This window comes from Pseudonocardia sp. T1-2H (genome assembly GCF_038039215.1).
Classification (GTDB): domain Bacteria; phylum Actinomycetota; class Actinomycetes; order Mycobacteriales; family Pseudonocardiaceae; genus Pseudonocardia.
In genome coordinates, this window is record NZ_JBBPCL010000001.1 from 2,281,841 (window position 1) to 2,337,772 (window position 55,932).

Here is a 55,932-nt window from a genome sequence, read left to right on the forward strand (position 1 = left end):
CTCCGGCGCCGTCGGGCACCCGATCGTGCGGTCGTTCGAGCCGGGGGAGGACTGGCGCTGGTGCTTCGTCGATGAGGCCTTCGCATGACGCGCCCGGACACGGACACGGCGGGAGCCGGCCTGGAGCAGCTGCTCGAGTCCGTCCCCGACGGCGAGACGCCGGACCTGCATGGGGCGTTCCCCCGGCTCGACGAAGCCCGGATCCGCGCGCTGTCCGCGCTCGGCGAGCGCACCCGGATGGAGCGCGGCCAGGTGCTGATCGCCGAGGGCGCCCCGGACGACGCGTTCCGGGTGATCCTCTCCGGGCGGGTCGCGTCGGTGGAGGCCTTCGGCACCCCCGAGCAGCGGGTCCTGCGGGTGCACGGCCCGGGGCGGTTCCTCGGCGAGCTCGGGCTGCTCACCGGGCAGGTCTCCTTCCTGACCTGGATCGCCGCCGACCCCGGCGAGCTCCTCGTCGTCCCCGCGGACCGCTTCCGCGACCACCTCGCCCGGAACCCCACGCTCGGCGACGAGATCCTGCAGGCATATCTCGTGCGGCGGATGCTGGTGCTCGGCGAGGGAGGCGGGTTCCGCATCATCGGGTCCCGGTACTCCGCGGACACCCACCGGCTCCGGGAGTTCGCCGCCCGCAACCGGCTGCCGCACCGGTTCGTCGACGTCGAGTCCGACCCCCGCGCGGAGTCGCTCCTGCAGCAGCTGGGGATCCGCCCCGCGGAGACGCCGGTGGTCGTGTGGCGGGACCGGGTGTTGCGCAACCCCCGTCCCGAGCACCTCGCCGAGCTGACCGGGATCCGGCCGAGCCGGGGCGAGGTCGAGGTCTGTGACCTGGCGGTCGTCGGGGCGGGGCCTTCCGGGCTGGCGGCCTCCGTCTACGGCGCGTCGGAGGGACTCAGCACGGTCCTGCTCGACCACGTCGCCACGGGTGGGCAGGCGGCCACGACCTCTCGGATCGAGAACTACCTCGGGTTCCCGGCCGGGATCTCCGGCGGGGAGCTCGCCGAGCGGGCCGTCGTGCAGGCCGAGAAGTTCGGCGTCCGGATGGCGGTGCCGGCCGACGCCATGACGCTGGAGGTGGGCCGCGACGGGCACCATCGGCTCGGGCTCGGTGGCGACGACAGCCTCATGGCCCGCGCGGTCGTCCTCGCCTGCGGGGCCCACTACCGGCGGCTGCCGGTGCCGCGGCTGGAGGAGTTCGAGGACACGTGCGTCCTCTATGCGGCGACCCTCGTCGAGGCCCAGCTGTGCGCCGGCGACCCGGTCGTGGTCGTGGGCGGCGGCAACTCGGCGGGCCAGGCCTCGCTCTTCCTCGCCGACCACGCCGGCGCCGTCCGGCTCGTGGTCCGCGAGCCCGCCCTCCAGGACATGTCCCGGTACCTGGCCGACCGCATCCTGCACGACTCCCGCATCGAGCTGCACCTGCACACCGAGGTGCGCGAGCTGGTGGGGGAGCGAGGCGTGCTGGAGGCCGTCGTCGTCGAGGACGACCGGACCGGCGAGCGCCGGACGCTGCCGGCCCGCGAGCTGGCGGTGTTCATCGGTGCGTCGCCGTGCACGGGCTGGCTGGGCGACGCGGTGGCCCTCGACAGCGGGGGCTACGTCCTGACCGGTCCCGCGGCGGCGGCGCGCGAGGAGCCCGGGGGTGAGGCGCCGCTGCCGTTGGAGACGAGCGTGCGCGGGGTGTTCGCGGCCGGGGACGTCCGCAGCGGGTCGGTGAAGCGCGTCGCGTCGGCGGTGGGGGAGGGCGCGATGGCGGTCCGCATGGTGCACGAGCGCCTCGCCTCGATGTGAGGGAGGAGGGGACGGCGTCGCCGGTCAGGTGCGCCCTGTGAAGGCTGGAAGTAGCTTCGCCGAAGGTGCCGCCCGGCTGGCCTTGGCCGCGGCGGCTCAGCCCAGGTAGAAGTCCCTGCGGGCGGCCACGAACGCCTCGATCGACTGCGGGGGGATGCCTGTCACGCGCTCGACGCCGTCGGCCGTGCGGTCGTCACGGTTGTCCCGGTGCAGCTGGGCCATGGTGGCGACATGCTGTTCGGTGTGCGGCGACAGGCCCATCCTAGAGAGCCCGGCCTGCCACCGGTCCAGCGGCACGTCCACATAGGACACTGAGCGATCCAGCGCCCGGGAGAAGGCCGCGGCCAGCTCCGTCATGTCGACGCCGGGCGGGAGCAGCCCTGAGACGATGCGGGCCAGACCGGGCAGCAGGACGACGCCGGTGGTGGTGGCGCCGCTGGTCGAGTTGCCGACGGCCTGCTCCCGGTCTCCCCGGACGCTGCGGAAGGGTTCTATCGGCTCGTCGACGCCGCCTACGAACGCCGCTCGCTTGCCGTGTCGAGCAACCTCCACCCCTCCGGGTTCGACGAGATCATGCCTAAGACACTGGTCACCGCCACGGTCGACCGGCTCCTGCACCACGCCCACATCCTCGTCACCCAAGGTGACAGCTATCGGCTCGCCCAAGCGACTTCCGGCAAGGGGGTGAGCCCCTTGACCTTGGCGCCGAGGGGGAACAGCAGGAGAAGGTCCAGCGGGCCGGCGGTGACCCAAAAGCACAAATGGCGACGTCTCGCACCCAGGCTGGGGGAAGCAGCCGCCGGAGAAAATCGGGAGGACCAAGCCGGACCGGCCGGTTGAGGCCTCGGGCCCGAGGAGGCGCCTCGCATGATGGCTCACCAGAGATCCATCACAGGCACCAGCCTTCGAACGCCGCGCGCTGCCGCGGACGCGGGCATCGTCTTCTCCCTGCTGTTCAGCGTGGCCCTCGTTCGTCTCCGCCTCTCGACACCGCCGGACACAGCCACGGAGGGCGTGTGGCTGACAGATTCGCCGCACCGCGCAACCATGACCGTCGCGCTGAATCTGGTGCCGTTCGGCGGCATCGCCTTCTTGTGGTTCATCGGGGTGGTGCGAGACCGGGATTGGGCCGCAGGAGGACGGGTTCTTCGCGTCGGTGTTCCTGGGCAGGGGGCTGCTGTTTGTCGCCATGTTGTTCGTCGGGGCCGCCGTCGAGGGCGCGCTGCTCGGCTCTGTGGCGGCGCGCTCGGGTGGCGCCTCCACCTGCGCGCGCGGAGCAGGAACGCCTGCACGGCAGGGCTCGTCCTTCATCAGGTGTTGCGAGGCGCGGCGGGAGACTCACGACTGGTTCCCCCAGGCCGGATCCGGGGTCCTTGGCCCCTCCTCGTTCGTGTGAACGGGGTGTAGGGTTTCGGGCTTCCCGGAAGCGGAGACCGTGCCCGGGCCGCTCGTGAGGTGCTCATGTGCCCCGCCTCCGGTCTGCGACTTCCCTCGCGCCGAGTTCCAGCAGAGGGGCAGTGACCACCATCGAGCAGCAGACCGGCAGCGCCATCCGTCCGTTCTCCGTCGCGATCCCGCAGGACGCGCTCGACGACCTGCGCCGTCGCCTCGCGGCGATCCGCTGGCCGAGCAGGGAGCTGGTCGACGACAGGTCGCAGGGCGTGCAGCTGGCGACGATGCAGGCGCTGTGCCGCTACTGGGCCAGCGAGTACGAGGGCCGCCGGGTCGAGTCGCGGCTCAACGCGCTGCCGCAGTCCACCACGGAGATCGACGGGGTGGACATCCACTTCGTGCACGTGCGGTCGCGGCACGAGGACGCGCTACCGCTGATCATGACCCACGGCTGGCCGGGCTCGGTCATGGAGATGCTGGATTCGGTAGGCCCGCTCACGGACCCCACCGCGCACGGCGGCTCGCCCGAGGATGCGTTCGACCTGGTGCTGCCCTCGCTCCCCGGGTACGGCTTCTCCGGGCAGCCGACTGAGGTCGGCTGGGATCTCGTCCGCACCGCGCGGGCCTGGGCCGAGCTGATGACCCGCCTCGGCTACGACCGCTACGTGGCCCAGGGCGGCGACGTCGGCGCCGGCGTCACCGACGCCATGGGGCGGCTGGGCCCCGACGGGCTGGTCGGCATCCACACCAACCTGCTGGTGCCGGCTCTGAACGACCCCGCGTCGCTCCCGGCAGACGGCGAGGCGGAACGCGCGGCGCTGGCCGCGATCAAGACCTTCCAGACCAGTGGTAACGGCTACTTCGTCGAGCAGGCCACCCGCCCGCAGACCATCGGCTACGGGCTGGTGGACTCACCGGTCGCGCTCGCGGCCTGGATGCTCGACCACGACACGGACGCCTACTACAAGATCGCCCGTGCGTTCGTCGGCGGGGGGCATCGGGCAACCTCACGCGGGACCACGTGCTGGACAACATCACGGCCTATTGGCTGACCGGCACAGGAGCCTCCGCCGCGCGGTCGTACTGGGAGGCCTACGGGCCGGATGCGCCGTCCGCCGGGAGCACGCCCCTGCCGCCGCCCACCATCCCGGTCGGTTTCAGCACCTTTCCGGGCGAGATCTGGCGGACACCGCGCAGCTGGGCCGAGCACGCGTACCCCACGCTCAGCTACTTCGGCGAGGCGGCGCGGGGCGGCCACTTTGCGGCCTGGGAGGAACCCGAGCTCTTCGCGGCCGAGATGCGGGCCGCGTTCCGCCCACTGCGTCAACCACAGGTCCCCGAGCCACACAGCTGAGCACGACGGCGTCCCGCCACAGGCGGGACGCCACCCCCGTTGCCGCCGTGCCGTGCACTGGCCGAGCGCGGCGGTCGTCACCCCAGCCCAGGCCGCAGACCGCCGCGAAGTCCGAAGTACACCCCTAGCCGGGCGCACTCGGAGGCACACCATGACCAGGCACCGTCCGGCCAGCACGTACCAGACCGACCGGATGACAACGACGTTCACCTGCCGATGCGCGGACCTCCGCCTCACCGGCGGCAGTCCGCCGTCTCGAAGTGCACTGACCTCTCACAGACGGGACCCACCGACATGACCAACTCGCTCGGCGTCAACGTCTTCACCGCGCCGGAAAAGGCCATCGTGGGTGAGCGTCCTCGGCCGTTCGGGCCGCCGATGGCATGGGACCCCATCACCTCGACGCTGATCTTCGGCGAGCACGACGCCGTCCTCATCGACACCCTCACCACCGCCGCCGAGGCCCAAGCGCTGGCCGACTGGGTCGCGTTGCACCACCGCAATCTGACCACGATCTACATCACCCACGGCCACATCGACCACTTCACCGGGCTCAGCGTGGTCATGCAGCGATTCCCCGAGGCACGGGCCATCGCCACCCCGAAGTCGGTCGAGCTGATGCACGAGCAGACGCCACGGCTGCCGTTCTTCCGCAAGCTCTGGCCCGGACAGCTCCCCACCGCGATCGCCTTCCCCGAGCCCTACGACAAGGACACGTTCACCCTCGAGGACCACGAGGTGCGCATCATCGAGCAGGGCCGCACCGACACCGCCGACACCACCTCCCTGCACGTGCCCACCATCGACCTCGTCGTCGGCGGCGACGTCATCTACAACGAGTGCCACATGTACGTCGCCGAGAGCACACCGGAGAGCCGCGCCAACTGGATCGCCGCACTGGACCGCCTGGCAGCTCTGAGCCCGACGATCGCCGTCGCCGGCCACAAGAAGCCCGGCGCCCCGGACACCCCGGCGGCCATCGACGCAACCAAGCGCTACCTCACCGACTTCGACCGTCTGCAGAAGGCAGTCTCGAGTGACCAGGAGCTCTACGCCGCGATGACGAAGCTCTACCCCGACTGGGCCAGCCATCAGGCATGGCTGATGTTCGGGTTCTGACCCGAAGCCGGGACCTCAGTCGCGCACCGCAGGCGGCAGCCGGCTCGCACCACTTCGGCAGGTGGTGGAGAGGAGCAGGTGATGGCACAGGCCTATCGCACGTTGCGAGTAGCCCCGGCTGACGAGGGTGTGTTGGGTGTCGTGATCGACGCGCCGCCGATGAACCTCATCGGGCCCGAGCTCGTGCGCGACCTCGTCACGCTGATCGGCACCTTGGAATCCGACCCGGTGACGAAGGTCGTGGTGCTGGAGAGCGGCGACCCGGACTACTTCATCCCGCACGTCGATCTCACCAAGGTCGCCGAGTACACCGCCGAGGCAGCCAAGGCCGGCGGACCGGAAGATGCGTCCCTGGGCATGCTGTGGCACAAGCTCAGCGAGCTGCCGGTCGTCACGATCGCGAAGATCCGCGGCCGCGCCCGCGGAGCCGGCAGCGAGCTCGCGCTGGCCTGCGACATGCGCTTCGCCGCGCGAGAGAACGCGATCCTGGGCCAGATCGAGATCGGCGCCGGTACGAACCCGGGCGCCGGAGGCGTGCAGCACCTGGCCCGACTGCTGGGACGCGGGCGAGCCATGGAAGCGATCCTCGGTGCGGACGACTTCAGCGCCGACCAGGCCGAACGCTACGGCTGGATCAACCGCGCACTGCCCGACGCCGAACTTGACGCGTTCGTCGCCCGGCTCGCCCGACGCATCGCATCCTTCCCCGCCGACGCCCTCGGCCTGGCACTGCTTGACCTTGGCCACGGCGGCTCCAGCAGACCGTCCTCCTTGCCCGAGAAGATATCGGCGAGGTGCTCACCAAGCTCGATGATGACGGCGCCGGGACCGGCGAAGCCGCCTACGTCGTCCGCCCGAGGTCGTACCTGATTGCCGGGCACCTCCCGGAAGCTGAGAGGTGCCACCGGTGTTCACCGGGACAAATACCGCTCGTTTGAGCTATTCCGCCGCAACCTCTACGAGCCAGACGTCATCACATTCGACGAACTCCTTGCTCGGGCCGCGAGTGGCACGTCCAGGCAGCACAGACGCAAGACGTGGAGGAGTAGTCACAACCGCCGAGCACCGGTTGGGCGTGGACGCCGGGCCGCCCGAGGTGCCGGGATGGGCCTGGTCCCATCCTGGTCTGGCTGGACGCCGTGGGAGTAGGACGAGCAATCGCCGGTCAAGTGAGCACCGGGAATGTCTTGGTGAGGATGTTGGGTAGCTCGAGGTAGGCCTTGCCGACCACGGGTCCGTCGAGGGATCCGGTGTGGACCAAGCAGGGGGCCTCCCAGATGTCCAGGTCCGACGTGCCGTAGGGCGGATAGCCGAACGGCATCTCGTAGTCCGGGAAGACCGGGGAGTAGTACCAGGTGCCGAACTCGCTGCTCACGCTCGCATAGACCGGGAAGTTGCGCTTGGAGACCGGCGAGGTCCAGGTCTTCAACGGCGTGAACACGACCGACTGTCCGAAGCCGTAGGTGGTTTGGTTGTTCGGTGTGGAGTAGGAGTGTCGGCCGAGGTTCAGCAGCGGCTGGTTGTTCTGGCCGTACCACTGCCGGAAGGTGAAGATCGACCCGTCGTCGAACTGCAGGCCCGACCAAATGTAGTTAGCCGCCCACGGCATCTCGGTGATCCGGAAGTTCCCCCACTGGTGCTCCATCCACAGCGACCCCTGCAGCCGGTGCATCTGGTTGCCGATCTTGACCGCGCCGTTGGCGGCCGTCTTCGGGGCGCCGTAGTAGTAGGACAGCGAGGACATCGTGGTGGGGTCGGTCTGTCCGGTCCACGGCATGTTCTCGTTCTCCACGCCATACGGCGTCAGCGGCATGTAGCCGTAGGGGGTGGTGGTGTGCAGCTCCATGGCCATGTCGACGGGTTGGGGCACGTTCGCGGCGGCGCCGTGGAACTTCAGCGACCACGTGTCCGGCTCGGCGCGGTAGAGGGTCTCGTACGTGGTGTCGGTGCCCTGCGCGGAGTAGAGGAAGTCGTTGGGCGAGGTCGACTGCGGGGCCGCCGCGGCCGTGAAGGAGGTCATATCGGGCGTGGCCCAGACGATGCTGTCGTTGTTCAGGCTGTCCAGGGAGAACCAGAGCCGGTGGCTGTATTTGCCGGGGCCATCGCCCTCGTGGAACAGGTTGTAGAACAGCCCGAACTGCTCCTGGGTGTCGACGTCGGTGAGGAAACCGGTCCAATAGAACCACTCCTCGAGCAGACCCGTGTCGTAGATGCCGCCCCCGTGCCACTGGTGATCCGCGGGCAGGGTGTACAGCCGCTGAGCGGAGCCGGTCTGCAGCCCCATCGGCCCGCTGCCCGGCGGCGCAGTCGACGCCGGCGCAGTCGACGCGGGCGTGCACGCCGTCGCAGCCAGAGCCAGCCCCGCGCCCAGGACAGCGCGGCGGCTGGCCACCATCCCGGTCCCACCGACCGCGGCGGGCGCTCCCTCGTCACGCTCCAGACCCTGCGATGGCCCTCCCTGCTCAGTCATGTCCGACCTCCCGTCGCCGCAATCGAGTAGCGACCCTTCCAGAACGAGGCAAAGCGTCCCGTGCCCTCACTGCTCGCATTGACCGTCAAACGGCCTGGCCTGGTGATCCGCGTGTTCCTCGGCGCCGTCCAGCACGGTCACCAACCACTTCGCTCGACATGGGCATAGCGGCTGTCGCCGACGCCCGCTGGTTGACGTGAGTCGCTGGCCATTTCCTTGCTGTCACTCCACCAGGCGATGGTCACCGCCCACGAACGCTGCGGCATCCCCCACCATGGGTGACGTCGGGACCTGCGTCGACACCGCTCTCACCGGTCAGAGCGACTGACCTTCCCCGCAAAGCGGCTGAGCTACCCCCTGCCACCGCCCCGCTTCCGGCCTCGGCCGACGCGGCGACGCTCCGGACGTACTTAGGCTCACTTACAGAAGCAGGCCACCTCCGTGGGCCATCGAGACGGCGCCCGGTCTCGCGATGCCGCTCCCGCCGCCGAGCAGCGCGGCCATCGAGCTGGAGTGGTGCGGGGCGACGAACGGTGCCACGGTGCTCAGCGGCCCGGCCGGTGGGAGGGTTCCCGGCCACCGAGCGGACGGCCGCGAGCTGCAGCGCGTCGTCCCGGGAGAGTTCGGGGAGCAGCCCGACGATCCGCTGCGCGAGCATGGTCTTGCCGGTCCCGGGTGGTCCGACCAGCAGCAGGTGATGGCCGCCCGCGGCCGCCACCTCCAGCGCGTGGCGGGCGTCCGGCTGACCCACGACGTCCGCGAGCTCCGGCGCCGCGGCCCCGGGCTCGCCGGCCACCGGGCCCGGGCGGTCCAGCGGACCGTCCCCGGCCAGGTGAGCACGTCGGCGAGTGTCCCGGCCTCGTACACGTCGAGCCCCTGCTGGATCCTGGGCGATCGGGTCCCCTCGTTCGGTCGGGACAGCTGAATGACGGTACTGGTCAGCGGATGAGTCGGACGGTCAGGAGTCCTCGCGGACCAGGTGGCGGACCTGCGGCCCGGTGCCCGGAACCACCAGCTGACGCGCGGCGGCCTCGGCGAGGCGATCCATGGCGGTGCCGCGCTCGAGGTGCTGGCGCAGGTGCTCGGTCCAATCGGGCACGGTGAACGCCTCGAGGAAGCACTCGGGGTCCTCCACGTCGCGGAACAGACCCCACAGCGTCGCGCCGGTGCGTCGTCTGGACAGCCCGACGGCACGCATGGCCTCGGTGAAGGCGGTCGCGGACTCGTCGGGTACCCGCCACTCGATGAGGACGAGCACGTGCCCGAGGCCGGTGACCGGGACGTCCGGCGGGGCGGGCAGGTGCTGCTCGGCGCTCGGGTCGAGGGTCGGGCCGGCCATCGGCGCCCACCGCCACCCGACGGGCAGGCTGACGGCGAGCCCGATCCCGGCGGCCACGAGCGCCGTCGAGGCGCCCCAGAGCTGCGCGACCAGGCCCCACACGAACCCGCCGAGCGCCTGCCCACCCATGATGGCGAGTTGGTAGTAGGCGAGCGCGCGGGCTCGCGTCCAGTCCGGCAGCACCATCTGCGCGCCGCTGTTCAGCGTGGACAGCACCGCCACCCACGTCAGCCCGGTGACCACCAGAGTCACCGCCACGAGGGGGACCGAGCGCGACGGCCCGGTGAGGACCAGGGTCGCCGCGTAGACCAGCGTTCCCGCGCTGACGACGACCCCCGGCTCGGCGCGCGCCCGGATGGCCGGGACCACGAGGGCGCCGAGCACGGCCCCGACCCCGATCCCGCCCAGCAGGAGCCCGTATCCGCTGGGGCCGAGCCGCAACGGACCGCGGGCGAGGATCGGCAGCAACGCCCACAGCGAGCTCGCGAACACCATGAAGACGGTGGACCGGGCCAGTACCGCCCCGAACCTCGGGGCGTTGCGGACGTAGCGGGCGCCCGTGCGGACCGCGGCGAGCACCCGCTCCGCACCCAGCGGGCGCGGCGGGACCTCGCGGTGCCACCTCGCGAGCACCACCAGCAGGCCGACGAACGAGGCGACGTTGAGCGCGAACGCCGCCGCCGGGCCCGCCGCGGCGATGAGCACCCCGCCGAGCGCCGGGCCGATGGCCCGGCCCACATTGGCGTTCACGCCGTTCAGGAGCGCGGCAGCGGGAATCTGGTCGCGGCCCACGAGCTCGGGTTGCACCGCCTGGAACGCCGGCGCCGCCAGGCCCTGCCCGGCGGCCATCACGGCGGTCAGCCCGAGCAACAGCACCGGGTTCACCACGTGGATGACGGTGACCAGGAGCAGGACAGTGGCGGCGGCGGTCATCACGGACTGCCCGAGGAGCAGCAGCTTGCGCCGGTCCATGCTGTCGCCCAGGGCACCGGCCGGCACGACGAACAGGAACACCGGCAGTGTCGCGGCGGTCTGCACGAGGCCGATGGCGAGCCCGCCGCCGCCCAGGTCGCCCATCAGCCACTGCGCCCCGACCATCTGCGCCCAGGTCCCGATGTTGCCGCCGAACTGCGCGATCCACAGGGCGCGGAACACGGGATGCCGCAGCGGCGCCCACGTCGAGGGCGCGGCCACGGGAACGGGAGTCCCGTCGGGGACGGGAACGGTCATCCGGCGTCCCGGGCGTCGACGTCGACGGCGGTCGTCATGGCGGGCCTTCTCGTGGTCGTCGCACGCAGGTCAGCGGGACTTCGGGTCGTCGTCGTACCCCTGGTCCGGTGTGACCCGCTCGGCCGCGACCTCGAACGGGGACGGGCGGCGCCCGACGTGGGCCTCCTGGCGGTACCGCTCGACGTACTGCGGGTAGTGCAGCTCGAACGCCGGGCGCTCGGACCGGATGTGGGGCAGCTCGGTGAAGTTGTGCCGTGGCGGCGGGCAGGACGTGGCCCACTCCAGGGAGTTCCCGTGACCCCACGGGTCGTCGACGGTCACCCTCCGGCCGTACCGGTAGCTCTTGAACACGTTCCAGAGGAACGGCAGCGTCGACACGCCGAGCAGGAAGGAACCGACCGAGGAGATCATGTGCAGCGTCGTGAAGCCGTCGGTGGGCAGGTAGTCCACGTAGCGGCGTGGCATGCCCTCGTCGCCGAGCCAGTGGTGGACCAGGAAGGTCGTGTGGAACCCGATGAACATGGTCCAGAAATGGAGCTTGCCCAGGGTCTCGTCCATCATCCGGCCGGTCATCTTCGGGAACCAGAAGTAGATGCCGGCGAACACCGAGAAGACGATGGTCCCGAACAGCACGTAGTGGAAGTGGCCGACGACGAAGTACGTGTCGTTGAGGTGGAAGTCCAACGGCGGCGAGGCCAGGAGGACGCCGGTGAGGCCGCCGAAGAGGAACGTCGCGAGGAACCCGACCGCGAACAGCATCGGCGTCTCGAACGTCAGCTTCCCCTTCCACATCGTCCCGATCCAGTTCACGAACTTGATACCGGTCGGGATGGCGATGATGAAGGTGGTCGCCGAGAAGAACGCGAGCAGGACCGCCCCGGTGGCGAACATGTGGTGGCCCCACACGGCGGCGGAGTAGAACGTGATCGTGATGGTGGCGAAGATCATCCCCTTGTAGCCGAAGAGGGGTTTCCGGCTGAACACCGGGATGATCTCGGTGACGATCCCGAAGAACGGCAGCGCCACGATGTAGACCTCGGGGTGGCCGAAGAACCAGAACAGGTGTTGCCACAGAATCGCCCCGCCGTTGGCAGGGGAGAACACGTGCGAACCGAGGTGCCGGTCCATCAGCTGGCCGAACAGCGCCGCGGTGAGGACCGGGAAGGCGATGAGGACGAGGATGGCGGTGGCGAAGATGTTCCAGCAGAAGATCGGCATCCGGAACATCGTCATCCCCGGCGCGCGCAGGCAGACGATCGTCGTGACCATGTTGACGGCGCCCAGGATGGTGCCCAGCCCCGCCACGATGAGCCCCGCGAACCACAGGTTCCCGCCCACCCCGGGGTGTAGGTCTGCCCGGCCAGCGGGGCGTAGGCGTACCAGCCGAAGTCGGGGGCCCCACCGGCGGTGAGGAAACCCGACATCACGATGGACCCGCCGAAGAGGAACAGCCAGAAGGACAACGCGTTCAGCCGCGGGAACGCGACGTCCGGTGCGCCGATCTGCAGGGGCAGGATGTAGTTCGCGAAGCCGAACAGGATCGGTGTGGCGTACAGCAGCAGCATCACGGTGCCGTGCATCGTCAGCAGTTGGTTGTACTGCTCGGCGGACAGGAACTGCTGGCCCGGCCGGGCCAGTTCGGCCCGCATCAGCAGCGCCATGGCTCCGCCCGCCAGGAAGAACAGGAACGAGGCGACCAGGTAGAGGATCCCGATGTCCTTGGGGTCCGTGGTCCGCAGCATGTGCGGCAGCCGCGAGCCCTTGCGGTGCGTCTGCGGTCGCGGGGCGCTCACGACGACCGGGGCGGTACGGGTGGTCGTCATGGCCGCGGCTCCGGTCCGTTGCACACCGCCGAGGCGAACCGGACGGGCTCGACCTCGACCTCGTGCAAGGGATAGGTCGACAGTGCCGACGCCATGTCGCTCAGCTCCTAACCGGTCGGGAGTGGGGAGGGTCCGCAGGAGTGCTCCGCCCGGTCACGGCGGCGGTGACGGCGAGCCCAGCGGGTCGTGGCGGCCGACGACGTCGCGGGCCTGCACCCGTCGGTCGGGCACGGTCGTCGGGGCCTCCAGATGGACGGCGCCCGACGGGAGGATCCCGGCGCCGCCGGCCCGGGCGATGACCCTGTGCTGGACGAGGACGTCCTCGCCGCAGTGTTCCTCGGGCAGGTCGGGCCAGAAGTCGAAGCCGCCGACGGCCTCGAGGACCTCCCGGTCGAACAGCACGCAGCCGCCGACCCACGCGATCTTGTAGGCGACCCACGGTTCGCCGGGGCGTAGATGCCGGTGGGCGAGGTGTCTCGGGTTCGCCGCGTTGTGCAGCGTCCAGCGGGCCCACGCGGGGGTTCCGGGGGTGATGCGCTCGGGTTCGGGCCTGCCCTGCCACCGTTCGAAGGGCGCCAGCTCGGCCGGGCGGTGGTCGTGCAGGTACGACAGGCCCTGGACCGCTGCCCCGACCAGCCCGCACCGCAGCTCGACGATCGCCTCGTGCAGTCGCGCCACCGTGCCCGGCTCTAGCCAGACGTCGTCGTCGCAGAACAGCACGTACCGGGCGGTGGAGGCGGCGAGCAGCGACGCCCGGTGCTCGGCCAGCCCACGTCGTGGCAGGTGACGGCGGACCGTCACGCGATGGTCAGCGCTGGTCAGCGCCCGGAGCAGCGCGGCGGCCGCGGGGGTGGCGTAGGACGGGGACCCGTCGGACTGGTCGCTCACCACGAGGTCGAACGGGTGATCCTGGGCGGCGAGCCCGGCGAGGGTGGTGGCGAGCTCGGCAGGCCGGTTGCGTGTGGGGACGAGAACGACGAGTGCCGCCAACGGCCACTTCACCTCCTGCCGATCGCCGGGGGAGCTGAACGCACCCGAGCGGGGGAACGGGCCGCCGACGCCGGATCGGCGAAGGTGACTCGTCGTCCGGCGTCGGCGTGGGTGCCATTCATGTCGTCGGACTCGATCATCACCTCCTGTGAACTCGGCCGGAGCCAGAACCCGGCTGAACTCCCACCATCATGGGCGGCCGCCGCCGCCGCCGAACCGGTCCGGCGATGCGAACGCCGGCCGAGATCCTCGGCCCGACGGGTCGAACGGTCCACGGAAAGTACTCCGGGGTCCCACCTGTGCCGAGTGTCCCCGGATTCCCCGAATGGCGCCGCCGTCCCGGCTCGCGTTTGAATATCGAACCATGTGTGACGCAGAGGACGATTCTGCGCCCGACCGGTCGGGCGGCCACGGGCCGGACGGCCCAGCTCCTGCGGAGGGCGTTCCGGTCGTCCACGGGCTGACCGACGACATCCTGCTCGTCCGGGTCGCCGACGGGGTCTCCGCAGAGGCGGCGGCCCAGCTCCGACAGTCGGTGTACGCGGAGCTGGCCCGGGGTCCGCGGCTGGTGATCGTCGATCTGCGCCCGCTCCACCGGCTGTCGCCGGACGGGGTCTCGGCCCTCGTCGACATCGCGTGCGAGGCGGGTGCGGGCGACATCGGCCTGTGCCTGGTGTGCGGGGACCGTCCCGGCGACCCGGTTCTCCGTGCCCTGCACGCTGCGGATGTGGCGTCCCTGTTCGAGATCCACCCGGATCAGCAGGCCGCGCTCGGCACGCTGGACTGAACCGGTCGCACGAAGCGCGCGTCCACCGAGCCCCGACCGTCGGGCGCACCGGGCGAATGTCGGCCTGTCCCGCGTGCATCGACCTCGCGAGACCGGGTATCTCCGGCTCGCCTACGAGCGGGGCCGCGCTGTCTCCCCGCGTCCGGAGCCATCCACCCGCGAAAAACGCGTCGGGGGGCGGAGGCGGAAACGGGGAGGAACATCGTACGGTCGGTTCCGACGCAGCATGTGTCCTGGAGCACACCCTGGTGGGTGAGGAGAACCCGATGAAGGACGGCCCGTCGACCCGCGCGTTGCGCCAACAGCTCTCGAACCTGTGCAGCCTGTTCACGCTTTCGCTGAAGATGTCCAACGGGTGTGGGGAGGAGGAGATCCTGGAGCAGGCCACGACGTCGGTCCGCACCCTCACCTCGTGCGGTGCCGTCGCCACTCTCCTCACCGGTGACGAAGGGGGACTGCGCTCCCCGGACGGCGCCACCCTCGCCCGGCCCGCCCTCGCCGAGCAGCTCGCCTACCTCGACGGCGCCGACGGCCCGGTGACCGGGACCGGTTCGGGGTGGGGCATGGCCTACGCCCTGGAGGCGATCGGCCACCATGCCGGCTATCTGGTCGTCGGCGCCGACGGCGAGCCGTCACCGGACGAGCTCCTCGTCCTCCAGATACTCGCGCAGCAGACCGGCCTCGCCCTCACCACCGCGGTGCTGCACCGCCGTGAGCGGGAGACCGCCGGCCAGCTCCGTACGCTCAACGCGACCCTCGCCGAGGTCAACAACCGCCTCGCCGCGACCGTCGTCGACCTTGAGCGGCGCCGCAAGGTCCACGAGACGCTCACCGCCGTGGCCGCGTCGGGGGCCGGGGAGGCGGGGATCGCGGACGCCGTGCACCGGCTCACCGGGCTGCGCGTCGCGGCCGAGGACCCCTTCGGCAACCTGCGCGCGTGGGCCGGCCCGAGCCGGCCCGAACCGTACCCGCGGCTTCCGGCGCGGCGCCGCGAGGCGGTGCTCGCCGATGCCCGCCGCAGCCCGCACCCGATCCGCGACCGGGACCGGCTGATCGCCGTCGCCCAGCCGCGGGACGAGGTGCTCGGCGTGCTCGCCCTGGTCGACCCGGCGGGCCAGGCCGGTGAGCACGAGCTCTTCGCGCTCCAGCACGGCGCGGTGATGTTGACGATGGAGCTGGCGCACCTGCGGGCCCTGGCCGAGACCGAGCTGAGGTTGCGCCGGGATCTGGTGGACGACCTGCTCACCGGGACCGACGACGTGAGCGCGCTGTCGCGGGCCGAGGCGCTCGGTCACGACCTGCGCATGCCGCACCAGGTCCTGGTCATCCGCTGGTCCGACGGGCCGACCGAGAACGGGCTCGTCCGTGCCGTCGAGCAGGCCGTCGTCCGGTTGCTGAACACCAACGCCCTGCTCGCGCGCCGCCCGGACGGGGTGGTGCTCGTCGCTCCCGCACCGGGGCCCGACGAGCGGCGCCGGTGGAGCGAGCTGCACCGCGCGGTGGGCAGGAGCGTGCGCTCGACCGCGGGCGCCATCGGGGTGGGCGGGGTGTGCTCGACCCCGACCGAGGTACCGAAGTCCTACGCCGAGGCACAACGGGCGCTGCGCGTCCGGCTCGGGTCGTCGTCCCCGACCGGCGTCACCGTGTACGAGGACCTGGGGATCTACCGGGTCCTCACCCTCGGTGAGGACAACCGGGAGGTGCAGCAGTTCGTCCGGGAGTGGCTCGGCGCGCTCCTGGACTACGACGCGACGAGCAGGTCCGATCTCGTCACCACCCTGTGGCAGTACCTCGAGCAGGGCGGGAACTACGACGCCACGGCCCGGGCACTCCTCATCCACCGAAGTACGTTGCGTTACCGGCTGCGCCGGATCAAGGAGGTCAGCGGCCACGACCTGGGTGCGGTGGACACCAGGCTCAACCTGCACGTCGCCACCCGCGCCTGGCACATCCTGCGCGGCGGCTCCTGAGCGGCCGCGAGGCGCCGGGCCGGGGCGTGCGGCGGGGGCGCCGACCTCCCGGGCCCAACCGGGGACCGCCGGTTCGCGCTTGCGAGCCGGTGCACATCCCTACCTCTCCTGGACACGATCGCGGTGACCGTCGAGAGGAGTCCGCCCGTGCGCAATCCGACAGTCGCGACGCCGCAGCGGCGCCAGCGGAGAGGCTATGAGCACCTCCGGTCGTTGATCGAGGAACGGGCCTGCCTGCCCGCCGGCCATCCGCGCGGCCCCGTCATCCGCCGTCAGCTGATCACCGGCTACCTGCCGGTCGCCCAGCACATCGCCCGCCGGTACGCCTACCGGGGGAGAACCTGGAGGACCTGGAGCAGGTGGCGGCGGTCGGCCTCATCCACGCCGTCGACCGCTTCGAGCTGAGTCGAGGGGTCGACTTCCTGTCGTTCGCGGTGCCGACCATCACCGGCGAGGTGCAGCGCCACTTCCGCGACCGTACGCGGACGATCCGCCTTCCCCGCCGCCTCACCGAGCTGCAGCGGGAGATGTACGAGGCCGCAGAGCGCCTCGGCCAGCAGCTCGGCCGGGCCCCCCGGCCCACCGAGATCGCCGCCCGCCTGAACCTGCCGCTCAGCCGCGTCGTGGACGGGCTCCAGGTGCAGAACGCCAGCCGCTGCGCCTCCCTGGACGAGTCCTTCGAGGACTCCTCGTCCGAGGAGTACAGCCGGTTCGACGCCCACCTCGGCTCCCTGGATCCGGAGCTGGACCTGATGGAGTACCGGGAGACGCTCGGCCCCCTGCTCAGGGCCCTGCCGGAGCGGAAACGGACCATCGTGCTGCTGCGCTTCTTCGGCGGCCTGACCCAGTTCGAGATCGGGAGCCGCCTCGGCATCTCGCAGATGCACGTGTCCCGGCTGCTGAGCGCCTCGCTCGCCGAGCTGCACGGCGCGCTGACCATCGAGGAGTGACCACCGCCCGCCGGCCCGCGCCGGCGGCCGGATGTGGACGAGGACCGGGGCCCGCAGCGCTGCTGCGGGCCCGGCTCGCGTTGACCGCCCGACGGCGGGTCCCGGTCCGTTCAGGGATGCAGGACGATCTTGGTGTAGCCGTTGTCGCGGTTGTCGAAGTGCTCGTAGGCCTCCGGTGCCTGGTCGAGCGGCATCTCGTGCGACACGAGGAAGCTCGGCCGGACCTTCTCGCCCGCGACGAGGTCGCGCAGCCAACGGTTGTACTTCTTCACCGGACACTGCCCGGTACCGACGGACTGGCCCTTGAACCACATCATGCCGAAGTCCAGCGGGAGCTTGCCCTGCGCCTCGAGCTCGCCGACGTCCCCCTGCTTCTCCCGCCCGCCGGGGTCCTGCGGCACGAAGACCCCCACGCAGCCGATCTTGCCGGTGAACCGGACGGCGTTGATCAGCGTGTTCATCGTGAGCGCGCCGTTCTCGTGGCCCTGCGGGTCGTGCGCCTGGTAGCCGACGCACTCGCAGCCGTTGTCGGCGCCGAGGCCGAGGGTGGCCTGCTTGACGACCTCGACAGGGTCCTGCTCCGCGTCGTTGATCGGGATCGCGCCGATCTTGTCGGCGAGCGCGAGGCGGTCCGGATGCCGGTCCACGACCCACACGCGGCTTGCGCCCTTGATGGTCGCGGAGTAGGCGGCCATCAGCCCGACCGGCCCACCTCCCATGATCACCGTCTGGTCGCCCGGCTTCACCCCGGCCATCTCGGTGGCGTGGTAGCCGGTGGGGAAGATGTCCGCGAGCATCACGTAGTCGGTCTGGCGTTCCGCCGCATCCTCGCCCAGGCGCAGGGCGTTGAAGTCCCCGTAGGGCACGCGCAGCAGCTCGGCCTGCCCGCCCTGGTAAGGACCCATGTCGGCGAACCCGTAGGCGGCGCCGGCCCACGACGGCTCCGGCTGCATCGTCAGACAGTAGTTGGTGAGGCCACGCTCGCAGTTCTTGCAGTGGCCGCAGGCCACGTTGAACGGCAGCACGACGTACTCGCCGACCTTGACCTTCCGGACGGCGTCTCCCACCTCGATGACCTGGCCCATGTTCTCGTGGCCGAGGACCCGCCCCTCCTCCATGTCGGTCCGGCCCTCGTACATGTGGAGGTCGGAGCCGCAGATGTTCGTCGTGGTGATGCGGACGAGGATGTCGTTCGCATCCTCGATCCGCGCGTCGGGCACTTCCTCGACGGCGATCTGACGCGGTCCTCGGTACACAGCGGCCTTCATCTGGTTCGTCCTCCAGCGGATCGGTCGACTCGAGCCCGGGTGGCCCGGCACTCGCCATGCTGGTGAACACACGCTCCGCCCGCCTCGTCCCGGCGGGCTGAAAGCAGCCGGGGAGACCGGCCTCCGAGAGCGACCGGCGCCCGGCGGATGCCCCGCTCGCCGCGACACCGTGCGGTACACCGGGGTCACCGGTGGTCACACCGGGGGATCGAGCACGACACCGGGCGGGAGGCCCTCGATGCGCCGCCCCTCGGACGGGACGTCCAGGACGAGCCGTGCGTCGGCCAGGGGCAGGTGCTCGACCCGGAGCGGGCGCATCCGCTCGGGCAACGCCGGGTCGAACCCCACGCACCCGGCCGGCAGGTCCGGCTCGAACCGCAGCAGCGAGCGCATCAGCAGGATCGGCGCGGCCGCGGCCCAGGCCTGGGGTGAACAGGAGGTCGGGTAGGGCACGGGGGCCGGGAACTCCGTGCGGTCCAGCCCGCAGAAGAGCTCGGGCAGCCGCCCGCCCAGCATCGTGGCCGCGTCGAACAGGCCCAGCGCGACCTGTTGCGCCTCGGCGACGAACCCGTAGCGCATGAGCCCCGCCGCGCCGATCGCGCTGTCGTGCGGCCAGACCGAGCCGTTGTGGTAGCTGATCGGGTTGTAGGCGCCCATCGTGGTGGCCAGCGTCCGCACGCCGAACCCGCTCCACAGCGGTGCGTCGACGAGGTGGGCCGCGACCGCGGGCGCCTTGTCGTCGTCGACGATCCCGCACCACAGGCAGTGGCCCATGTTGGAGGCCAACGCGTCCAGGGGCCGCTTGTCGCGGTCCAGCGCCACGGCGTACCACTCGCGTTCGGGCAGCCAGAAGCGCTCGTTGAAGGCGGTCTTGAGGGTCGCGGCGCGGTCCTCGAGCTTCGCCTCCGTGCCCGCGTCGCCGACCGCGTGCGCGATGGCCGCGCGGGCCCGGTACGCGGCGTACACGTAGGCCTGGACCTCGGACAGCGCGATGGGGGGTGTCCCCAGCCGCCCCGCGGCGTCGTTGATCCCGTCGAAGGAGTCCTTCCACCCCTGGTTGGCCAGGCCGTGGTCGGTCGCGCGGCGGTACTCGACGAAGCCGTCGCCGTCGAGATCGCCGTACTCGTCCACCCAGGCCAGCGCCCGGTCCGCGGCGGGGAGCAGCGCGAGGATGTCGGCCGTGGGGATGCCCCAGCGATGCAGCTCCCCGAGCAGCGCGACGAACAGGGGGGTCGCGTCGGCCGAGCCGTAGTAGGCGCGGCCGCCGCCGAGCGCGAGGGCCGCCTCCCGGCCGAGCCGGACCTCGTGCAGGATCTTGCCCGGTTGCTCCTCGGTGAGCGGGTCCTCCTTCTCCCCCTGGAAGCGGGCGAGGGTCTGCAGGGTGCCCAGCGCGAGCTGCTGGTCCAGCGGCAGCGCCATCCAGCTGGTCAGCAACGAGTCTCGGCCGAACAGCGCCATGAACCAGGGCGCCCCGGCGGCGACGACCCGGCGCTGCGGGTGGTCGGGATCGTGGATCTGCAGCGCCCCGAGGTCCCGGCTGCTGGTCCGCAGGGTCGTCGCCAGGCCGGCGTCGGGGGTGGAGATGCTGGGACTGGTCAGCCGCCACTCGCGCAGGCGCTGCGCGGGGACGGTCTCCTCCACCCGCTTGCCGCAGTGGTACAGCGGCGGCAGCTGGCGGCCGTCGATCGCGGCCCGCACGGACACGCACACCGACCACTCGGCGCGAGCGGGCACGACGGCCCGGTAGGTCAACTGCCCGGGGGAGATGACCGGCTCACCCGTGGCGACGACCGTCGTCGACCGCGAGCTGCCGTGGGTCGCGCACCGGTAGGTGAGTGTGTCCGCCCCGACCTCGGCCTCCACGCCGGGCCGGGCGGACGCCCGGCCCTCCTTGACCTCGAACAGGTCGGCGAAGTCCACGTCCACCGCGATCGTGACCAGCACGCCGGCCGCCTCGGCCCCCACGTTGCGCAGGAGGATGTCCTCCCGCATGCCGTCGCCCACGTAGCGGGTGCGCTGCACCAGCAGGGTGCTGTCGGCGAGACCGCGTCGTGGGGGTGTGCGGGCGATGAACCTCGCCCGGTAGCTCTCGTCGTCGACGGTGGCGAGCGGTTCGACGGCGGCGCCGTCCACCTGCAGCAGCCAGCACGACAGGATCCGGGTGTCGGCGACGAACAGTCCCTGCGCGCGGTCGGGCAGGACGTCCCCCGACGAGGAGGACACGCAGAACGACGAACCCTCGACCACGGTGGTCGAGCCCTCGGGCCCGGCGTGCACCGGCGGCCCGGCTCCGGACGCCCACGCCCCCGTCATCCCGCGGCCCCGGCCCCCGCGGCCTCCCTCATCGGGGTCCTTCCCCGATGTTCGCGACCAGGTTGATGGCGATCGCGAGGATGCCGGTGCCGAACGCGTAGGCCAGCAGCGCGTGCCCCAGCACGGTCTTGCGGATGCGGGTGTCGGTGACGACGGTGTCCGTGATCCCGTAGGTCATGCCGATCGCGAAGGCCATGTAGGCGAAGTCGGCGTAGGTCGGCTCCTCCTCCTGCAGGAAGTCGATGCCCCCGTCCTCGTCGCGGTAGTAGAGGCGCGCGTACTTGAGGGCGAAGACGGTGTTCGTCATCGCCCAGGAGAGGACGACGGAGACGACCCCGAGGACGACCAGCGCCACGGACGTGCCGCCCTGGCTGTCGCTGGACCGGACGAGCGCATCCGTGATCACGCCGAGGCTCGCCACGGCGGCGACGAGGACCCAGGTGTCCGTCGAGCGGGTCCGGCTCTCCTCCTCGGCGAGCTCCTCGGTGCCGAGCTGGCCCTGGTGCCAGCTCGCCAGCCACACCCGCGCCAGCAGGATCCCCACGCCGCTGGTCCAGCCCACGAGGGGGGCGATCTCCGTCGCCCCGAGGAGCACCGCGACGAGGCTCGCGACGATCCCCGCGGCGAGCGAGGAGAGCCCGCGCCAGACCGAGATGATCCGCCGCCCGCCGGCTCTCCGCGTCCTCGTGGTGCTCATCCGGCCGGCTCCCGCCGCTCCCGCCGGTCATGGTCGGAACACGGCCCGGACACAGTTGTCCTCCTTCTCCTTGAACAGCCGGTATCCCTCGGGCCCCTCGTCGAGGGACATGGGATGGGTCGCCAGGTGCCGGGTGGGCAGGTCGCCGCTCGCGATGCGGTCGAGCAGCATCGGGATGTAGCGGTGCCCGTGCTGCTGGGCGCCGCGGAACGTGAGTCCCTTGTTCATCAGCGCGCCGAGCGGGAACTTGTCCACCACCCCGGCGAACACGCCGAGGCAGAACACCGAGCCGCCCTTGCGGCAGTTGTAGATGGCCTCCCGGACGGCGGTCGGGCGGTCGGTCTGCAGCCGCAGCTGCTGTTTGACCTGGTCGTAGAGGTACTCCGGGCCGGTACTGTGCGCCTCCATCCCGACGGCCTCGATGCAGACGTCCGGGCCGCGGCCGCCCGTGCGCTCGCGGAGCTCCGCGCCCACGTCGGTCTTCGTGTAGTCGAGCGTCTCGACGCCCATGTACTTCTCGGCCTGGGCCAGCCGCTCGGGGATGCGGTCGATGGAGATGACCCGCTCCGCGCCGAGCAGCACGGCGGCGCGGGCGGCGACCTGGCCGACGCCCCCGCAGCCCCACACGGCGACGACGTCGCCGGACTTGACACCGCCGAGGTCGGCGCCCATCCAGCCCGTCGGCCCGGCGTCGGAGGCGAAGACGGCGGCGAGGTCGTCGTCGAGCTCGTCGGGGACGACGAAGGCGCCGTGGTCGGCGAAGGGGACCCGGATGTACTCGGCGTGGCTGCCGGCGAAACCGCCGAGGGCGTGGGAGTAGCCGTAGCAGGCCCCGATGGCGGAGCCCCACAGCGCCTCGGTGATGCCCGGGTTGGTGTTGGCGTTGTCGCAGAGCGACCAGAGGTCGTGGGTGCAGTACCAGCACTTGCCGCATCCCGCGAAGGAGCACACCACGACCCGGTCGCCCACCTTGCGGTCGCGCACGCCGGGCCCGACTTCGACCACCTCGCCCAGGAACTCGTGGCCGAGCACGTCGCCGGACTGCATGGCCGGGATGTAGCCGCCGAGCAGGTGCAGGTCGGAGCCGCACACCGCGCTGGCGCGGACCTTCAGGATGACGTCCCCGCTGTTGCGGATCTGCGGGTCCGGGACGTTCTCGATCGCGACCTCGTTCGTGCCCTCCCAGCACAACGCCTTCACAGCCGTCCCTCTCCTTGGGCGACCCGGTCGGCCACGGCCACGAGCCGTCCGCCGAGGCCGGGATGGGTGGTCCCCGGCGCGTCGGGCAGCACCACCTCGCCGACCTCGAGGATCGCCTTCGCCTGGCGCAGCGCGGTCCTGACCTGCTGTCGCGGATCCTCGCCGTGCAGCCGCGCCTTCGCCGCGGCCGGGCCGGACCCCGGGGGATGGGTCAGACGCGCGGCGAGCTCGGTGCCCTTGTCACCCGGCGCGGGCCGGATTCGCACCTCGATCGCGTCGCCGAGCCGCGCCAGGGGCTCGGGGAGCTTCCCGTCCGGCATGACGTCCTCCGGGGAGCGGTTCACCGTGACCACGAACCACCGTCGGACGTCGGTGCCGTCGTGCCGTGTCCGGCTGCGGCGCGCGGCCAGGCCGCCCGCCACGGCCCCGGCGACCGCAGCCGCGCGGCCGATCGTCTTCGTGAGCACCATGGGTCTCCTCAACTCGTCGGATGGCCCGGAGGCGGGACCGGCGCCGGTCCGACACGGCGTCGCCGGTTGCCCCGACCGGGTCCCGCTCCGCCGGTGTCACGACCCGGCCGGGCCACCCGATCGTCGGTGGGCGGGCGTCGTCGTGTCGTCGGCACGGCAGGGTGAACGTCGGCGACGGGAGTCGACACGACGAGGCAGGTGAACCCCCGCGGGAGCACCTCGTCCACGGAGTTCGTCCTGCGGGGCCGACGTGCGGGCCCCGGGGGAGCGGGCAGGGTCGAACCGTGCCGATCACCGCCTCCCATCCCGTGCCGCCGTTGCGAATCGCGGTCGTCGCCCCGCCGTGGGCCGAACTCCCCCCGAGCGGCTACGGCGGCATCGAGGCCGTGTGTGCCGATCTCGTCTCGGCTCTCCTGCACAACGGTCACCACCTGACGCTGGTCGGCGTCGGGCGCAACGGCACCGACGCCGAGTTCGTCCGCACCTACGGCCTGCCCCAGGCCGACCGGATCGGCGAGGCGTTGCCCGAGGTGGTGCACGCGGCCACGCTCCCGTCGATCCTCGCCGGCCTCGACGTCGACGTGGTGCACGACCACACGCTCGCCGGGCCCCTGCTGGCGCAGACCCACGGGCTGCCGACCGTCGTCACCGCGCACGGGCCGGTGGTCGGCGAGATGGGCGACTACTACCGGGCGGTGTCCGGCTGGGCGCGGCTCGTGGCGATCTCGGAGGCGCAGCGTACGGCCGCCCCGGACGTCTCGTGGTTCGGCAGCGTGCACAACGCCGTCGATCCCCATGCCTATCCGATCAGCCTGAAGAAGGACGACTTCGTGCTCTTCCTGGGCCGGATGAACCCGGACAAGGGGGTGCCCACCGCGATCCGCGTCGCCCGCTCGGTGGGGGTGCCGCTCGTCATCGCGGCGAAGTGCCGGGAGCCGGGCGAGCGGCGGTACTTCGACGAGGTGGTCGCCCCGCTGCTGGGCGACGACGTCGAATGGCGGGGCGAGGTCGGGCGAGCGGAGAAGCTGGACCTGCTGGGACGGGCTCGGTGCCTGCTCTTCCCGATCGAGTGGGAGGAGCCGTTCGGCATGGTGATGATCGAGGCGCTGGCCTGCGGGACACCCGTGGTGGCCCTGCGGCGGGGATCGGTGCCGGAGATCGTGCGGCACGGCGAGACCGGCTTCGTCTGCGTCGACGAGCGGGAGCTGGCCGACGGTGTCCTCGCGGCGCCGTCACTGGACGCAGCCCACTGCCGCAGGGAGGTCGAGGGCCGGTTCAGCGCGGATCACATGGCCGACTGCTACGAGCTGATCTACCGGGAGGCCGTACGGCTCGCCCGGCCGGTCCCGGAGGGCCGGCCGCCGCACCTCCGGCCGGCCGCGGCACCGGGGGGCCGTGCGGTGGACAGGATCCCGAAGGACAGGTCCGCCTTCCAGGCTGCGCACGGAGGGCAGGTGGACCGGCCGAGAGCGGACGCGGGGGCCCGGACGGCCACGTCCGGCCTCGGCCGGGACCAGTGAAGGGGCGGGAGCCCGCCCCCTGACGAAGGTGTAGGAGATGTACTACGACGAGTTCATCGATGCCGTCACCGAGCGTGCCGAGCTTCCGCGTGACGACGCCGAGCTGCTGGCGCAGGCGGTGCTGCAGACGCTCGGGGAGATGCTGGACGACGGCGAGATCCGGAAGCTCCGGGCCAGGCTTCCCAGCGCCCTGCGGCAGGACCTCCAGCGGGCCCGGTACGACGCGCGGTGCTTCGACGCGGCCGAGTTCGCGCGCCGGGTGGTGCGGCGGTCACGGCTCGGCACGGCCGACGCCGTCGCGGCCCGCGCCGCCGCGGTGCTCTCGGTCGTCCGCGACGCCGCGGCGTCGTGCGACGTCCGCCGCGCGCAGGCGTCCCCCGACGTCTGGGCCTCGCCCACCTCGGGCTGAAGCCCAGCGCGGCGGTTCGTCCGGCCTGTGCTCAGCCCTGGTCGTCCCCGCGCATCTCGCGGTCCAGGTCCTGCCAGCCCTCCGGTGTCGGGTGATGGCCGTAGGCGGCGGCCCGGACGTGCTCCTCGTCCTCGAGCCCGGAACCGAGGGCCCCGCCCACGGTGGCGAGGGAGGTGATGAGCCAGGCGAGGGTGGCGTAGTCCCCGAACCCGGACGGGTGCCCGAGGTTGGCCTCGAGTATGGAGCGATCGATGAACAGCGCGGCTGCGGCCGTGGTCCCGGCGAAGAGCACGAGGTAGGACACCCCCACGGCCAGTCCCAGGGTGATGACGGTGCCGAAGTTGAACAGCCGGGCCAGTTCCCTGGTCGTGTCGTCGGAGGGTTTCTCCCACAGGTCGTGGGCGATGACGAGCCAGCCGATGAGCGCGGTGATGCCGAGCACCATGATCACGGTCAGGCGGAGCCAGTCCAGGGCGTCGCCCATCTGCCAGATGGTGTTGGTCGCCAGCGCGAACGCCGCGGTGCCGAACGCGCCGACGAGGAGCTTGGACAGGCCGAGCAGCGCCCGCCCCGGCCGGTTGGCCCGGACCATGCCGGCCAGGAGCCGCAGCTGACCGGCGCCCCGGGACGCCGCGTACCCGGTCTCCCCGTCCTCGGCGCCGGTGACGACCCGGTGGATCGGGATGACGGTGTCGGTCATCCGCCGGTCGTTCGCGGCACGTCGACCTCGGGGGTCCTCGTCGCCGAGGTCGTCCTCGGTCAGGAGTTCGGTGACCAGGCCGGCGATCAGGCCCGCGACGGCGGCCCGGGCCGCCCGCATCTGTCCGAACCCGAGCGCCGGCAGGGACACCAGACCGGCGTGGCGGCGGAGCGAGGAGTAGGCGACCAGGGGCACCCGCTGGACCTGCAGCGGCAGGTCGGTGAGGCAGATGGCGATGTCCCAGCCGGCCTTCTGCCGGCGGTCCGCCACGTCGTCGAGCAAGCCGTCGTAGCCGCGGTCGCGTCGCGGCGCGATCGCGCCCCAACCGGTACGGACGTCCCAGTCCACGGTGGAGTCGACCCGGTCCGCGAGGAGCCCCGCGAGCTCCTCGCGGAGCCGGTCGGCGACCCGCGCCGGATAGTCGGGCGGGGTGGCGACGAGACCCACGACGATCTTCGGCGGCGCGGCCCCGGCGTACCGGTCGGAGTGCTCGGCCATCCACACTCCTCACGGGCACGGATCGCGGTCAGGGCACGAGGACCGGCCCGTCGCGGCCGACGCACCTCGTGATCGCGGGGAAGCCGGGCGGATCCGCCCACGAGCCCGCTGCGCCTGACTCCGATCGGCCCGCGCGTGGAGTCGATTTTGCGGGCCGACCGCCGAGGTGACAAGGCTGCCCGCGCAGGACCGTCCGAACGCGGTAGGCGGAAGCCACCTAGGGCGTGTCCTGTAAGTCCTGGCGGAGCCAGAGGATCGTGGCGGCGATGGTGATCTCGGCTCGGAAGTATGCGGCGCGCTTGGCGTAGCGGGTGGCCAGGTCGCGGAACTGTTTGAGCCGGTTGAAGCAGCGCTCGACGACGTTGCGGCCGGCGTAGACGACCGGGTCGAAGGCTGGTGGGCGCCCGCCCCGGGCGCCCTTGGCGTGGCGGCGGGCGATCTGGTCGTCGCGTTCGGGGCTGGTGAACGCGATACCGCGGCGGCGCATCGCTGCGCGGGTCGAGGGGTGGGAGTAGGCCTTGTCCGCCACGACTCGGTCCGGGCGCTTGCGCGGGCGGCCGGGCCCGTCGCGGCGCACGGAAATCTCGTCGAGCAGCGGTAACAGTTGTGGGTTGTCCCCGGCCTGGCCCGGGGTGAGCAGGACCGACATCGGCAGCCCGCGGCCGTCGACGGCGAGGTGGATCTTGCTGGTCAGCCCACCACGGGACCGGCCGAGGGCTTCGCCGTCGACGGCAAGGTCTTCGATCCAGGTCGAGGTGCAGCCCCCTTTTTCCGGGCACCGGCAGCGTGCTGGTGGGCCCGGACATGGGTGGAGTCGACGCTGATCGTCCACTCGACGGCGCCTACGGAATCGTCCTTGGTTACGGCCTCGTCGAGGATCCGGTCCCAGGTTCCGTCTGCGGTCCACCGGCGCAGCCGCTCATGGGCGGTCTTCCACGGCCCGTAGCGCTCGGGCAGATCCCGCCACGGCGCTCCGGTGCGGAGCTTCCACAGGATCGCGTTGATCACCTGGCGGTGGTCGCGCCAGTGGCGACCGTTTCCGGCCACCGCGGGCAGCAGCGGCTCGATCCGAGCCCACGCCTTGTCTGTCAGCTCGCCGCGACCGACCACCGGGACATGATCAATCAGGCCAGCTCAGATCCCTTACAGGACACGCCCTAGCCGCCTTCTCCGAGGCCGGAACGGGCGTGACGGGGTCGACATGTTCCCTGACCGTCGAGATCCGGCGGCGGACCCCCGGTCGTTCAGGGACCCTCCCGCTCCGGACCCGAGCCTCGCCGCACCCGCGGGCCGAAGCGATCGCACCGTGAGCGCGCGAACACGATTTACTCCCCGGCAGGTGGTTAGACCTGCCTCCGCTCGGGGCACAAGGTGATGTGGCCGCGGACCTGGAGTTGGTGCTTCCGAGTGAAGCGACCGTCGCCGCACAGTGCCGTCGGGCGATCTCCGCGTGGTTGCACACCGTGTGCGGACGCCGCGAGCCGTGCGAGACCTGCGACGACGTCGTCTACGCCGTCAGCGAAGCCGTCACCAACTGTGTCGACCACGCCTACCCGGACCGGGAGCGGGGCCCGATCACCGTCCGGGCGACCGTCGACGGCGACCCGGCCCCGGACCGGGGTTCCGCGGCGGACGTGGCGTCGGCGATCGTCCGGACAGGGGACGGACGACGCCCCGCCGGGGTGACGGTCTCGGTCTCGGACGAGGGCCGGTGGCGGCCGCCGCCCGCAGAACCGGGAGACCGCGGACGAGGACTGAGGATGATCCGCGCCTACGTGGACTCCGTCGAGATCGTCCGCGGGGACTCCGGCACGACGCTCATCCTGTGGTGCAAGCTGGAGTGCCCGGAGTAGCGAGGCCGGTTCCGACTCGTGGAGTCAGGCCTCCAGCGGCAGGGTCAGCGCGACGATCGTCTCGTACTCCGCCAGCCGCTCCAGGCCCCGCCGGGTCGCCGCGACATCGCGGTGGCCGGCCCGCCGCACCGCGTCCAGGTAGCGCCGGCGGCGGTCGTGGACGTCCCCCGGTCGCTCTGCGACCAGCACAGATAGCCCTCGACGCTCTCCCGGTACCCGCGGCGGAGCGCCTCGTCGCTCTCGCGGGTGGCGAGCCACGCGATGAAGGGGGCGAGCGCGGCCGCAAAGGGCGACGCAGTCGTGGTCGTCGTCATCGACCTGCACATCCTCGGGTCGGACCCCGGGCGGTTCCCGGGGGTCCCCGGCGTCGTACCCGGCCGGAACGGACCTACGCCTCGGCCCGGACGGTTTCCCCCGCCCGCGCCCGCGCCCGCGCCTCGAGGCGCTCGCGCTGCGGGACGACGACGTAGCGCGGGTCCTTCGTCGAGGCGACCCCCGCCTCGAACACCCCGAACCGCTGCAGCGCGCTGCCGGCCAGCAGCGCGAGGCCGGACGCGGCGGCCCCGGCCCGGCTGCGGCCCGCGACGAGCACGGTCCCCGCGAGCCCGGCGGCGGTGAGCAGCTCCGACGCCCGCCGCAGCCGGCCCACGTGCCCCTCCCGGTACACCTCGCCGACGAGCCCGAGCCGGTGCTCCATCACCCGGGACGCGACGAGCTCACCCGCGGCCCCGACGGCGGCGAACGTGCGCGCCGGGCCGGCCTCCTCGACGGGTGCGCAGAGCATCCCGAATCCGCCCCCGCTGGCGGCCGCGGACCCGACGAAGACGAACGGCAGCTCCTCGCGGACCTCGCTCCAGGCCGGGACCGCGGTGTGCGACAGCAGGACCGCCGTGTAGGAGGCGACGCCGGGCGCCGTGACCACGGACGACAACCCCGCGGGCCGGGCCAGCCGGGCGAGCAGGCGCGCGGGCCACGTCCGCCGCCACCTCGCGGGAACGAGTTCGGCGACGGCGGCGGCCCCGACGCCGGGCCCGAAGGCCGAGAGGATCCAGGTTCCGACGCTCATCGGGGACGTCGGCTTCAGCACCCGCAGCATGTGGTGGAAGCGGTCGGGCCGGCCCAGGTCGGAGACCAGGAACCAGAGGCTGGCCAGCAGCGCCCCGAACGACCCGAGCCAGCTCGCCCGCCGCAGGTTCGGCCGGCCGGTCAGGTCCGCCCCGGCGGCCACCACCGACGACCCGGCGGCCAGGCCGCCGCAGAAGAGGTACGCCGCGATCTTCCACTCCCAGACGGGGGCCTTGAGGACCGGCCTGCCGTAGTAGGAGCGGAACTCCGCATCCGGGACGACGGTCGGCTCGCCGCCCCCGCGCCGTGTGCGGCGTCGGCTGCCCTGGAACAGCTGCGCCTCGCGGCCGGCGGAGCCACCCGTGTCGCTGCGCCGCTCCGCCGGTGGCGGGTCGGTGTGCCGGGTCACCGCCTGCTCCCGAGGGTGGAGGAGACGAACGCGCCGATGCCGGCCAGCGCGAACGCCGCGGCCGCCGCCCCGGCCCGCCGCCACATCTGCGGCGCGTTCCGGGTGGGCACCACGGGGTCCGGCGGCAGGCCGTACACCTCGGGCTCGTCGAGCAGGAGGAAGAATGCCCCGTCCCCGCCGACACCGTCGTTCGGGTCCCGGCCGTACAGCCTCGCCTCGTCGACCCCGAGCCCGTGCAGCTGCTCGAGCCTGCGGTCCGCGCGCTCGCGCAGCTCGTCGAGGGGGCCGAACTGGATGGAGTCCGTGGGGCAGGCCTTCGCGCAGGCCGGCTCCAGCCCGTCGCCGATCCGGTCGTAGCAGAGCGTGCACTTCTGGGCGCGGCCGTCGTGCTCCCGGCGGTCGATCACGCCGTACGGGCAGCCGGACACGCAGTACCCGCAGCCGTTGCAGATGTCCTGCTGCACGACGACCGTGCCGAACTCGGTCCGGAACAAGGCCCCGGTGGGGCAGACGTCCAGGCACCCCGCGTGCGTGCAGTGCTTGCAGACGTCGGAGGCCATGAGCCAGCGGAAGTCCGTACGGGACTCGGCGCCGCTGTCGTCGCCCGGCCGGGAGAAGGCGGGCATCCCCAGGTCCTGGGCTTTCGGCAGCGGTTCGGTCCCGAGCTCCGAGCCACCCCGCGGCGCGGCGCGCAGCCGGGGCTCGACGGCGCGCGCGGTCTCCCCGATGCCGCTCGGCCCGGTAGGCAGGCCGGCGAGGCCGGGATCCTGGTGTCCGAGCGGGCGGGACTGCTCGATGAACGCGACGTGCCGCCACGAGTTGGCGCCGAGCATCCCGGTGTTGTCGAAGGACATGCCGAGCAGGTCGAGCCCGTCCTCGGGCACGGCGTTCCACTCCTTGCACGCCACCTCGCAGGCCTTGCACCCGATGCACACCGAGGTGTCGGTGAAGAACCCGACGCGGGCGGGATGATCCAGGTGCCCGGCGTCGCGCGCGACGTCGTCGAGCGGCCCGGAGAGCCGGTTGCGGCCGGTCATGACATCTCCTCGGAGGTGGCGGCGGGGGGGTGCGTGGGCGTGGCGGGCGTCGCCGGCTCCTCGACGTGGGCCACCCCCGCCGCGGTCGCCACCCGGGTGCCGGTGGCGGTGGTGATACCGGCGCGGGTACGCAGCTCGTCCAGCATCGCGGTGAGCGCGGCGCCGCGCGGCCGCGGTCCGGGCCGGACGTCGCAGGTCGCGACCTTGCTCTCCTGGATGAAGACGTTCGGGTCGAGGACGACGCCCAACAGGTCGTTGACGACGTCCCCGGTCACCAGCCCGGCGGACCCCCAGTGGTAGGGCATCCAGACCTGGTGCACCACCCGCCCGTCGATCCGCAGCGGCGCCATCCGGTCGGTGACCATCACCCGGGCCTGGACCGCGGCGCGGCTGGTGACCACGTGCGCCTCCCCGAGGTGGGTCAGCCCGCGCTCGCGGGCCAGCTCCGGGGAGACCTCCACGAACAGCGCCGGCTGCAGCTCGGCCAGGTAGGGCAGCTGCCTGCTCATCCCGCCCGCCGTGTGGTGCTCGGTCAGCCGGGCCGCGGTCAGCACGAACGGGAACACCTCGGACCCGCCCTCCGGCGGCGCCGGGTTCGACGGGTTGTCCGGGCGGCCGTAGACCTTGCGGGTCGGGTTGGCCTGCTGGGTGTAGATCGGGTTGCGGACCGGGGACTCGTGCGGCTCGTAGTGCACCGGCAGCGGCCCGTCGACGAGGCCGTGCGGCGCGAAGAGCCAGGCCTTGCCGTCCGCCTGCATGATGAACGGGTCGTCGCCGTGCAGGGCGTCGGGTCCGGTCGTCCCCTCCGGCGGGACGTACCCCGGTGCGGTGCCCACCGGGAAGTCCGGGTTGTCGTACCCGGTCCACTTCCCCTCGTCGGCGTCCCACCAGATCAGCTTCTTGCGCTCGCTCCACGGCCGGCCCTCGGGATCGGCCGAGGCCCGGTTGTAGAGCACCCGGCGGTTCATCGGCCAGGTCCAGCCCCACTCGACCTCGTAGGGGCCCTGCTCGTCGTGCGGCTTGCGCCGGGCCGCCTGGTTGACCCCGTCGGCGTACACGCCGCTGTAGATCCAGCAGCCGCACGACGTGGTGCCGTCCGCCTTCAGACCGAGGTAGTTGTCGAGGACCTTGCCCGTCGTCAGGTCGTGGCCGTTGATCCGGCGCAGCACGTCCTCCGCGGACGGCTCGACCCACTCGCCGTCGCCCTCGGTCTCGTAGTCCCACGCCAGCTTCTGCACGGGCTCGTCACGTGGGTCCTCCGACGCGGCCAACCGCTCCCGGACCAGCCGCCCGAGATGGTAGAAGAACCACAGTTCGGAGCGCTGGTCCGCACGCGGTTCGACGGCCTTCTCCCGCCACTGCAGCATCCGCTGGGTCTGGGTGAAGCTGCCCTCCTTCTCCACGTGCGACGCGGCGGGCATGAGGAACACCTCGGTGCGGCACTCCTCGGGGACGATCTCGCCGGTCTCGATCTCCGGCGAGTCCTTCCAGAAGGTCGCCGTCTCGATCTCGGTCAGGTCCCGGACGACCAGCCAGTCCAGGTTGGCCATGCCGAGGCGCTGCAGCTTGCCGTGCGCGGACCCGACCGCGGGGTTCTGGCCCAGGACGAAGTAGCCGAACACCTTGCCGTCGATCATGTCCATGACGGTGCGGTAGGTCCCGTGGTCGCCGTCGATCCTCGGCAGCCAGCCGAACCCGAAGTCGTTCTCCGCCGTGGCGGCGTCGCCGAAGTACTCCTTCAGCAGCGAGACCATGTACGCGTCGACGCTGTAGCCGTAGCCCTTCTGCCCGCCGGCACGCTGGTCGTCGACGTAGGTCGCCAGGTCGTCGTGCGCGACATCCGGCATGGCGAGGTAGGCCGGCAGCAGGTTGAACAGCGTCGGGATGTCCGTGGAGCCCTGGATGCTGGCGTGCCCGCGCAGCGCGAACACCCCGCCGCCGGGCCGGCCGATGTTGCCGAGCAGCAGCTGCAGGATCGCTCCGGAGCGGATGTACTGCGCGCCGATGCTGTGCTGGGTCCAGCCCACGCTGTAGACCAGCGCGGTCGTGCGCTCGCGGTTCGAGTTCCCGGTCCACGCCTCGCAGACCTCGCGGAACTGCTCCGGCGGCGTGCCGCAGACCCGCTCCACCATCTCCGGGGTGTAGCGGGCGAAGTGCCGCTTCAGGATCTGGAACACACAGCGCGGATGCTGCAGCGTCGGATCCTTCACGATGTCCTCGGCCGCGCCCTCCACGGTGGCGCCGCGGCCCCCCGCCTGCATGGGTTGGGTCTGCTCCTTCGCCCGCGCCGAGTCACCCTTCGGCGTGGACCCCGACGGGTCCACGCCCTCGTAGTGCCAGGTGGATCGGTCATAGGTCGCGGTCTCCGGGTCGTAGCCGGAGAACAGGCCGTCGAGGTCCTCGGTGTCCGCGAAGCCCTCACCGACGAGGAACGAGGCGTTCGTGTAGGCCGCGACGTACTCCCGGAAGTCCAGGTCGTGGCTCAGCACGTGGTTGATCACGCCGCCGAGGAACGCGATGTCCGTCCCCGCCCGGATCGGGACGTAGGTGTCCGCGAGCGCGCTGGTCCGGGTGAACCGGGGGTCGATGTGGATCAACCGCGCGCCGCGGGCCTTGGCCTCCATCACCCACTGGAACCCGACCGGATGGGCCTCGGCCATGTTCGAGCCCATGATGACGATGCAGTCCGAGTTGGCGAGGTCCTGCTGGTAGTCCGTCGCCCCGCCGCGACCGAAGCTGGCTCCCAGACCGGGAACGGTGGCGGAGTGTCAAATACGGGCCTGGTTCTCGATCTGGATGGCGCCGAGCGCGGTGAACAGCTTCTTGATCAGGTAGTTCTCTTCGTTGTCCAGGACGGCGCCGCCGAGGCCGGCGAAACCGTTGGTGCGGGCGAGCCGCCTGCCCTGCTCGTCGCGTTCCTGCCAGCCGCGGGCCCGGGCGTCGACGACGCGGTCCGCGATCATCTTCATGGCCTCGCCCAGCTCGAGCTCGGTCCACTCGGTGGCGTACGGCGCGCGGTAGCGCACCTTCTCCAGCCGTTGCGGGCCGGTGACGAGCTGCAGGCTCGCCGAACCCTTGGGGCAGAGCCGGCCCCGGGAGATCGGGGAGTCCGGGTCGCCCTCGATCTGGACGACCTTCTCGTCCTCGACGAAGACGCGCTGGGCACACCCGACGGCGCAGTACGGGCAGATGGATTTCGCGACCCGGTCCGCCGTCGCTGTCCGCGCCCGGAGGCCGACGTGCTTCGGCGACTGTGCCGCGGCGCCGCGGCCGAGCTTGTCCGGGCCGGTCAGCTGCCGGTAGAGCGGCCAGGACCGCAACAGCCCCCCGAGATCCATACGTGCACCCTCTCCCGGCCGATGAACCCGTCGAGCTCGATCTACCCCCGCAGATTCTCGTGAAACTCCTCCCCGCCGTCCACCCGGCGCGTCCGATTCCGGGGAATGCCGCCCGGCCGTGGTCGGCGCACGGCGCGGGTGGTATCCGACGGCACTGGCGGTTCTGGCCCACCGCCTTCTCCACCCTCACCGAGGGCGACGTGGGACCGACGTTCCTGGGCGTCGAGGTCTCGCCCCTGCGCGTGGGGGATCCTCGGCCTCGTCCAGCCGCGGTTCGACGTGCTCGGCATGAACGTGCCGGCGGTGGTCGTCGCCGTGGTCATCGCGCTGCTGGGCCTGGCGATCGCCCTGCTCCCGGCGCGCGACGCCGTCGGCGAGGGCGACCCCCGGGACGGCCGCGACGCGATGGACCGCACCGAGGCCGAGCGCCCGCACCGCTGAGCCGGGCACTCCTCTCACACGACCCGGTGCCCCCCGGACGGGGTGCGAGCCGTCCGGCCCGCGCCGGCGAGCAGCTCCAGCAACGGGACGGCCACCCGCCGGCTCGTGCCGAGCGCCTGCCGGGCGCTGCTCAGGGTGAAGTCCGGGCCGAGGCCGCGCAGCAGGTCCACCGCTCGGTCGTCGGCGCCCGGCAGGAGCACCACGCCGTCGGCGACCCGGAGCAGGTGCCCGGCGCGGACCAGGGTCGCCAGCTCCCGCGGACCCAGGCCGAGCTCGGCGAGGCGCGCCGCCTCGGGGGCGCCGAAGGGCGCGCGTTCCAGGTCCGCACGCAGGGCGTCGAGCGCGGTGCGCACCCGCTCCGGCAGCGCCGCGACCTGATCCGCGGCGACCCGGCCGTCCCGCAGGACCAGTCCCGGACCGTCCACCCGCCGGAGCAGCGCCTCGACGAGCCGTGCGGTGGGCAGGCCGAGAGCGCGGCGGGCGGCCTCGAGGGGCAGTCCCGGGTCCAGCGGGTCCGCCGCGTCGTGCGCCGCGACCGCGGCCCGCAGGTCGGCGACGAGGGCCGGGGCGCGGGCGGGGTCGACCAGCCATCCTCCGGCCGTGACCGCGTCCAGGCGCTCGACGTCCCCGGCACCGACCCCCCAGGCGACCAGCTCGGCCTGCCGGACCTGCCCACGCCGGGCCAGCTCGGTCGCGGCGTCGGGGACGCCGTCGAAGGCCGCGAGCTCGTCCGCGCGGCGGGCGGCCGCGCCGCGGCGGCGCAGGGCGGGGGGTGCCGGGTCGAGCACCGTGACGCCCGCGGCCACCTGGCGACGCCCCGGGTCCCGCAGCACCGCCCGGTCCCCGATCCGCAGCGGCAGCGGGCGGCGCAGCCGGAGCCGGGCCACCCCGCCGTCCCGGTCCTTGCCGCCCAGCGGCCGCACCCGGGCCGTCACCGCCGCCGACCCGATGTGCAGGGTGAGCTCGCGGGGCAGCGCCGCCGGATCGGGCGCCGCGCCGCGGATCCCGTGCAGCCGCACGTCCAGCTCGGCGGTCGGGAGCCAGGCGCCCGCGGTCAGCAGGGCGTCGCCGCGGGTCACCGCCTCGAGGGGGACCCCGCGCAGGTTGACCGCCACCCGGGCGACGCCGCGGGCCTGCTCGACCGGCTCGCCCAGGCTCTGCAGCCCCCGGACCGACACCGTCCGGCCGCCGTCCAGGACCAGCTCGTCCCCGGCGACCAGGGTGCCCGAGGCGAGGGTCCCGGTGACCACCGTCCCGGCCCCGCGGATCGTGAAGGCGCGGTCGATCCACAGCCGCACGTCGGCCGCGTCGTCGGGCTCCGGCAGGCCCGCCACCAGCAGGTCCAGGGCGACCCGTAGCTCGTCGAGCCCCTGCCCGGTGGCGGCCGACACGCACACGGCGGGCCGGGTGCCCAGAGCGCTGGCCGCCAGCCGTTCCTGCGCCTCGGCGAGCGCGAGCTCCGGGTCGAGGAGGTCGCTGCGCGTCACGACGAGCAGCGCGTGCCGGACGCCGAGCGCCTCGAGCGCGTCGAGGTGCTCCGCGGACTGGGGCATCCACCCCTCGTCCGCGGCCACCACGAGCACGACGGCCGGCACGGGGCCGACGCCGGCGAGCATGGTGGTCACGAACCGTTCGTGGCCGGGCACGTCGACGAAGGCGACCGTGTCCCCGGACGGCAGGTCCGTCCACGCGAAGCCGAGGTCGATGGTCATGCCGCGGCGCCGCTCCTCGGCGAAGCGGTCGGGCTCCATCCCGGTCAGCGCGCGGACCAGGGTGGACTTGCCGTGGTCGACGTGCCCGGCCGTCGCGACGACGTGCGTGCCCATTCAGGAGTCCCCGGCCCGGCCGGCCTCGTGGACGGCCAGCACCGCGGCGGCCAGGTCCGCGTCCGCCGCGGGGTCCACGGCGCGCAGGTCGAGCAGGCAGCTGCCGCGTTCCACCCGCCCGAGCACGGCGGGGTCGCCCTCCCGCAGGGCACGCGCGAAGTGCTCGGGGAGCACGAGCGCCGCACTCGGGAGCGTCACGCCCGGCGCGCCGCCGCCACCGACCGTCGAGTCCGACGCCGCGGCGTCGACGGGGACGCCCTTCGCCGCGAGCGACGCCGCGAGCGCCTCCGCCCGTGCGCGTAGGCCGGCGACGTCGGCGTCCAGGGCTGCGCGGGTGGGGGTGGCCGGTCCGCGCAGGGTGGCCTCGAGCGCGGCGAGCGTGAGCTTGTCGACGCGCATCGCCCGTGCCAGCGGGTGGCGGCGGATCCGGTCGACGAGGGCGGCGCCCGCTCCCGGGGCACCGAGCAGCAGTCCCGCCTGCGGTCCGCCGAGCAGCTTGTCCCCGGAGGCCGTGACCAGCGCCGCGCCCTCGGCGAGGACACTCGCGGCGTCGGGCTCGCCGGGCAGCAGGGGGTGCGGGGCGAGCAGCCCGGAGCCGATGTCGCACACCAGCGGGACGCCGAGCCCGGCCAGCTCACGGGGTGGCACGTCGCTGGTGAACCCGGTGACGACGAAGTTGGAGGGGTGCACCTTCAGGACGAACGCGGTGTCCTCGCCGATCGCGTCCGCGTAGTCCCGTAGGTGGGTGCGGTTCGTCGTGCCGACCTCGCGCAGCCGGGCCCCGGCCGCGGTGAGCAGGTCGGGGATGCGGAAGCCGTCGCCGATCTCGACCAGCTCGCCGCGGGACACGACGATCTCGCGGCCCACCGCGAGCGTCGCCGCCGCCAGGGCGAGGGCGGCGGCGCCGTTGTTGGTGACGTGCGCCGCGGCGGCCGCGGGCACGGCGGACAGCAGGGCGTCGAGGGCCGCGGCCCCGCGGCGTCCCCGTCCGCCGGTCCCGAGGTCCAGCTCGACATCGCAGGTGCCCGCGGCGACGGCGAGGGCCTCCCGGGCGGACGCCGACAGCGGAGCGCGGCCCAGGTTCGTGTGCAGCAGGACGCCCGTCGCGTTGAGTACCGGCCGCAACCGGGTCGCCGTCCGCGGAAGCCGGCGGAGGACCTCGTCGACGACGTCGTCCGGCTCGATCGCGCCGCGCCGCGCCGCCTGCTGCGCCGCGACGACGGCCTGCTTGACCAGCTCCCGGCCGAGCCGACCGGTGGCGGCGGCGACCGCCGGCTCGGCGAGGACGACGTCCGTGCGGGGGATCCGGCGCCGGACGTCGGCGGCGCCGTCGACTCGCCGCCCGCTCGCGAACTCGGTCACCGGGGCACCCTACGGCGGCCGCACGCGGTGGGCGCGACCATGCCCGGACGCGTGTCGCCGGCGGGCCTGCCGCGGACCGCACCCCGTCGTAAGGTCATCCGGGACAGGGAGGACGCGCATGACCGCCACATCCGCCGTATCCGGCCGGAGGCTGACCGAGTTCAGCCACGGCGCGGGCTGCGGCTGCAAGATCGGCCCGGGTGCCCTTGCGGACGTGTTGGCGCTGGTGGCGCCCCCGCGGCACCCCGACCTGCTCGTCGGCACCGAGACCGGGGACGACGCCGCCGTCTGGCGGCTCGACGCGGACCGGGCGCTCGTCGCGACCACGGACTTCTTCACCCCCGTCGTCGACGACGCGCGGCTGTGGGGCCGGATCGCCGCCACCAACGCCGTCTCCGACGTGTACGCGATGGGCGGGCGGCCCCTCTTCGCCCTCAACCTCGTCGCCTGGCCGACCGAGCAGCTCCCGGCCGAGCTGCTCGCCGAGGTGCTGGCCGGGGGTGCCGACGCGGGCCGGGAGTGCGGGTTCGCCGTGGTCGGCGGGCACTCGATCGACGACCCGGAGCCCAAGTACGGCATGGCCGTGGTCGGGGAGGTGCATCCGGACCGGATCCTCACCAACGCCGGTCTGCGGCCGGGCGACGCGCTCGTCCTGACCAAGCGGCTCGGCGTCGGCATCACCACGACCGCGATCAAGGCGGGTACTGCGCCGGCCGCGCTGGTGGCCGAGGCCGTCGCGTCGATGACGGCGAGCAACGCGGCCGCGGCGGAGGCGGCGGTCGGGGCGGGGGCCCGCGGCTGCACGGACGTCACCGGTTTCGGGCTGCTGGGGCACCTGCGGAAGATGGCGGCGGCGTCGGGGATCGACGCCCGGGTCGACGTCGCGGCGGTGCCGTTGTTCGACGGCGTGCGGGAGCTGGCCGAGGCCGGCACGGTGCCGGGCGGCAGCCGGCGCAACCGGCAGTGGGTCGCCGACGTGCTGGACGTCGGCGCGGGCGTCACCGACACGGACGTCGCGATCCTCGCCGACGCCCAGACGTCGGGCGGGCTGCTGTTCGGCGCCGAGCCCGGACGGGCGGCCCGCGCGGTCGACGAGCTGGCCTCCCGCGGCGTGCCCGCGGCCGTGATCGGCACGGTCTCGGCGGGCAGCGGGCGCATCGCCCTGCACTAGGCATCGGGCGGGCGCGCGGGAGCGGAGGCGGACGGGAATCGAACCCGCCTGGCCGAGATCCTCGGCCACGTCGGTGTTGAAGACCGCGGGGGCCACCAGGCACCCGTACGCCTCCCTCGCGCACCCCGCAGCCTACGGCCCCGCGCCGCTCCCGCGCGTCGAGGGATACGCGAGGCGGAATGGCACCGGGTGCATCGAGGTTCCCTCGCACTGGCAGATCCCCGAGCTGCACGGCAAGGATCAGCCCTCCCGCGGGTGCGCCGCTCTGCGGTCGTGCTCGACCTCCTCGTTCGCGTAGGCCACCGGGTGGTCCTGGCCGCGTTCGGTGAAGTAGTCGTTCAGCGCCTGCGCGATCATGTCGTGCTCGTGGTCGGACAGCGGAAGCGTGCCGCGCAGCGCCGCCTCGAGGTCGTCCTTGCCCAGCGAGCCGCCGAGGCCGACGTAGGCGAGCCAGAGCTCCGGCAGCTCGAGGTCGCTCAACGAGAACCCGGCCCGTAGCGACGAGCCGGGCACGACGTCGTCGCGGTCGTCGGACCCCTTGTCGCCGTTCACCCGCGCAGTCTTTCGTCGGTCGCGGTTCTCGGCAACCGGAGGAGCGTGCTGCGGCCGACCCGGTCAGTGCTCACGCTGCTCCGAACGGTCCGCGGCGGGGGTCCGCACCCGGTGTGCGCCGGCGTCGCGGACGGGGTGGAACCAGCGCAGGCGCACGCGGTCGAGGCGGGGATGGGGTTGCCAGCGCACGTCGGCCCGGAGAACTCGACCCGGCCCGTCTCCCGGTGCTTCGCCACGCGGTAGACCACCCGGCCCCGCTGGAGGTGCCCCTGCAGGGTCTCGTAGCCCCAGCCCCAGATCCGCCAGTCCGCGTCGGCCTCCTCCCCCTCGTCGACGATCGAGGTGATGCGGACGCCCATGAGGAAGCGGACCGGGCCGAACCGGCCGTCCAGCAGGATGTCGCGGCCGAGCAGGCCGGTGTCCCGGGCGTACACGGCGCGGAGCAGCTCGGGCGGGGTGAAGTCGGAGGTCGGCGAGGGCCGCCACCGCCCGTCCGAGCGTCGCACCCGGGGCGGGAGTCACGTGCCGCTCCTCCCGTCGCCGGAGGACCGGCCGTCCGGTTCGACCGTGATCCGCCCGGCGCGGCGCACGACGCGGCCCACCCGCAGCCTGAGGTGCTTGGCGTAGGCGAGGACGAGGGCGCTGTACCCGGGGGTCGGGCCGCGGTAGAAGAGGAAGCCCTGCGGGCCGTCGACCATGGCCCCGGTGCGGACGTCGTAGCGGCTGCCGTGCCAGGGGCAAACGAGGCAGCCGTCGTCGTCGACGGTGCCCTTCGAGAGGTCGGCGAGCTGGTGGCGGCAGCGGCGGGACACCGCGAAGTCCTCCCCGCGGCTGGTGCCCACCGCCCACCGGCCGAGCCGGCGGACCTCGCCGGTGACCGGGGGTGTGTCCGGAAGTGCGGGGTCGGGCGGGGTGAGGTCGGGCGGCGTGGGGTCGGACACGGCGAGCCTCCGGAGGTCGGATCAGGGCAGCAGGCGTTTGACGACGGGGCCGCGTCTCACGAGGGCGGCCAGTTTCCCGACGACGGAACGCGGTCGCAGCGCGGGGCTGGTCGTCGCGGCGGCGTCGGCCATCCCGGCGACGACGCCGGCGAGGGCGGTGCGGGCGTCCACCCGGGGCGCCCAGTCGAGCTCACGGCGGGCGCGGGTGGTGTCGAGCAGCGGCAAGGCGAAGGCGAGGTCGATCCAGCCCGGATCGAGCGGCTGCAGCTGCGTACGCCAGGTGACGTCGGTGAGGACGCGCAGGACCTGCCGGGGGAGGTGCACCGCGCGGGCGCCGAGGACGTCGGCGATCAGGTCGCGGGTGACGGGCGGATCGGCGGCGAGGTTGAACGCCCCGGCCGAGCGTCGCTCCAGGACGCGCGCGATCGCGTCGGCGACGTCCGTGGTGTGCACGATCGGCACGACCAGGTTGCGGTCGACGGGCAGCACGGGCACGTGGCGGAGCAGGCCGCCGGGGACGTACGAGGGCACGCCGTACCGCAGCAGCGCGCTCCCCGCGTCCCGTTGCACGATCAGGCCGGGGCGCAACCGCGCGACGACCGCCCCGTCGGGGTGGAGGCGTTCGTACTCGTCGAGCAGGCGCTCGGCGGCGACCTTCTCCTTGCTGTAGGCCAGCGACTCGATGCCCTCGGTGGGCCACAGCTCGTCGACGCCGAGGCCCTCGGGCGAGTCCGGGCCGGGGGAGTAGACGCCGACGGAGGACATGTGCACCAGGTGGGGCACGCCCTCGGCGTGCACGGCGTCGATCACGGCGCGGGTGCCGTCGATGCCGAGACGGTCCAGGTAGGTGATGTCGCGGGAGGGCTGGAACCCCCACGCCAGGTGCACGACGGCGTCGGCGCCGCGGACGACGGGGCGCAGCGCCTCGTCGACGTCCGGCCCGGCGAGGTCCAGCCCCGTCCACGACACCGCCTCGTAGGGCTGCCCGCCTGCGGGCGGGCGGCGGCAGACCCCGACGAGATCGTGCTCCTGCCCCGCGTCGCGGGTGAGCCGGCGCAGCAGCGCCGTCCCGACGTTGCCGCTCGCCCCGGTGATGACGATCCGCACTGTTCCCCCTCGGTCCGCCGGGGGCCGGCGGTCAGCCCCGGATGCCCTCCGCGGGGAACGGCAAACGTGGCCCGCTCACACGTCCGGGAACGTGGGGAACATCCGGTGGTGGCCCCCGGCCGACCAGTCGATCAGCAGCAGGGTGGCGTCGTCCTGGAGCCTGCCGCCCTGGTGCTGCATCACCGCGGCGGCGAGCCGCCGCAGCGTCTCCGGCGCGGACAGCTCCGCGGCCACCGCGTGTTCGGCGAGCTCGACCAGGCGTTGCTCGCCGAAGAACACCCCGTCGGCGTCGCGGGCCTCGGTCACGCCGTCGGAGTAGAGCAGCAACCGGTCCCCGGGCTCGAGCTGCTCCCGTTCCACCGCCGTGGGCAGGCCGCCGGCCACGGTGACGCCGAGCGGGGGCCGTGGCGGCGCGGTGAGCTCCTTGACGACCTTCCCGTGCCGGATCAGCAGCGGAGCCGGATGGCCGGCGAGCACGTACTCCAGGACGCCGGTGGCGGTGTCGAGCCGGGCCAGTACCGCCGTGGTGAACTGCAACGGCCCGGGCTGCGCGGAGATGAAGGCGTCCGCCCGCGCCGCGACGGCCACGAGGTCCTTCTCGCCCGCGCGGCGGGCGTTGCGGATGGCGGTGATCGCCAACGCCGTGGTCACGCCCGCCCGGATGTCGTGCCCGGTCGCGTCGAACACGGCGACGTCCATCACGTCGCCCTCGACGTTGTAGTCGTAGGCGTCGCCGGCGACCTGGTCGTGCGGCTCCAGGACGGCCGACACCACGACGCGCTCGGTGGCGAAGGTGCGGGGCGGCACCAGCTGCCAGAGCAGTTCCGACGGGAGGGACAGCGGTCCGCCGCTGCGCCAGCGCCGCAGCCGGTCGCTGTAGACGACCTTGGTCATGACCAGGTGACCGACCAGGCCGGCGAGCGTCCACACCCACCGCCGCAGGAGCGGACCGTCCTCCACCTCGGCGTCGAGGACCTCGTCCAGGCCGATGCGGACCACGCCCGCCCGGTCCGTGCCGTCGAGCATCGGCACCCACAGCACCCGGCCCCGGTCGTCGGTGGCGGGCAGGATCTCGCCGAGCTGGTAGGCGCGTCCCGCCATCGTGTCGGAGACGGCGACCTCCCCGCCGGGCTCGGGCCGGACCGGGGTGAGGACGTGCTGCGCCAGGTCGACCATCAGCACCTCGGCGGTCAGCCCCACCTCCCGCACCGCGCGGTCGACGATCGTGGAGAGCTGCTCCCCGGTGGCCAGGTGCGCCGCGTCGATGATGTGCGCGAGCACCTCCGCCCACGCGGCTGCCGCCCGTTGACCTGTCTGCACTGCCGGACGGTACAAGCCGATGGGAGCTCGTGTCGCGCACCTCGGGTGGAGGCCGGGCCAGGGTCAGGCTGTCGAGCCCGCGACGACCCGCAGCGACCGCCCGCGCCGAGGCGACGGCGCAGGGCCGACGCGTCCGTGCGCGCCGCGGTGGTGGACCCCATGAGGTCGAGCAGGCCGCGGCGGGGCGCCGGCGGCGCTCGGCCGGCCTCTCTCACTCCCGCCGGCCGAGGGTCAGGCCGTTCCCGTCACCGGCTGGCCCGCGTTCTCCCGGCTCCCCGCCCGGGTGCGCCGCGGATCCGGCGCTCCCTCGGCCGGGAAGCGGATCAGGAACTCCCGCTCGAGGGCGAGCATCCGCTTCGTGTGCGTCTCCAGGGCGTTCTCGCTGCCGGCGAGGACCGTCTCGTGGCGTGTCTTGTGCAGGTGTGCGAGCTCGCGGTGCAGGTCGGCGTCATCCAGGTCGGACGGCGGGATGCCGTGGCTTCGGTCCGTCATGGGGCGGGGATACCCGCGCGAGATCCGGACAACCGCACGGGGTTCACGAAGGACGGCGGGGGTACCGGGGAGCCATGACCTCGCCCGACACGCCTGCTCCGCGCGCCTCGACGCTGACGTTCGTGGGTACGGCGACCACGCTGCTGCAGCTCGGTGGCTTCACCCTGCTCACCGACCCCAACTTCCTGCACCGCGGGGAACGCGCCCACCTCGGCTACGGCCTCACCAGCCGTCGGCTCACCGAGCCCGCGATCACGACGGACGGCCTGCCGAGCCTCGACGCCGTCGTGCTGTCGCACCTGCACGGCGACCACTTCGACCGGCGTGCCCGGGCCGGGCTGCCGCGGACGGTGCCGATCGTGACCACCCGCCACGCCGCACGCCGGCTGCAGCGCTGGGGCTTCGGCGCCGCGACGGCACTCGACACGTGGGCCACGCGCAGCTTCGAGCGCGGGGACGAGACGCTGCGGATCACCGCGGTGCCCGCCCGGCACGGTCCCGCGCTGGTGCGCCGCGCGCTGCCGCCGACGATGGGCACGATCCTCGAGCTCGAGCGGGCCGGTCGGGTCGAGCTTCGCCTGTACGTCACCGGGGACACCCTGTTCCGGCCGTTCCTGCGGAGGGTCCGCGAACGCCACCCCGAGATCGACGTGCTGGTGACCCACCTGGGCGGGACCAAGATCGGTCCCGTGCTCGTCACCATGGACGCCCGGCAGGGGGCGGACCTCGTCGAGCTGATCCGGCCCGGGACGACGGTCCCGATCCACTACGACGACTACGGGGTCTTCCGCTCCCCGCTGAGCCACTTCCAGCACGAGATGCGACAGCGAGGCCTCGACGGCGGCCTGCGGGTCGTCCTGCGGGGGGACACCGTCCCGCTCGACGGCGCGCGGAGCGAGGAGGGTCCCCGGCGACTCACCCCCGTCACGGATCCGGCCGCGTCTCGGCCGGCCGGCCCGTGAGGAGGGCCCGTTCGGCGTCGTTGCCGTCGCGCGAGGCGAGTTGTCGGAGGGTCAGGCGCGGCGCGGGCGGACCGGGGCGGGCCTGCGAAGGCCGCGGGACACGCGCCCGGCGGGGCTGCGGAGCCGGCCCTCAGTCGGTCTCGGGTGCCTCGTCCTCGTCGGGCGGGCCGTCGTCGCGGCGCTGTTCGAGGACGTCCGCGGGATCGGCCTCGTCGGACAGCGCGGCCGCGTCGTCGAACGCCGTGGCGTCGGTGGCGTAGTCGATCCCTGGTTCCTCCGTCGTCCGCCGCTGTTCGGCGTCGTCGGAACTGGCGCGCTCCGGTGTGGTCATCGGCTCCTCCGGAGTGGTCGGGGCGGGCTCATCGGCGTGGTACCCCGCCATCGGAGGCTCCAACACGGCCTCGCGCACGTGATCGGCGACGGTTCGGCCGGCGGTGCACCGGAGCGGTCCGCTCCCTGACGCGCCCTCACGCCGGCGCGACGTCGTAGGTGTGTCCGGCCGCGCGCAGCCGCTCGATCAGTGCGGTACCCATCGCCGTCGCCGGGGTCAGGGAGCCGGCGCGGTCCGGGAGCCGGTCGGTGTCGGACACCAGGCAGAGGGCGCTCTGGCCCAACATCACCGCCGTGCCCGCGTAACCGGGGTCGCCCTCGCCGGCGACCGTGACGGTGTAGCGGCGGCCCCGCGCCGTCCGGCCGTGGACGACGGACCGGAACCAGCCCTTCTCGCGCGTGCGCTCGCTCGGCCCGGTGCCCGGGGCGGGCAGCACGCGCTTCAGCAGCGTGCGGGTCGGCGGGAGCGTCACCGCGCCGGCGAACGCCGCCAGCCCGGCGGTGACGCCGGCGGCCACCGCCGCGCCGGCCGGACCCCGGCCGCAGCTCATGACCTCGCCGTAGCGCAGGCCGCGGCCGTAGGCCCAGTCCTGCAGGGCGTTGCTGCGCCGCACGATCCGGGTGTTGAACGGCGCCATCACGAAGGGCGCGACCCACGTGCCGTCCCGGCGGCGGCTCGGCCGGGCGGCGTCCGCGGGCTGTGCCGGCGCGGGCTCCGCGGCACGGTCCGGGCTCAGCCCGTACGGGTCCGCGGCGACCCGGCGCAGCTCACGGTTGCCGACGACCGTCTCCAGCTGGCCGAGCAGCGAGGCCACGGTGCCGCCGCTGAAACCTCCGCGGGCGGAGGCGAGGAGCTCGGCCTCCTCGAGCGCGCCCGCGTCGTCCTCGGCGGCCCGCCGGTGGAGCAGGAGCGTCCCGAGGTCCGAGGGGATGGAGTCGTAGCCGCAGGAGTGGACGAGCCGGGCCCCGGTCTCGCGGGCGAGGGCGTCGCAGCGGTCGATCGCGGCGCGGACGAACAGGACCTCGCCGGTCAGGTCGGCGTAGTGCGTGCCCGCACGGGCACAGGCCTCGACCACGGGGAGCCCGTAGCGCGCGTACGGCCCGACGGTGGTGGCCAGCACCCGGGTCGAGGAGGCGAGTGCGGCCAGCGCCGCGGCGTCCGTGGAGTCCGCGACGAGCACCGGCCAGTCCCGGGCCCGTTCCGGCAGCCCGGCCCGCACCGCCTCGACGCGACCCCGGGACCTCCCGGCAAGGGCGATCCGGACGTCGTCGGGCGCGTGTGTGGCCAGGTAGTCGGCCAGCAGGGTGCCGACGAAGCCGCTCGCGCCGTAGACGACGAGATCGTGGTCGCGGGACGGATCGCTCATGGGGTCTCCTCGGTGCGGGCGCCGTTGTCGTCGCCGCAACGATGCCCGAACCCGGCGCGAGGAGAGCAGCGGCCCCCTGCCGAACGATCCTCCCCGTCCGGGCGGATGGAGTGATCCGTGCCCGGGTACCACGGGTCGTACGCACGGCAACGACCGAGGAGGTGCGCGACGTGTCCGAGTTCGCGAAGGGCGACAAGGTCCGTTGGAAGAGTCACGGCGGCCACGCCGAGGGCGAGGTGCTGAAGAAGATCACCTCGGACACCGAGGCGGGCGGGCGCACGGTCCGGGCGTCGAAGGACGAGCCGCAGTACCTGGTGCGCAGCGAGAAGAGCGGCGGCGAGGCGGTCCACAAGCCGGACGCGCTGGAGAAGATCTGACCTGGAACCCCGCCTGCCCCCGGCCCCGGGCTCGCTGGGGCCGGGCGCTCACGACTCCGGCGCGCTGACCACGTAGTCCTGGGGTGGCGAGGCACCCTCGAGGTGGGCGGCCAGGATCTCCCGGACCCCGTCCGCGATCCGCTGCTGCGCCTCGACCGTCATGCCCGAGTAGTGGATGGTCAGCGCGTTGCGGGGCAGGTGGCGCCAGGGGTGGTCGGCCGGAGCGGGCTGCGGGTACCACGTGTACCCGGCGAGGTGCCCGGACTCGACGGCCTCGACGAGGGCGTCGGTGTCCACGATGGCCCCGCGGGCCGTGTTGACGAGCCACGAACCGGGTTTCATCGCGGCCAGCCGCTCGCGGTCGAACAGTGACCGGCTGCCCTGCTGCAGGGGCAGGGCGGCGCAGATGACGTCCGATCGGGCCACCAGGTCGTCGAGCCGGGCGAAGCGGACGCCGAGGACGGCCTCCTCGGCGGGGCTGCGGCGGTGCCGGGCGGAGTAGAGCATCGTGACGTCGAAGGGCTTGAGCCGCAGCGCGGTCCGCGCGCCGATGGCGCCGAGCCCGATCAGCCCGACCGTCTTGCCCTCGAGGTCGTGGGCGTCCTGCGCCGCGTCAGCGACGTCCCACCGGCCGTCCGCGACCTGCTCGTGGGCGGGGACGAAATTGCGGACGAGCGCCAGGATCTGCAGCACGTTGTGCTCGGCGACGCTCACGACGTTGCTGCCGGTCACCTCCGTGACGGTCACCCCGTGCTCGACGGCGGCCTCGGAGTCGACGTGGTCCGAGCCGACCCCCGCGGTGATCACCAGCTTCAGGTTCGACGCCCGGTCGAACCGGTCATGGTCCAGGTAGACGGGCCAGAACGGGGTGGTGATCAACACCTCGGCGTCGCCGAGGTGCGCGTCGAGCTCGTCGCCCGTGTCGCTGGTGGCGACGAGCTCGTGCCCCCGGTCGGCCAGGAACGGGCCGAGGTCCAGCGCGCGTTCCGCGGACGCGAGGACGTCGGGGTGCGCCTTCGGGTCGGAGTCGGGGTAGAGCACGGCGACGACCTTCACGGCCACCTCCAGAATCGGTGACGGGCCCGGGGAGGGCTACCCGACGACCGGTGGGTCAACCGCGCTCGAGCCGGGCCAGCAGGGGATCCCGCAGGCCCACGGAGTCCGTCGCCCAGAACGCGTCGGTGTAGACGAGCGCGCCGGTCATCCACGGTTCGTGCGCGGGGAGCACGGCGACCTGGAACGCGGCCTCCGGGATCCGGACGGACGGCCGGACGAAGCCGTGGTCCGCGGCGCGGGTGAACCCGCGGGCCCCGTAGTAGTCCGGCGACCCTTCGAGGAACAACGCCGGTGCGCCGCACGCCCTCGCCGCGCCCAGCGCCGCGGCGACCAGCGCGGTGCCGATACCGGCGCCCTGTCGGTCCGGGTGCACGGAGAGCGGGCTGAGCACCAGGACGTCGACGAGCCGCTCCCGCGCGTCGAGCCAGCAGCGCGACAGCCGGACGTGACCGAGCAGCTCACCCTGCACGTCGTCCTCCTCGGCGACCAGCGAGAGGACCGTGGCGCCCGAGGCGTCGAGGGCGTCGAGCATGCGGACGACGCCGGGTCCCTCCTCGCCGAACGCCGCGCCGACGACCGCTCGGACGGCGTCGAGATCGGACGCGGCCTGCGGCCTGAGGATCACGACGACCTCCTCCTCCTTGGGTTCGGTCCCATTCTGCTCATCCGCGACCGCAGCTCGGCCCTGGCCCCGCTGCCCTCCGGGCCACGTCCCCCGACGGCCGGGTACGTTGCGGTTCCGGCCCGGGCCGGGCCGGGCGTGCCGCCGAATGGACGAGGGAGTTCACGGGTGAAGACCAAGGGTGCTGTGCTGTGGGGGATCGGCGAGAAGTGGTCGGTCGAGGAGATCGAGGTCGGGGACCCGCGGGCCGGTGAGGTGATGGTCGAGCTGGCCGCATCCGGCCTCTGCCACTCCGACGAGCACCTCGTCACCGGGGCCACACCGGTCGCCACCCCGTTGATCGGCGGGCACGAGGGCGCGGGCGTCGTCGTCAAGGTCGGCCCGGGTGTGACGGGGCTGAAGGAGGGCGACCACGTCGTCACGGCGTTCATCCCCGCCTGTGGGATGTGCCCGCCGTGTTCGAACGGCCACCAGAACCTGTGCGACCTGGGCGCCGGGCTGCTGACGGGCCAGTCCATCAGCGACGGGTCGTTCCGGGTGCAGGCACGGGGCCAGGACGTCATCCAGATGTGCCTGCTCGGGACGTTCTCGCCGTACATCACGGTGCACCAGGCCTCTGTCGTGAAGATCGAACCGGACATCCCGCTCGAGGTCGCGGCGCTCGTCGGCTGCGGTGTCACCACCGGCTGGGGCTCCGCGACGAAGGTCGCGGACGTCCGGCCGGGGGAGACGGTCGTGGTCATGGGCGCCGGCGGGGTCGGGATGAACGCGGTCCAGGGCGCGGCGACCGCGGGCGCGAAGCGGGTCGTGGTGATCGACCCCGTCGCGGCCAAGCGGGAGTGGGCGATGGAGTTCGGCGCCACCCACACCTACGAGACCGCCGAGGAGGCCACCGCCGCGGTCAACGAGCTGACCTGGGGCCGGATGGCCGAGAAGGTGATCATCACGGTCGGCGACATCCAGGGGGAGAACGTCCTCGAGGCGCTGACCCTGACGGCCAAGGGCGGCCGCACGGTGGTCACCGGGATGGGCAGCGCGGCGAACGTCGACGTCAAGCTCAGCCTGTTCGAGCTGACGCTGCTGCAGAAGGACCTGCAGGGCGCGATCTTCGGCGGGAGCAACCCCCGCGCGGAGATCCCGTCGCTGCTCTCGCTCTACCAGGAGGGCCGGCTGAATCTCGACGGCCTGGTGACCACGAAGTACGCGCTCGAGGACATCAACCAGGGTTACCAGGACATGCGGGACGGCAAGAACATCCGCGGGATGGTCGTCTACACCGACGCGGACCGCTGACGAGGTACTCTCCTGACCGGCCCGGGGCCGGCCGCCGCACCGTCGCGGCGGCCGGCCCCGGTTCTGCGCGGTCGAACCGCCTCCGTCCCCGGTGCGAATGTCCGTCCTGCCCGGTACGACTGGTTCACGGGTACGGGCACGAACAGGCGGGGTGGCGGGGATGGCGCTGGCGGCGATGACGGCGACCGCACGGGGGATGGCGGCGACGGTGCAGGTGCTCGCCCGGGAGCTTCGGCCGGTTCTCGGGCAACGGACGGTCCGAGGTCAGCCGGCTCGAGGACGACCTGCGCCGCACGATCGGCGTGGAGCACGCGCTCGCCGTCAACAGCGGGACCAGCGCGTTGATCGCCGCCCTCGTCGGTGCCGGGATCGGGCCGGGCGACGAGGTGCTGGTGCCGGCCTATACCTGGGTGTCCACCGCGGCCGCGCCGTTGGCCGTCGGCGCGGTGCCCGTCCTCGTCGAGGTCGACGAGTCGCTGACGCTCGATCCCGTGGACCTCAAGCGCAAGATCACGCCCCACAGCCGGGCCGTCATCCCGGTGCACATGCTGAACCTGGTGTGCGACATGGACGCGATCATGACCGTCGCCGCCGAGCACGGGCTCGTGGTGATCGAGGACGCGTGCCAGGCCGTCGGGGTGCGCTACCGCGGACGGCGGGTCGGGTCGATCGGCCACGCCGGCGTCTTCAGCTTCAACCAGCACAAGAACATCCGCAGCGGCGAGGGTGGCGCGCTGCTGACCGACGACCGCACCCTCTTCGAGCGCGCGGCGATGTACCACGACGTCGGCAGCTACGAGCGGGACGGCTTCAGCGACGGCGGCGCCGACCTCATCGTGGGGGTCAACCTGCGGATGCCGGAACTGTCCGCGGCAGTGCTGCGCCCCCAGCTCGCCGCGTTGGACGTCCAGCTGGCCCGGCGGGGCAGACACCGCCGGATCATGGCCGACGCGCTGTGGCGCTCCCGGTTCGCGCAGCGTGGCCTGCGGCTCGTCCCGCACCACGACCAGGCCGCCGCGGCCGGCCTCGCCGTCGCGTTCGACGACGAGTGCGCCGCCGTCGAGCTCGGGTCCCGGCGCGGGGTGCAGCGGTTGGCGGACACGGGCCGCCACCTCTACCCGAACTGGCGCTCGATCCACGCGCGGACGCCCGTGCACCCGCGTCTGGACCCCTACGCGTGGGCGGAGCGGGAGGTCGACCACGGGCCCGGGAGCTGCCCGAACACCCTGCGCATCCTGGCCCGGAGCTGCGCCGTGGAGCTTCGCCCCGGCTTCCCCACCCCCGCCTTCCGAATCCTCGCCCGCCGCACGAGCGCAGAGCCCCGGGCCTAGTCGGCGACGCCGAGGAAGCAGTACCGGTTGATGCTGAACAGGTAGTCGTCCTCCGCGCCGCGGGCCTCGAGATCCGCCGCCCAGGCGTCGACGTCCGCGTCGGTGATCCCGCTCCGGCCGCGCACGTACCCGCCGACGGTCCGGATCGTCAGGACGCTGAAGCTGTCCGGGTCGTACGACGGGTTGAAGATCGGCACGATCGAGCGCCCCGTGAGCCGGAACCCCGCCCGGCGCAGGTGGCCCGGCAGGGTGCAGGGCAGGTGCGGGTCGGCGAGGTGCTCGTCCCACACGGCCATGATCCGGCGGTGCAGCGCCCGGTCCGCGGTGTGCCAGACGACCGAGTCCCAGTCCGTGTCCAGCAGGAGCACCCGGCCGCCCGGCCGGACGACCCGGCGGAGCTCGGCCAGGGCGGCCGGGATGTCCCGGACGTACTCGTAGACCTGGGTGGAGACGGCGGCGTCGAACGTGGCGTCGGCGTAAGGCAGGGCCAGCGCGTCGCCCTCGTCGACGCTCACCCACGGGAACCGCGAGGTCCGGCCGCGGGCGACCGCGTTCATCGGCGCGCTCGGGTCCAGGCCGTGCACGGCCCCGTCCGTCCCGACCGCCTCGGCGAGCGACGCGAGGAGGAAGCCGGGGCCCGAACCGACGTCGAGGATCGTCTCGCCCGGCTGCGGTGCGAGCAGCGCCAGGGACCGGGCGCGCTGCTCGACGACGTCCGGGCTGCGGTAGACGCGCTCGATCAGCCGCGCGCCGTCGTCGTCGAACTCCAGCATCGCCACGGAGACCTCGCGAGTGTTCGACGGATGTTCGGCGCCACATGATGGCGCCTCCTGAAGCTCGTGAGAAGTACGCGACCCGGCCGCGGGTCGTCGGCGATCCCCCTGCGACGGATGTCGGACACACGTCGGGCCCGCCACCACGAGGGTGCCGGGCCCGGCGGGCGGAACAGGTCAGTGTCGAACGGATCGGCGCCCGTAGAGGTTGGCGACGAGCACGACGCCGATGGCGGCGACGATCACCTGGACGAGCAGTTCGAGCCAGTCGATACCGCTGGTGGCGGTGGGAATGCCGATGGCGCGGGCGATGAAGGTGCCGATGAATGCGGCGACGATGCCGACGACGATCGTGAGCCAGATCGGGATGTTCTGCTTGCCGGGAACGACGAGTCGGCCCAGAGCTCCGATGATCGCGCCGATGACGATCGCAGTGATGATGCCGGTGACGGTCACGGTTCCTCCAGTGTGCGACGGCCCGAGGACTCGGGCCGTTGTGCGGCTGGCTTCCCGTTCCGGGCCGGTCGAATGCGTGATGGGAGCATCGTAGGCCTGATCGTTATCCAAGTTGGGCCGAACGGCGGAAGCCGTTGTGCCTGTCGACGCCGTTCCAGGACGGCCGGAGAGGAGAACCCTCGTGGGGAATGCCGCGATGAGCAGGCGTCTGGTGCTGGGGGCGGCGCTGCTGGTGCCGCTGGCGGGCTGCGGGCGGACCGAGGGCTCCGGACCGGTCCCGCCCACCGCCGCCGGATCCGACGTCCAGGCGCGGTTCGCCGACCTCGAGACCCGCTTCGGCACCAGGCTGGGGCTCCACGCCGTCGACACGGGTACCGGGCGCGAGCTCGCCCACCGTCCCGACGAGCGGTTCCCGCTCTGCTCGACCTTCAAGGTCCTGGCCGTCGCCGCGATGCTCGCCGGCACCCCTCCCGGGCACCTGCAGACCCGCGTCCGTTACGCCGCCGGGGACGTCGTCGACGCGTCCCCGGTCACCGCCGAGCACGTCACCGACGGGCTCACCGTCGCCGAGCTGTGCGACGCGGCGCTGCGCTACAGCGACAACACCGCCGGCAACCTCCTGCTCGACGACATCGGCGGACCCGGTGCGGTCACCGCCTTCGCCCGGTCCCTCGGGGACGAGGTGACCCGTCTGGACCGGCGCGAGACCGAGCTCAACTCCGCGATCCCCGGCGACGAGCGCGACACCACCAGTCCGCGGGCGATCGCCGCCGATCTCCGGGAGCTGGTCCTCGGGGACCGGCTCGAGGTGGCCGACCGCACCCTGCTGACGAGCTGGATGGTGCGCAACACCACCGGCGGCACCCGGATCCGCGCGGGACTCCCGGCGGACTGGCGCATCGGGGACAAGACCGGCGCAGGGCGCTACGGCACGGTCAACGACATCGCCGTCGCGTGGCCGCCGGGCCGGGCCCCGATCGTCCTCGCCGTCCTGTCCACCCGGAACGGGGAGGAGGCGAAGGGCGACAACGCGGTGATCGTCGAGGCGGCGCGGATCGTGGCGGCCGAACTGGGCTGACCGCCCCGGAGGCCGCGCGGGGCGCCCCTGGACGCCACCCCACCCACGCACGTCGTCCGGTGCGACGCGCGCGGTCCACCGTGCGCGTCGCACCAGATCCCGCGGGTGGGCCGTCGCGACCCCGGTGGGCGCCGACGCCCGCTCAGCGCCAGCGGTCCTCGTAGCGCCGCCGCCGCTCGGCGTTCGCCTCCGAGTGGGACTCCTCGCGCACGTTCGCGGCGTAGCCCTGTGGGTACCCCGCCTTCATCGCCCGGTGCTCGGCGGACTCGTACATGTAGGTCAACGAGTAGAAGTAGCCGATCAGCGCGCCGCCGAGGACCGCCATGACCCGCACCCAGGGCTCGCCGGGGATGAACAGGTACAGCGCGATCGCGATGGGGGCGAGCTGAACCGTGGCCCGAGCGACATGGCGGAGCTGCCAGGTCCGGGTGGTGACGTCGTGCAGCACCCACTCGCGGTTCCGCGCGGGCAGCTTGGCGCCGAAGGCGTAGAGCACCCAGTGGAACGGGTCCGGACGGCGGAAGGCCATTCTTATCACCCCAATAGTTAGCGCCCCAATGATAGCTTGAGGGCGTGCCCGGGAACCAGGGGAGTGACACGGTCGACCTGCTGAAGCTGGATCGGCAGGTCTGTTTCGCGCTCTCCGTCGCCGCGCGGAACGTCGTCGCGCTCTACCGTCCGCTGCTCGAGCCGATGGGGCTCACGCACCCGCAGTACCTGGTGATGCTGGCGCTGTGGGAGCGGGAGCCGCGGTCGGTGACGGCGCTCGCCTCGGCGCTCGCCCTCGATCCCGGCACGCTGTCCCCCTGCTGAAGCGGCTGGAGGCGGCCGGGTTGCTCAGCCGGCGCCGCGTCCCGGGCAACGAACGGACGCTGGCGATCACGCTGACCGACGAGGGCCGGGCATTGCGGGTGGCCGCGGAGCGGATCCCGCCGGCGGTCGTCGAGCGGCTGGGCATGCCGCTGGCCGATCTCGAGCGGCTCCACGGCGTGCTGACGACGGTCATCGCGGCGACGCGGGGCGACCTCGGCGCGGGGGAATGGTCGGGCGGCCGGTAGTTGTTGTGGGTGCAACTACTTGTGAGAGGGTGGAGACATGAGCGAGATCGTGACCGTCCCCGAGATCGACGTCCGTCGCGCCGCCGACCGGTTCGCGTCGAAGATCTCCTGGCTCGACTCGCACCATTCGTTCTCGTTCGGTGCGCACTACGACCCGGCCAACACCCACCACGGCGTGCTGCTGGTGAACAACGACGACATCGTGAAGCCCGGGCGCGGCTTCGACACCCACCCGCACCAGGACATGGAGATCGTCACCTGGGTGCTGCGGGGGTCGCTCGTGCACCAGGACTCCACCGGCCACTCCGGGGTGATCTACCCGGGCCTGGCACAGCGGATGAGCGCCGGCACCGGGATCCTGCACTCGGAGAAGAACGACTCCTGGCGGCTGCAGGGGGGCGAGAGCCACGAGGACCTCGTGCACTTCGTGCAGATGTGGGTCCTGCCGGACGAGAACGGCATCACGCCCGGCTACGAACAGGCCGAGATCGACGACGAGCTGCTCTCCGGCGCGCTGGTGCCCGTCGCGTCCGGGATGGCGAAGCACGACGGCGCGAGCGCGATCCGGATCGCCAACCGCGACGCCGCTCTGTACGCGGCCCGGCTCGCCCCGGGGCAGAGCGTCGAGCTGCCGGAGGCGCCGTACCTGCACCTGTTCGTCGCCGGGGGAGCGGTCACGCTCGAGGGGGCCGGCGCGCTCGCGGCCGGGGACGCGGTGCGGTTCACCGCGACAGGCGGCCAGAAGGTGACGGCGTCGGAGGCGTCGGAGGTCCTGGTCTGGGAGATGCACGCCGGCCTCGGCGACTGACACCGGCCGCTGAAAGGCGGAAGCCCGCCTCCCGGAGGGGAGGCGGGCTTCCGTGCGAGGCGTAGCTCAGACGACGCGGACGCCCTGGGCCTGCGGGCCCTTCTGGCCCTGGCCGATCTCGAACTCCACGCGCTGACCCTCGTCGAGGCTGCGGAAGCCGCTGCCATCGATCTCGGAGTAGTGGACGAAGACGTCGGCGCCGCCGCCGTCCTGGGCGATGAAGCCGAAGCCCTTCTCGCCGTTGAACCACTTCACAGTTCCCTGTGCCATGTCGTGCTCCTTCTCAGGTGGTTGAATCCCCCACCCTGTGCGGGGGATCCGGCCGGCCTCGAAGGCGAAACGTGAGACTCGTGGTGACGTCTCACGGCTTCCCGCCAACTTGTTCCTGCGGCGTGCGTGACACGAACACCGAAACTGAACGACCACCACTATCCAACCACGTTTCCGCGTGATCGCCCATCGGGCCCCGGCACATCGTGTCGCCGCCTCGTCACGTCCGCGACGAATCCGCAGGTCGAGGGCCGGTGGCCGGCGCAGGGAATCGCCGAGCGGCCGGAGTGTCGCCGGGGGCGGGTCGATCACCGTGGGGTCGGACACGACGGACGCAGGGTCACTCGGGGGAGACCTCGGCCATCTCCGACCAGGCCTCGCCGTCGATGTCCTGATAGTTGATCTTCGGCTTCGCGGTGATCATGGCCGGCATCCAGGCGAAGAAGTTCTTCGCGTGCTCGGTGGCGACGTGCGCGGAGCCCGCGTCACCGTCCCTGAACGTCTCCACGATCACGAACTCGTTCGGATCGGTGCCGTTCTCGTAGTAGTCGAACGAGACGTTCCCGGGTTCGCTCCGCACGTCTGCCGTGTACTGCTTGACCCCGGCGAGCCACTCCTGGCGCTTCTCGGGGCGGATCTGGGCCTTGAGGACGATGAGGATCACGAAAGCCTCCCAAGCGGTCGTGCCGGCGGCCCGGACCGTCCCGGACCCGCCGGGCATCCTCCCACGCAGGAGGCGGCCGGGCCGGTGGTCCGGTGTCTCGAATGTGGACGCCGGTGATCGTTCCGGCGGCCACCGCACCGCGGCCCCGACGACCGTGACGGGCGGTGGGAACGATCACAGGATCTCGCGGCGCGCGATTCTGTCGGTGCCGCCCGGCACGCTCTGCCCGTGAACGGCGTGCGGGCCCACGAGCTGGTGCGTCAGCTCGCGCTGCTCGCCGGCCGGG

54 protein-coding genes, 1 tRNA gene and 4 pseudogenes (2 of these 59 only partly in view) are annotated in these 55,932 nt (G+C 72.8%); 23 read left to right on the forward strand and 36 right to left on the reverse strand.

Features of this window, described 5'->3' with window-relative positions:
• Positions 1–88, forward strand: partial view of a ubiquitin carboxyl-terminal hydrolase 14 gene (locus tag WBK50_RS11375; RefSeq protein ID WP_341335565.1) — the final stretch only. 197 nt of this gene lie to the left of the window's left edge; the window shows 88 of its 285 coding nt (coding positions 198–285); its start codon lies beyond the left edge, outside the window; its stop codon occupies positions 86–88.
• Positions 85–1,788: an FAD-dependent oxidoreductase gene (locus WBK50_RS11380; RefSeq protein ID WP_341335566.1), complete on the forward strand. Its 1,704-nt coding sequence runs from the start codon at positions 85–87 to the stop codon at positions 1,786–1,788. Before WBK50_RS11375 ends, WBK50_RS11380 begins: the two co-directional genes overlap by 4 nt.
• Positions 1,789–1,884: 96 nt before the next feature.
• Here WBK50_RS11380 and WBK50_RS11385 read toward each other — a convergent pair whose 3' ends face one another.
• Positions 1,885–2,340 carry a hypothetical protein gene (locus WBK50_RS11385; protein ID WP_341335567.1) on the reverse strand — a complete coding sequence of 152 codons (456 nt, stop codon included), beginning with the start codon at positions 2,338–2,340 and terminating at the stop codon, positions 1,885–1,887.
• Between WBK50_RS11385 and WBK50_RS35075 the strand changes: the two are divergent.
• From WBK50_RS35075 to WBK50_RS11410, 5 genes and pseudogenes are all read left to right on the forward strand, one after another.
• Positions 2,242–2,487 (forward strand): annotated as a pseudogene (locus tag WBK50_RS35075) (ATP-binding protein); the annotation flags it as partial. The gene WBK50_RS11385 and the pseudogene WBK50_RS35075 sit on opposite strands and share 99 nt — an antisense overlap.
• An 818-nt stretch (positions 2,488–3,305) precedes the next feature.
• Positions 3,306–4,232, forward strand: a complete 927-nt coding sequence (locus tag WBK50_RS11395) for an epoxide hydrolase family protein (RefSeq protein ID WP_341335568.1) — start codon at positions 3,306–3,308, stop codon at positions 4,230–4,232.
• Entirely contained in the window at positions 4,202–4,534 is a 333-nt protein-coding gene (locus WBK50_RS11400) for a hypothetical protein (RefSeq protein WP_341335569.1), read from the forward strand. Before WBK50_RS11395 ends, WBK50_RS11400 begins: the two co-directional genes overlap by 31 nt.
• A 294-nt stretch (positions 4,535–4,828) precedes the next feature.
• On the forward strand, positions 4,829–5,653 hold the full coding sequence (locus WBK50_RS11405; RefSeq protein ID WP_341335570.1) for an MBL fold metallo-hydrolase: 825 nt from the start codon (positions 4,829–4,831) through the stop codon (positions 5,651–5,653).
• A gap of 81 nt (positions 5,654–5,734) precedes the next feature.
• Positions 5,735–6,523, forward strand: coding sequence for an enoyl-CoA hydratase/isomerase family protein (locus tag WBK50_RS11410; protein WP_341335571.1), 789 nt, complete (start codon positions 5,735–5,737; stop codon positions 6,521–6,523).
• Positions 6,524–6,818: 295 nt separating this feature from the next.
• Here the strand turns inward: WBK50_RS11410 and WBK50_RS11415 are convergent, their stop codons facing one another.
• From WBK50_RS11415 to WBK50_RS11435, 6 genes and pseudogenes are all read right to left on the reverse strand, one after another.
• The gene (locus tag WBK50_RS11415) at positions 6,819–8,123 is read right to left on the reverse strand and encodes a lipocalin family protein (protein WP_341335572.1); all 1,305 of its coding nucleotides are present in this window, start codon (positions 8,121–8,123) and stop codon (positions 6,819–6,821) included.
• Between the two features lie 420 nt (positions 8,124–8,543).
• Positions 8,544–8,627, reverse strand: a complete 84-nt coding sequence (locus WBK50_RS35080) for a hypothetical protein (protein ID WP_445942348.1) — start codon at positions 8,625–8,627, stop codon at positions 8,544–8,546.
• 97 nt (positions 8,628–8,724) lie between these two features.
• Positions 8,725–8,919 (reverse strand): annotated as a pseudogene (locus WBK50_RS35085) (ATP-binding protein); the annotation flags it as partial.
• Between the two features lie 162 nt (positions 8,920–9,081).
• Positions 9,082–10,692, reverse strand: a complete 1,611-nt coding sequence (locus WBK50_RS11425) for an MFS transporter (RefSeq protein WP_341335573.1) — start codon at positions 10,690–10,692, stop codon at positions 9,082–9,084.
• A 69-nt stretch (positions 10,693–10,761) separates the two neighbouring features.
• Positions 10,762–12,515 (reverse strand): annotated as a pseudogene (gene ctaD, locus WBK50_RS11430) (aa3-type cytochrome oxidase subunit I).
• A gap of 153 nt (positions 12,516–12,668) precedes the next feature.
• Complete coding sequence (locus WBK50_RS11435) at positions 12,669–13,517, reverse strand: glycosyltransferase family 2 protein (protein WP_341335574.1); 849 nt, start codon at positions 13,515–13,517, stop codon at positions 12,669–12,671.
• Between the two features lie 352 nt (positions 13,518–13,869).
• On the opposite strand from WBK50_RS11435, the gene WBK50_RS11440 reads away from it, so the two are divergent.
• The 3 genes from WBK50_RS11440 (at position 13,870) to WBK50_RS11450 (ending at position 17,212) form a co-directional block, all read left to right on the forward strand.
• On the forward strand, positions 13,870–14,292 hold the full coding sequence (locus tag WBK50_RS11440; RefSeq protein ID WP_341335575.1) for an STAS domain-containing protein: 423 nt from the start codon (positions 13,870–13,872) through the stop codon (positions 14,290–14,292).
• Between the two features lie 266 nt (positions 14,293–14,558).
• Positions 14,559–16,262: a PucR family transcriptional regulator gene (locus WBK50_RS11445; protein ID WP_341335576.1), complete on the forward strand. Its 1,704-nt coding sequence runs from the start codon at positions 14,559–14,561 to the stop codon at positions 16,260–16,262.
• A 359-nt stretch (positions 16,263–16,621) separates the two neighbouring features.
• Positions 16,622–17,212: a sigma-70 family RNA polymerase sigma factor gene (locus WBK50_RS11450; protein WP_341335577.1), complete on the forward strand. Its 591-nt coding sequence runs from the start codon at positions 16,622–16,624 to the stop codon at positions 17,210–17,212.
• Between the two features lie 110 nt (positions 17,213–17,322).
• Here the strand turns inward: WBK50_RS11450 and WBK50_RS11455 are convergent, their stop codons facing one another.
• The 5 genes from WBK50_RS11455 to WBK50_RS11475 form a co-directional block, all read right to left on the reverse strand.
• Complete coding sequence (locus tag WBK50_RS11455; RefSeq protein ID WP_341335578.1) at positions 17,323–18,480, reverse strand: glutathione-independent formaldehyde dehydrogenase; 1,158 nt, start codon at positions 18,478–18,480, stop codon at positions 17,323–17,325.
• 195 nt (positions 18,481–18,675) lie between these two features.
• Positions 18,676–20,793 (reverse strand): amylo-alpha-1,6-glucosidase, encoded by a 2,118-nt coding sequence (locus tag WBK50_RS11460; RefSeq protein WP_341335579.1) that lies wholly within the window; start codon positions 20,791–20,793, stop codon positions 18,676–18,678.
• A gap of 28 nt (positions 20,794–20,821) precedes the next feature.
• The gene (locus tag WBK50_RS11465; RefSeq protein ID WP_341335580.1) at positions 20,822–21,490 is read right to left on the reverse strand and encodes a DUF1345 domain-containing protein; all 669 of its coding nucleotides are present in this window, start codon (positions 21,488–21,490) and stop codon (positions 20,822–20,824) included.
• 27 nt (positions 21,491–21,517) lie between these two features.
• Entirely contained in the window at positions 21,518–22,690 is a 1,173-nt protein-coding gene (locus tag WBK50_RS11470) for a zinc-dependent alcohol dehydrogenase (protein WP_341335581.1), read from the reverse strand.
• Positions 22,687–23,160: a hypothetical protein gene (locus tag WBK50_RS11475; protein ID WP_341335582.1), complete on the reverse strand. Its 474-nt coding sequence runs from the start codon at positions 23,158–23,160 to the stop codon at positions 22,687–22,689. Before WBK50_RS11475 ends, WBK50_RS11470 begins: the two co-directional genes overlap by 4 nt.
• A 284-nt stretch (positions 23,161–23,444) precedes the next feature.
• On the opposite strand from WBK50_RS11475, the gene WBK50_RS11480 reads away from it, so the two are divergent.
• The gene (locus WBK50_RS11480; RefSeq protein ID WP_341335583.1) at positions 23,445–24,680 is read left to right on the forward strand and encodes a glycosyltransferase family 4 protein; all 1,236 of its coding nucleotides are present in this window, start codon (positions 23,445–23,447) and stop codon (positions 24,678–24,680) included.
• A gap of 37 nt (positions 24,681–24,717) precedes the next feature.
• Entirely contained in the window at positions 24,718–25,089 is a 372-nt protein-coding gene (locus tag WBK50_RS11485; protein WP_341335584.1) for a DUF2267 domain-containing protein, read from the forward strand.
• 31 nt (positions 25,090–25,120) lie between these two features.
• On the opposite strand, the gene WBK50_RS11490 is transcribed toward WBK50_RS11485, so the two are convergent.
• Positions 25,121–26,287, reverse strand: a complete 1,167-nt coding sequence (locus WBK50_RS11490) for a hypothetical protein (protein WP_341335585.1) — start codon at positions 26,285–26,287, stop codon at positions 25,121–25,123.
• Positions 26,288–26,504: 217 nt separating this feature from the next.
• Positions 26,505–27,397, reverse strand: a protein-coding gene (locus WBK50_RS11495) for an IS5 family transposase (protein WP_445942244.1) whose coding sequence is annotated in 2 segments (ribosomal slippage) — positions 26,505–27,022 and positions 27,022–27,397 — 894 coding nt in all. Because the reading frame shifts where the segments join, the coding sequence is not laid out codon by codon here.
• A 287-nt stretch (positions 27,398–27,684) separates the two neighbouring features.
• Here WBK50_RS11495 and WBK50_RS11500 point away from each other — a divergent pair.
• Positions 27,685–28,140, forward strand: a complete 456-nt coding sequence (locus tag WBK50_RS11500; RefSeq protein ID WP_341339362.1) for an ATP-binding protein — start codon at positions 27,685–27,687, stop codon at positions 28,138–28,140.
• Between the two features lie 24 nt (positions 28,141–28,164).
• Here the strand turns inward: WBK50_RS11500 and WBK50_RS11505 are convergent, their stop codons facing one another.
• The 4 genes from WBK50_RS11505 to fdh form a co-directional block, all read right to left on the reverse strand.
• Positions 28,165–28,329: a hypothetical protein gene (locus WBK50_RS11505; RefSeq protein WP_341335586.1), complete on the reverse strand. Its 165-nt coding sequence runs from the start codon at positions 28,327–28,329 to the stop codon at positions 28,165–28,167.
• 199 nt (positions 28,330–28,528) lie between these two features.
• Complete coding sequence (gene nrfD / locus WBK50_RS11510; protein WP_445942245.1) at positions 28,529–29,614, reverse strand: NrfD/PsrC family molybdoenzyme membrane anchor subunit; 1,086 nt, start codon at positions 29,612–29,614, stop codon at positions 28,529–28,531.
• A complete protein-coding gene (locus WBK50_RS11515) occupies positions 29,611–30,651 on the reverse strand; it encodes a 4Fe-4S dicluster domain-containing protein (RefSeq protein WP_341335587.1) in 1,041 nt (346 codons plus the stop codon). Before WBK50_RS11515 ends, nrfD begins: the two co-directional genes overlap by 4 nt.
• Entirely contained in the window at positions 30,648–33,989 is a 3,342-nt protein-coding gene (gene fdh, locus WBK50_RS11520; RefSeq protein WP_341335588.1) for a formate dehydrogenase, read from the reverse strand. The genes WBK50_RS11515 and fdh overlap by 4 nt, the downstream gene beginning before the upstream one ends.
• Before the next feature lie 288 nt (positions 33,990–34,277).
• Here fdh and WBK50_RS11525 point away from each other — a divergent pair, with 288 nt between their 5' ends.
• Entirely contained in the window at positions 34,278–34,430 is a 153-nt protein-coding gene (locus WBK50_RS11525; RefSeq protein WP_341335589.1) for a hypothetical protein, read from the forward strand.
• Positions 34,431–34,444: 14 nt separating this feature from the next.
• On the opposite strand, the gene selB is transcribed toward WBK50_RS11525, so the two are convergent.
• Positions 34,445–36,256 (reverse strand): selenocysteine-specific translation elongation factor, encoded by a 1,812-nt coding sequence (selB, locus tag WBK50_RS11530; protein ID WP_341335590.1) that lies wholly within the window; start codon positions 36,254–36,256, stop codon positions 34,445–34,447.
• Positions 36,257–37,618, reverse strand: coding sequence for an L-seryl-tRNA(Sec) selenium transferase (gene selA, locus WBK50_RS11535; RefSeq protein ID WP_341335591.1), 1,362 nt, complete (start codon positions 37,616–37,618; stop codon positions 36,257–36,259).
• A 118-nt stretch (positions 37,619–37,736) separates the two neighbouring features.
• On the opposite strand from selA, the gene selD reads away from it, so the two are divergent.
• Complete coding sequence (gene selD / locus WBK50_RS11540; protein WP_341335592.1) at positions 37,737–38,789, forward strand: selenide, water dikinase SelD; 1,053 nt, start codon at positions 37,737–37,739, stop codon at positions 38,787–38,789.
• 22 nt (positions 38,790–38,811) lie between these two features.
• Here the strand turns inward: selD and WBK50_RS11545 are convergent.
• The 7 genes from WBK50_RS11545 to WBK50_RS11575 form a co-directional block, all read right to left on the reverse strand.
• Positions 38,812–38,904 (reverse strand) — tRNA-Sec (locus WBK50_RS11545).
• A gap of 125 nt (positions 38,905–39,029) precedes the next feature.
• A complete protein-coding gene (locus WBK50_RS11550; protein ID WP_341335593.1) occupies positions 39,030–39,341 on the reverse strand; it encodes a hypothetical protein in 312 nt (103 codons plus the stop codon).
• A complete protein-coding gene (locus WBK50_RS11555) occupies positions 39,338–39,847 on the reverse strand; it encodes a DUF1990 family protein (RefSeq protein ID WP_341335594.1) in 510 nt (169 codons plus the stop codon). The genes WBK50_RS11550 and WBK50_RS11555 overlap by 4 nt, the downstream gene beginning before the upstream one ends.
• A 12-nt stretch (positions 39,848–39,859) precedes the next feature.
• Positions 39,860–40,282 (reverse strand): Rieske (2Fe-2S) protein, encoded by a 423-nt coding sequence (locus tag WBK50_RS11560; protein WP_341335595.1) that lies wholly within the window; start codon positions 40,280–40,282, stop codon positions 39,860–39,862.
• Between the two features lie 21 nt (positions 40,283–40,303).
• Positions 40,304–41,389: an NAD-dependent epimerase/dehydratase family protein gene (locus WBK50_RS11565; protein WP_341335596.1), complete on the reverse strand. Its 1,086-nt coding sequence runs from the start codon at positions 41,387–41,389 to the stop codon at positions 40,304–40,306.
• A 75-nt stretch (positions 41,390–41,464) separates the two neighbouring features.
• Positions 41,465–42,709, reverse strand: coding sequence for a PP2C family protein-serine/threonine phosphatase (locus tag WBK50_RS11570; RefSeq protein ID WP_341335597.1), 1,245 nt, complete (start codon positions 42,707–42,709; stop codon positions 41,465–41,467).
• Between the two features lie 231 nt (positions 42,710–42,940).
• Positions 42,941–43,201, reverse strand: coding sequence for a DUF6158 family protein (locus WBK50_RS11575; protein ID WP_341335598.1), 261 nt, complete (start codon positions 43,199–43,201; stop codon positions 42,941–42,943).
• A gap of 74 nt (positions 43,202–43,275) precedes the next feature.
• Between WBK50_RS11575 and WBK50_RS11580 the strand changes: the two genes are divergently transcribed.
• Positions 43,276–44,163, forward strand: a complete 888-nt coding sequence (locus WBK50_RS11580) for an MBL fold metallo-hydrolase (protein WP_341335599.1) — start codon at positions 43,276–43,278, stop codon at positions 44,161–44,163.
• Positions 44,164–44,293: 130 nt separating this feature from the next.
• Here WBK50_RS11580 and WBK50_RS11585 read toward each other — a convergent pair whose 3' ends face one another.
• Together WBK50_RS11585 and WBK50_RS11590 are read right to left on the reverse strand one after the other, a co-directional pair.
• Complete coding sequence (locus WBK50_RS11585; protein WP_341335600.1) at positions 44,294–44,494, reverse strand: hypothetical protein; 201 nt, start codon at positions 44,492–44,494, stop codon at positions 44,294–44,296.
• 136 nt (positions 44,495–44,630) lie between these two features.
• Entirely contained in the window at positions 44,631–45,860 is a 1,230-nt protein-coding gene (locus WBK50_RS11590; protein ID WP_341335601.1) for a saccharopine dehydrogenase family protein, read from the reverse strand.
• A 170-nt stretch (positions 45,861–46,030) separates the two neighbouring features.
• Here WBK50_RS11590 and WBK50_RS11595 point away from each other — a divergent pair, with 170 nt between their 5' ends.
• Entirely contained in the window at positions 46,031–46,237 is a 207-nt protein-coding gene (locus WBK50_RS11595) for a DUF2945 domain-containing protein (RefSeq protein WP_341335602.1), read from the forward strand.
• 48 nt (positions 46,238–46,285) lie between these two features.
• On the opposite strand, the gene WBK50_RS11600 is transcribed toward WBK50_RS11595, so the two are convergent.
• On the reverse strand, positions 46,286–47,293 hold the full coding sequence (locus tag WBK50_RS11600) for an NAD-dependent formate dehydrogenase (protein WP_341335603.1): 1,008 nt from the start codon (positions 47,291–47,293) through the stop codon (positions 46,286–46,288).
• 55 nt (positions 47,294–47,348) lie between these two features.
• A complete protein-coding gene (locus WBK50_RS11605) occupies positions 47,349–47,918 on the reverse strand; it encodes a GNAT family N-acetyltransferase (RefSeq protein ID WP_341335604.1) in 570 nt (189 codons plus the stop codon).
• Between the two features lie 165 nt (positions 47,919–48,083).
• Here WBK50_RS11605 and WBK50_RS11610 point away from each other — a divergent pair, with 165 nt between their 5' ends.
• Positions 48,084–49,208, forward strand: coding sequence for an NDMA-dependent alcohol dehydrogenase (locus WBK50_RS11610; RefSeq protein WP_341335605.1), 1,125 nt, complete (start codon positions 48,084–48,086; stop codon positions 49,206–49,208).
• A gap of 302 nt (positions 49,209–49,510) precedes the next feature.
• Positions 49,511–50,539, forward strand: coding sequence for a DegT/DnrJ/EryC1/StrS family aminotransferase (locus tag WBK50_RS11615; protein ID WP_341335606.1), 1,029 nt, complete (start codon positions 49,511–49,513; stop codon positions 50,537–50,539).
• Here the strand turns inward: WBK50_RS11615 and WBK50_RS11620 are convergent.
• Positions 50,536–51,312 carry a methyltransferase domain-containing protein gene (locus WBK50_RS11620; RefSeq protein WP_341335607.1) on the reverse strand — a complete coding sequence of 259 codons (777 nt, stop codon included), beginning with the start codon at positions 51,310–51,312 and terminating at the stop codon, positions 50,536–50,538. The two genes, WBK50_RS11615 and WBK50_RS11620, sit on opposite strands and share 4 nt — an antisense overlap.
• A 177-nt stretch (positions 51,313–51,489) precedes the next feature.
• Positions 51,490–51,768 carry a GlsB/YeaQ/YmgE family stress response membrane protein gene (locus WBK50_RS11625; protein ID WP_341335608.1) on the reverse strand — a complete coding sequence of 93 codons (279 nt, stop codon included), beginning with the start codon at positions 51,766–51,768 and terminating at the stop codon, positions 51,490–51,492.
• A gap of 196 nt (positions 51,769–51,964) precedes the next feature.
• Here WBK50_RS11625 and bla point away from each other — a divergent pair, with 196 nt between their 5' ends.
• Entirely contained in the window at positions 51,965–52,846 is an 882-nt protein-coding gene (bla, locus tag WBK50_RS11630) for a class A beta-lactamase (protein WP_341335609.1), read from the forward strand.
• 142 nt (positions 52,847–52,988) lie between these two features.
• On the opposite strand, the gene WBK50_RS11635 is transcribed toward bla, so the two are convergent.
• Complete coding sequence (locus tag WBK50_RS11635) at positions 52,989–53,375, reverse strand: DUF5313 family protein (RefSeq protein WP_341335610.1); 387 nt, start codon at positions 53,373–53,375, stop codon at positions 52,989–52,991.
• Between the two features lie 44 nt (positions 53,376–53,419).
• Here WBK50_RS11635 and WBK50_RS11640 point away from each other — a divergent pair.
• Both WBK50_RS11640 and WBK50_RS11645 read left to right on the forward strand, forming a co-directional pair.
• Positions 53,420–53,904 (forward strand): annotated as a pseudogene (locus WBK50_RS11640) (MarR family winged helix-turn-helix transcriptional regulator).
• A gap of 37 nt (positions 53,905–53,941) precedes the next feature.
• Positions 53,942–54,712 (forward strand): pirin family protein, encoded by a 771-nt coding sequence (locus WBK50_RS11645; RefSeq protein ID WP_341335611.1) that lies wholly within the window; start codon positions 53,942–53,944, stop codon positions 54,710–54,712.
• 66 nt (positions 54,713–54,778) lie between these two features.
• Here the strand turns inward: WBK50_RS11645 and WBK50_RS11650 are convergent, their stop codons facing one another.
• Together WBK50_RS11650 and WBK50_RS11655 are read right to left on the reverse strand one after the other, a co-directional pair.
• Entirely contained in the window at positions 54,779–54,982 is a 204-nt protein-coding gene (locus tag WBK50_RS11650; RefSeq protein WP_297496121.1) for a cold-shock protein, read from the reverse strand.
• Between the two features lie 340 nt (positions 54,983–55,322).
• Positions 55,323–55,646, reverse strand: coding sequence for a putative quinol monooxygenase (locus WBK50_RS11655; protein ID WP_341335612.1), 324 nt, complete (start codon positions 55,644–55,646; stop codon positions 55,323–55,325).
• Between the two features lie 228 nt (positions 55,647–55,874).
• Between WBK50_RS11655 and WBK50_RS11660 the strand changes: the two genes are divergently transcribed.
• A protein-coding gene (locus WBK50_RS11660; RefSeq protein ID WP_341335613.1) for a hypothetical protein crosses the window boundary here: on the forward strand, positions 55,875–55,932 show its start. 161 nt of this gene lie beyond the right edge of the window; the window shows 58 of its 219 coding nt (coding positions 1–58); its start codon is at positions 55,875–55,877; its stop codon lies off the right edge, out of view.

Excerpts from the sequence above, each read along its gene's own strand:
- WBK50_RS11380 (WP_341335566.1), top strand. The coding sequence starts at position 85 with ATGACGCGCCCGGACACGGACACGGCGGGAGCCGGCCTGGAGCAGCTG.
- WBK50_RS11405 (WP_341335570.1), top strand. The coding sequence starts at position 4,829 with ATGACCAACTCGCTCGGCGTCAACGTCTTCACCGCGCCGGAAAAGGCC.
- WBK50_RS11410 (WP_341335571.1), top strand. The coding sequence starts at position 5,735 with ATGGCACAGGCCTATCGCACGTTGCGAGTAGCCCCGGCTGACGAGGGT.
- WBK50_RS11415 (WP_341335572.1), bottom strand. The coding sequence starts at position 8,123 with ATGACTGAGCAGGGAGGGCCATCGCAGGGTCTGGAGCGTGACGAGGGA.
- WBK50_RS35080 (WP_445942348.1), bottom strand. The coding sequence starts at position 8,627 with ATGGCCGCGCTGCTCGGCGGCGGGAGCGGCATCGCGAGACCGGGCGCC.
- WBK50_RS11425 (WP_341335573.1), bottom strand. The coding sequence starts at position 10,692 with ATGACCGTTCCCGTCCCCGACGGGACTCCCGTTCCCGTGGCCGCGCCC.
- WBK50_RS11440 (WP_341335575.1), top strand. The coding sequence starts at position 13,870 with ATGTGTGACGCAGAGGACGATTCTGCGCCCGACCGGTCGGGCGGCCAC.
- WBK50_RS11445 (WP_341335576.1), top strand. The coding sequence starts at position 14,559 with ATGAAGGACGGCCCGTCGACCCGCGCGTTGCGCCAACAGCTCTCGAAC.
- WBK50_RS11455 (WP_341335578.1), bottom strand. The coding sequence starts at position 18,480 with ATGAAGGCCGCTGTGTACCGAGGACCGCGTCAGATCGCCGTCGAGGAA.
- WBK50_RS11460 (WP_341335579.1), bottom strand. The coding sequence starts at position 20,793 with ATGACGGGGGCGTGGGCGTCCGGAGCCGGGCCGCCGGTGCACGCCGGG.
- WBK50_RS11465 (WP_341335580.1), bottom strand. The coding sequence starts at position 21,490 with ATGAGCACCACGAGGACGCGGAGAGCCGGCGGGCGGCGGATCATCTCG.
- WBK50_RS11475 (WP_341335582.1), bottom strand. The coding sequence starts at position 23,160 with ATGGTGCTCACGAAGACGATCGGCCGCGCGGCTGCGGTCGCCGGGGCC.
- WBK50_RS11485 (WP_341335584.1), top strand. The coding sequence starts at position 24,718 with ATGTACTACGACGAGTTCATCGATGCCGTCACCGAGCGTGCCGAGCTT.
- WBK50_RS11490 (WP_341335585.1), bottom strand. The coding sequence starts at position 26,287 with ATGGCCGAGCACTCCGACCGGTACGCCGGGGCCGCGCCGCCGAAGATC.
- WBK50_RS11515 (WP_341335587.1), bottom strand. The coding sequence starts at position 30,651 with ATGACCGGCCGCAACCGGCTCTCCGGGCCGCTCGACGACGTCGCGCGC.
- WBK50_RS11525 (WP_341335589.1), top strand. The coding sequence starts at position 34,278 with ATGAACGTGCCGGCGGTGGTCGTCGCCGTGGTCATCGCGCTGCTGGGC.
- selB (WP_341335590.1), bottom strand. The coding sequence starts at position 36,256 with ATGGGCACGCACGTCGTCGCGACGGCCGGGCACGTCGACCACGGCAAG.
- selD (WP_341335592.1), top strand. The coding sequence starts at position 37,737 with ATGACCGCCACATCCGCCGTATCCGGCCGGAGGCTGACCGAGTTCAGC.
- WBK50_RS11575 (WP_341335598.1), bottom strand. The coding sequence starts at position 43,201 with ATGACGGACCGAAGCCACGGCATCCCGCCGTCCGACCTGGATGACGCC.
- WBK50_RS11580 (WP_341335599.1), top strand. The coding sequence starts at position 43,276 with ATGACCTCGCCCGACACGCCTGCTCCGCGCGCCTCGACGCTGACGTTC.
- WBK50_RS11585 (WP_341335600.1), bottom strand. The coding sequence starts at position 44,494 with ATGACCACACCGGAGCGCGCCAGTTCCGACGACGCCGAACAGCGGCGG.
- WBK50_RS11590 (WP_341335601.1), bottom strand. The coding sequence starts at position 45,860 with ATGAGCGATCCGTCCCGCGACCACGATCTCGTCGTCTACGGCGCGAGC.
- WBK50_RS11620 (WP_341335607.1), bottom strand. The coding sequence starts at position 51,312 with ATGCTGGAGTTCGACGACGACGGCGCGCGGCTGATCGAGCGCGTCTAC.
- bla (WP_341335609.1), top strand. The coding sequence starts at position 51,965 with ATGAGCAGGCGTCTGGTGCTGGGGGCGGCGCTGCTGGTGCCGCTGGCG.
- WBK50_RS11635 (WP_341335610.1), bottom strand. The coding sequence starts at position 53,375 with ATGGCCTTCCGCCGTCCGGACCCGTTCCACTGGGTGCTCTACGCCTTC.
- WBK50_RS11645 (WP_341335611.1), top strand. The coding sequence starts at position 53,942 with ATGAGCGAGATCGTGACCGTCCCCGAGATCGACGTCCGTCGCGCCGCC.
- WBK50_RS11650 (WP_297496121.1), bottom strand. The coding sequence starts at position 54,982 with ATGGCACAGGGAACTGTGAAGTGGTTCAACGGCGAGAAGGGCTTCGGC.